43 protein-coding genes, 1 tRNA gene and 3 pseudogenes (1 of these 47 running past the window's edge) are annotated in these 57671 nt (G+C 73.6%); 26 read left to right on the top strand and 21 right to left on the bottom strand.

Annotated features, from left to right (window positions below; all coding sequences use genetic code 11):
* A partial coding sequence (locus tag QMZ92_RS08960) for a colicin E3/pyocin S6 family cytotoxin (RefSeq protein ID WP_283296709.1) occupies positions 1–2292 on the top strand: 2292 nt, incomplete at its 5' end.
* A complete protein-coding gene (locus tag QMZ92_RS08965) occupies positions 2289–2519 on the top strand; it encodes a DUF7683 domain-containing protein (protein ID WP_283296710.1) in 231 nt (76 codons plus the stop codon). The genes QMZ92_RS08960 and QMZ92_RS08965, both read left to right, overlap by 4 nt.
* Before the next feature lie 148 nt (positions 2520–2667).
* Here QMZ92_RS08965 and QMZ92_RS08970 read toward each other — a convergent pair whose 3' ends face one another.
* Positions 2668–3342, bottom strand: a complete 675-nt coding sequence (locus QMZ92_RS08970; protein WP_283296711.1) for a hypothetical protein — start codon at positions 3340–3342, stop codon at positions 2668–2670.
* A gap of 613 nt (positions 3343–3955) precedes the next feature.
* Between QMZ92_RS08970 and QMZ92_RS08975 the strand changes: the two genes are divergently transcribed.
* Positions 3956–5185: a S8 family peptidase gene (locus QMZ92_RS08975; protein WP_283296712.1), complete on the top strand. Its 1230-nt coding sequence runs from the start codon at positions 3956–3958 to the stop codon at positions 5183–5185.
* Positions 5186–5384: 199 nt separating this feature from the next.
* On the opposite strand, the gene QMZ92_RS08980 is transcribed toward QMZ92_RS08975, so the two are convergent.
* Genes QMZ92_RS08980 through QMZ92_RS08990 form a run of 3 tightly spaced genes read right to left on the bottom strand, consistent with a single transcriptional unit; the run spans position 5385 to position 8080 of the window.
* On the bottom strand, positions 5385–5627 hold the full coding sequence (locus QMZ92_RS08980; protein WP_283296713.1) for a hypothetical protein: 243 nt from the start codon (positions 5625–5627) through the stop codon (positions 5385–5387).
* 20 nt (positions 5628–5647) lie between these two features.
* A complete protein-coding gene (gene malQ, locus QMZ92_RS08985) occupies positions 5648–7819 on the bottom strand; it encodes a 4-alpha-glucanotransferase (RefSeq protein ID WP_283296714.1) in 2172 nt (723 codons plus the stop codon).
* On the bottom strand, positions 7820–8080 hold the full coding sequence (locus QMZ92_RS08990; RefSeq protein ID WP_269730356.1) for a hypothetical protein: 261 nt from the start codon (positions 8078–8080) through the stop codon (positions 7820–7822).
* Positions 8081–8345: 265 nt separating this feature from the next.
* Here QMZ92_RS08990 and QMZ92_RS08995 point away from each other — a divergent pair, with 265 nt between their 5' ends.
* The gene (locus QMZ92_RS08995; protein ID WP_283296715.1) at positions 8346–11270 is read left to right on the top strand and encodes a glycoside hydrolase family 84 protein; all 2925 of its coding nucleotides are present in this window, start codon (positions 8346–8348) and stop codon (positions 11268–11270) included.
* An 88-nt stretch (positions 11271–11358) separates the two neighbouring features.
* Here QMZ92_RS08995 and QMZ92_RS09000 read toward each other — a convergent pair whose 3' ends face one another.
* A complete protein-coding gene (locus tag QMZ92_RS09000; RefSeq protein WP_017944864.1) occupies positions 11359–11895 on the bottom strand; it encodes an HNH endonuclease in 537 nt (178 codons plus the stop codon).
* Between the two features lie 245 nt (positions 11896–12140).
* Between QMZ92_RS09000 and QMZ92_RS09005 the strand changes: the two genes are divergently transcribed.
* From QMZ92_RS09005 to QMZ92_RS09075, 15 genes and pseudogenes are all read left to right on the top strand, one after another.
* Complete coding sequence (locus tag QMZ92_RS09005; RefSeq protein ID WP_283296716.1) at positions 12141–13193, top strand: mechanosensitive ion channel family protein; 1053 nt, start codon at positions 12141–12143, stop codon at positions 13191–13193.
* Between the two features lie 204 nt (positions 13194–13397).
* Positions 13398–13679 (top strand): hypothetical protein, encoded by a 282-nt coding sequence (locus tag QMZ92_RS09010; protein ID WP_283296717.1) that lies wholly within the window; start codon positions 13398–13400, stop codon positions 13677–13679.
* Positions 13676–13924, top strand: coding sequence for a hypothetical protein (locus QMZ92_RS09015; RefSeq protein ID WP_283296718.1), 249 nt, complete (start codon positions 13676–13678; stop codon positions 13922–13924). The genes QMZ92_RS09010 and QMZ92_RS09015 overlap by 4 nt, the downstream gene beginning before the upstream one ends.
* Before the next feature lie 393 nt (positions 13925–14317).
* Positions 14318–15922: a ricin-type beta-trefoil lectin domain protein gene (locus QMZ92_RS09020; protein ID WP_283296719.1), complete on the top strand. Its 1605-nt coding sequence runs from the start codon at positions 14318–14320 to the stop codon at positions 15920–15922.
* A 299-nt stretch (positions 15923–16221) separates the two neighbouring features.
* A complete protein-coding gene (locus QMZ92_RS09025; RefSeq protein WP_502962022.1) occupies positions 16222–17382 on the top strand; it encodes an ROK family transcriptional regulator in 1161 nt (386 codons plus the stop codon).
* Between the two features lie 145 nt (positions 17383–17527).
* Positions 17528–17816 (top strand): annotated as a pseudogene (locus QMZ92_RS09030) (carbohydrate ABC transporter permease); the annotation flags it as partial.
* A 4-nt stretch (positions 17817–17820) separates the two neighbouring features.
* A complete protein-coding gene (locus QMZ92_RS09035; RefSeq protein ID WP_283296721.1) occupies positions 17821–19128 on the top strand; it encodes a 6-phospho-beta-glucosidase in 1308 nt (435 codons plus the stop codon).
* Positions 19119–20146 (top strand): annotated as a pseudogene (locus QMZ92_RS09040) (N-acetylglucosamine kinase). The gene QMZ92_RS09035 and the pseudogene QMZ92_RS09040 overlap by 10 nt, the downstream one beginning before the upstream one ends.
* 356 nt (positions 20147–20502) lie before the next feature.
* Complete coding sequence (locus QMZ92_RS09045; protein ID WP_502962023.1) at positions 20503–21936, top strand: GlnX family signal transduction membrane protein; 1434 nt, start codon at positions 20503–20505, stop codon at positions 21934–21936.
* Positions 21937–21947: 11 nt separating this feature from the next.
* Positions 21948–23036: a glutamate ABC transporter substrate-binding protein gene (locus QMZ92_RS09050; RefSeq protein WP_283296723.1), complete on the top strand. Its 1089-nt coding sequence runs from the start codon at positions 21948–21950 to the stop codon at positions 23034–23036.
* 132 nt (positions 23037–23168) lie between these two features.
* Positions 23169–24455 carry a coiled-coil domain-containing protein gene (locus QMZ92_RS09055; protein ID WP_283296808.1) on the top strand — a complete coding sequence of 429 codons (1287 nt, stop codon included), beginning with the start codon at positions 23169–23171 and terminating at the stop codon, positions 24453–24455.
* 241 nt (positions 24456–24696) lie between these two features.
* Positions 24697–27411 (top strand): serine/threonine-protein kinase, encoded by a 2715-nt coding sequence (locus QMZ92_RS09060; RefSeq protein ID WP_283296809.1) that lies wholly within the window; start codon positions 24697–24699, stop codon positions 27409–27411.
* Positions 27412–27496: 85 nt separating this feature from the next.
* On the top strand, positions 27497–28960 hold the full coding sequence (locus tag QMZ92_RS09065; protein WP_283296724.1) for a protein phosphatase 2C domain-containing protein: 1464 nt from the start codon (positions 27497–27499) through the stop codon (positions 28958–28960).
* An 88-nt stretch (positions 28961–29048) separates the two neighbouring features.
* Positions 29049–30407, top strand: a complete 1359-nt coding sequence (locus tag QMZ92_RS09070) for a vWA domain-containing protein (RefSeq protein ID WP_283296725.1) — start codon at positions 29049–29051, stop codon at positions 30405–30407.
* Positions 30408–30508: 101 nt separating this feature from the next.
* On the top strand, positions 30509–31726 hold the full coding sequence (locus QMZ92_RS09075) for an FHA domain-containing protein (RefSeq protein ID WP_283296726.1): 1218 nt from the start codon (positions 30509–30511) through the stop codon (positions 31724–31726).
* Positions 31727–31732: 6 nt separating this feature from the next.
* Here the strand turns inward: QMZ92_RS09075 and QMZ92_RS09080 are convergent, their stop codons facing one another.
* Entirely contained in the window at positions 31733–32740 is a 1008-nt protein-coding gene (locus QMZ92_RS09080) for a methyltransferase domain-containing protein (protein ID WP_283296727.1), read from the bottom strand.
* Between the two features lie 129 nt (positions 32741–32869).
* On the opposite strand from QMZ92_RS09080, the gene QMZ92_RS09085 reads away from it, so the two are divergent.
* From QMZ92_RS09085 to QMZ92_RS09100, 4 genes are all read left to right on the top strand, one after another.
* Positions 32870–33274, top strand: coding sequence for a globin (locus QMZ92_RS09085; RefSeq protein WP_283296728.1), 405 nt, complete (start codon positions 32870–32872; stop codon positions 33272–33274).
* A 217-nt stretch (positions 33275–33491) separates the two neighbouring features.
* Positions 33492–33818, top strand: a complete 327-nt coding sequence (locus QMZ92_RS09090; protein ID WP_283296729.1) for a hypothetical protein — start codon at positions 33492–33494, stop codon at positions 33816–33818.
* 2 nt (positions 33819–33820) lie between these two features.
* Entirely contained in the window at positions 33821–34528 is a 708-nt protein-coding gene (locus tag QMZ92_RS09095) for an ABC transporter ATP-binding protein (RefSeq protein ID WP_283296730.1), read from the top strand.
* Positions 34525–36729, top strand: a complete 2205-nt coding sequence (locus QMZ92_RS09100; protein ID WP_283296731.1) for an FtsX-like permease family protein — start codon at positions 34525–34527, stop codon at positions 36727–36729. Before QMZ92_RS09095 ends, QMZ92_RS09100 begins: the two co-directional genes overlap by 4 nt.
* 382 nt (positions 36730–37111) lie before the next feature.
* Here QMZ92_RS09100 and QMZ92_RS09105 read toward each other — a convergent pair whose 3' ends face one another.
* The 5 genes from QMZ92_RS09105 to QMZ92_RS09125 all read right to left on the bottom strand — a co-directional run bounded on the left by QMZ92_RS09105 (position 37112) and on the right by QMZ92_RS09125 (position 41997).
* Positions 37112–37780 (bottom strand): DUF8010 domain-containing protein, encoded by a 669-nt coding sequence (locus QMZ92_RS09105; RefSeq protein WP_283296732.1) that lies wholly within the window; start codon positions 37778–37780, stop codon positions 37112–37114.
* Positions 37777–38208, bottom strand: a complete 432-nt coding sequence (locus QMZ92_RS09110; protein WP_138055191.1) for an acyl-CoA thioesterase — start codon at positions 38206–38208, stop codon at positions 37777–37779. Before QMZ92_RS09110 ends, QMZ92_RS09105 begins: the two co-directional genes overlap by 4 nt.
* 12 nt (positions 38209–38220) lie before the next feature.
* Positions 38221–39885, bottom strand: a complete 1665-nt coding sequence (ettA, locus tag QMZ92_RS09115; RefSeq protein ID WP_283296733.1) for an energy-dependent translational throttle protein EttA — start codon at positions 39883–39885, stop codon at positions 38221–38223.
* 359 nt (positions 39886–40244) lie between these two features.
* Positions 40245–40412, bottom strand: a complete 168-nt coding sequence (locus QMZ92_RS09120; protein WP_283296734.1) for a hypothetical protein — start codon at positions 40410–40412, stop codon at positions 40245–40247.
* 253 nt (positions 40413–40665) lie between these two features.
* Positions 40666–41997, bottom strand: a complete 1332-nt coding sequence (locus QMZ92_RS09125) for a Cys-Gln thioester bond-forming surface protein (protein ID WP_283296810.1) — start codon at positions 41995–41997, stop codon at positions 40666–40668.
* A 401-nt stretch (positions 41998–42398) separates the two neighbouring features.
* On the opposite strand from QMZ92_RS09125, the gene QMZ92_RS09130 reads away from it, so the two are divergent.
* Entirely contained in the window at positions 42399–42572 is a 174-nt protein-coding gene (locus tag QMZ92_RS09130; RefSeq protein WP_283296817.1) for a hypothetical protein, read from the top strand.
* A gap of 263 nt (positions 42573–42835) precedes the next feature.
* Here QMZ92_RS09130 and QMZ92_RS09135 read toward each other — a convergent pair.
* The 3 genes and pseudogenes from QMZ92_RS09135 to QMZ92_RS09145 all read right to left on the bottom strand — a co-directional run.
* Positions 42836–43075: pseudogene (locus QMZ92_RS09135) on the bottom strand (single-stranded DNA-binding protein); the annotation flags it as partial.
* A 324-nt stretch (positions 43076–43399) separates the two neighbouring features.
* Positions 43400–45400 carry a GTPase gene (locus QMZ92_RS09140; protein WP_283296735.1) on the bottom strand — a complete coding sequence of 667 codons (2001 nt, stop codon included), beginning with the start codon at positions 45398–45400 and terminating at the stop codon, positions 43400–43402.
* Positions 45397–47016, bottom strand: coding sequence for a dynamin family protein (locus QMZ92_RS09145; protein WP_283296736.1), 1620 nt, complete (start codon positions 47014–47016; stop codon positions 45397–45399). Before QMZ92_RS09145 ends, QMZ92_RS09140 begins: the two co-directional genes overlap by 4 nt.
* A 314-nt stretch (positions 47017–47330) precedes the next feature.
* On the opposite strand from QMZ92_RS09145, the gene QMZ92_RS09150 reads away from it, so the two are divergent.
* Positions 47331–47403 (top strand) — tRNA-Arg (locus QMZ92_RS09150).
* A gap of 184 nt (positions 47404–47587) precedes the next feature.
* Here the strand turns inward: QMZ92_RS09150 and QMZ92_RS09155 are convergent.
* The 3 genes from QMZ92_RS09155 to QMZ92_RS09165 form a co-directional block, all read right to left on the bottom strand.
* A complete protein-coding gene (locus tag QMZ92_RS09155) occupies positions 47588–48100 on the bottom strand; it encodes a flavoprotein (RefSeq protein WP_283296811.1) in 513 nt (170 codons plus the stop codon).
* 303 nt (positions 48101–48403) lie between these two features.
* Positions 48404–49711 (bottom strand): MFS transporter, encoded by a 1308-nt coding sequence (locus QMZ92_RS09160; protein WP_283296737.1) that lies wholly within the window; start codon positions 49709–49711, stop codon positions 48404–48406.
* A gap of 3 nt (positions 49712–49714) precedes the next feature.
* A complete protein-coding gene (locus QMZ92_RS09165) occupies positions 49715–50626 on the bottom strand; it encodes an alpha/beta hydrolase (RefSeq protein WP_283296738.1) in 912 nt (303 codons plus the stop codon).
* A gap of 505 nt (positions 50627–51131) precedes the next feature.
* On the opposite strand from QMZ92_RS09165, the gene QMZ92_RS09170 reads away from it, so the two are divergent.
* The gene (locus QMZ92_RS09170) at positions 51132–51620 is read left to right on the top strand and encodes a hypothetical protein (RefSeq protein ID WP_283296739.1); all 489 of its coding nucleotides are present in this window, start codon (positions 51132–51134) and stop codon (positions 51618–51620) included.
* A gap of 55 nt (positions 51621–51675) precedes the next feature.
* On the opposite strand, the gene QMZ92_RS09175 is transcribed toward QMZ92_RS09170, so the two are convergent.
* The 4 genes from QMZ92_RS09175 to QMZ92_RS09190 form a co-directional block, all read right to left on the bottom strand.
* On the bottom strand, positions 51676–52137 hold the full coding sequence (locus QMZ92_RS09175) for an anthrone oxygenase family protein (RefSeq protein WP_283296812.1): 462 nt from the start codon (positions 52135–52137) through the stop codon (positions 51676–51678).
* 127 nt (positions 52138–52264) lie between these two features.
* Positions 52265–53863: a vWA domain-containing protein gene (locus tag QMZ92_RS09180; RefSeq protein ID WP_283296740.1), complete on the bottom strand. Its 1599-nt coding sequence runs from the start codon at positions 53861–53863 to the stop codon at positions 52265–52267.
* Between the two features lie 194 nt (positions 53864–54057).
* Positions 54058–54951, bottom strand: coding sequence for an ABC transporter permease (locus tag QMZ92_RS09185; protein WP_283296741.1), 894 nt, complete (start codon positions 54949–54951; stop codon positions 54058–54060).
* Positions 54948–57671: the 3' portion of an alpha/beta fold hydrolase gene (locus QMZ92_RS09190; RefSeq protein ID WP_283296742.1), read on the bottom strand. It continues 108 nt past the right edge of the window; only the last 2724 of its 2832 coding nucleotides appear in the window; the start codon falls outside the window, past its right edge — the gene reads right to left on this strand; it ends in the stop codon at positions 54948–54950. The genes QMZ92_RS09185 and QMZ92_RS09190 overlap by 4 nt, the downstream gene beginning before the upstream one ends.

The following is a 57671-nucleotide window of genomic DNA, read 5'->3' on the forward strand; positions in this document are numbered from 1 at the left end:
GCCGGCGCCAACGCCGACGCCGCCGCCTCCGCCGCCGCAGAGGCCGACCGGTTCGCCGGCCAGGCCGGCGTCCACTCCGGCGAGGCCGCCGCGGCTGCCGCCGCCGCCCGCCGCCACGCGGCCGAGGCGACCCGCGCCGCCAACGCGGCCGAAGCCCTGGCCCGCAAGTCCGCCAAGGCCGCCAACGAAGCGCGTGACGCCGCCAACGCGGCCGCACAGCACGCGGAGAACGCCGCCAAGGCCGCCGACGAGGCAGCCGAACACGCCGGCGACGCGGCCACCGCCGCCACCAAGTCCACCGCGCACGCCAAAGCCGCCGAGCAAGCCGCCGACGCCGCCGTCGCGGCCGTCGACAAGGCCAAGGCCATCCACGACCTCGCCCGCCAGGTCGAGGCCGAGGAACTCACCGCCCGCACCAACGAGGGCATCGAACGCGCCCGGGACCTCAAAGCCCGGGAGACCGCCCGGGAAGCGGCCCTGACCAAGGCCGCACAGGACTCCACGGCGCTCGAGACCGAGGCCCGGACCCTCGCCGGCGAGGCCGCGAAGCCCGATGCCGACATCGAGAGCATCGCGGACCGGGGCAGGGACGTCGCCGTGCGGACCATGAAGATCCGCGGCTCCTGGGCCCGCACCGCCGCCGAAGTCGCCCTCGCCGGGCCCGACACGGCCGTCGTCGACTACCTCCGCACCGGTTGGAGCGAGGCCGCACAGCAGGACGAGCGATCCCGCGTGGAGGCGCTGGCGCTCGACTCACCGTCCACGAAGATCCGTGCTGCTGCCGAGACGGCCCTGCGCGGCGACGCCACGAAGGTGAGCACCTTCGTGACCAGCGGCCAGTACGAGGCCGTCACCGAGGAACTCCGCGTCCACATCGCACAGATCATCTCCGCGGGCGGTCCGAACGTCCAGGACGCCGGACGCGCGGCACTGACCTCCGGATCGGTCGAGCGGTACCGCGACTTCGTCGTACGCGGACAGCACACGGCCCGGGTGGAGGACGAACGTGTGCACACGGCCCAGCTGATCGACGCAGGCGGCCCGGAACTGAAGGCCGCCGGACGCATCGCCCTGGAAGGCCCGAAGCAGCAGCTGCACGCGTTCATACTGAGCGGCCGGCACAAGGCGCAGCGCAAGGACCAGCTCGCCGCGACCCACGTCGCACAGGTCCAGGCACTGATCGCCGGAGCGGCACACGTCGCGGCCAACGCCCAGAAGGACGCCGCCGAAGCCGGCAAGACCGCCGCCACCGCCCGCAAGGCCGCGGCCGAAGCCACCGCGTACGCCAAGCGGGCCAAGGCCGCAGCCGACCAGGCCAAGGGCTACGCCGACCAGGCCACCGCCTCCGCCAAAGCGGCGGAGACCTCCGCCGCCAAGGCGGCCGCCTCCGCGAAGACCGCCCGAGCCGCCGAGGCAGACGCCCTCAACGCCGCGACCCGTGCCCTGCACTCCGCCACGGAGGCGCAGAGTTCAGCCGACTGGGCCCGTGGGTCGGCCGACAGCGCCTGGGCGGCGGCCCACCAGGCCCGGGCCTCCGAGGTCGCGGCGGGGAAGGACGCCGCTGCCGCCAGGAAGGCGGAGAAGGAGGCCTTCGCCGCTGCTGTCGCCAAGCAGCAGGAGGAGCAGGCCGCCTGGCGTGCGACCGAGGCGGCGTGGCGCAGCGCCGACGGCGGGGGTGAAGAGCCCGGTGGCGAGGAGGACGACAGCTGGATTCCGGACTGGCTGAGCAACGCCGCGGACAATGTCGCGAACTACGGAGAGGCCATTCTGACCACTCCGGAGATCTGGATCGGTGCCGGCGAGACGGCGCTCGGCATCGTGATGATCGGTGTGGGAGCGGGCGGCGACATCGCCGGTGGCGCGATCTGCCTGACGGGCGTCGGCTGCCTCGCCGGAGCTCCGGCCATCGCCGCCAGCACCGGGCTCATCGTCGGCGGCGCCTACACCGTCGGCGACGGTGTAGGCCGGTTCAGCGACGGTTTCGGCGCGGCACTCCGCGAGGCTCAGGCCAGAAGCTCCGCCACGCAGAAGGTCGCCACCGGGCCGGTCAAGGCTCCGGACACCCTCAAGGGCTTCCCGAACGCGAGCAAGGCCAAGCCGAAGACTTCCGTCCAGGGCGGCGGTGGTCTGCGCAAGCGCTGGAAGGACCCGAAGGGGAACATCTACGAGTGGGATTCCCAGCACGGCACGGTGGAGAAGTACAACAAGCGGGGCAAGCACCAAGGAGAGTTCGACGGGGAGACCGGCGAACAGACCAAGCCCGCCGATCCGTCTCGTAAGGTGACGCCGTGAGTTATCTGATCACTTCCTACCGGATCGATTCCGACTCCCCCGATGGCGAGACGGACGTCTCGGGCCTGGACGTGCATGTCCTGGCCGACCTGGTCGGGGTCCCGGCCGACCGGCTCGTCGACGTGTACCGTCTGGAAGAGCGTCACACGGCTGTCCTCGGCCCGCTCACGGGCATCGAGTTCGACCTCGGAACCCACGAGTACTTCCTGGAGGCGGTGGCCGACTGAGCCACCGCTCTCCGCCACGGCCCGCCGGTCCGCCGGCGGGCCGTGGCCCGCGACGCCGAGCCCGTCGGCGGGGTCGTGGAACCCGCGATCGCGGGGGGCCGGCACCCGGAGGTGCCGGCCCCCCGCGCTCAAGGCCGCGCCCGGCGCGTCAGTGCTGCTTGACGAACGCCCGGCCCGCCTTCGAGCCGGCCGAGCAGGATTTCTTCTCCGCCGCGGTCATCTTGCGGCTCTTGACGACCACCGCGTTGCTCTTGCCGTCCGTGCCGTTCTTGGCCGGGCCGGTGATGGTGTCGCCCCAGAACCAGTAGTAGTGGCCCCACTTGGGGCTGTCGTAGTGGGTCTGCCAGGTGCCGGAGACCCGCTGCATCACCTGGGCCCGGGAGATCCAGCCGACCTCTCCCGGTTGCACCGTCATGTTCAGCGAGCTGCTCTCCGTATGTGTACTGCTCCAGGTGTGGTTGTAGGTGGCCGTCACGCTCAGGTCCACTATGCCCGCGATGTTCCCGCCGGTCGTGACCGAGACGCCCACCGAGTCCGTGGAACCGACCGAGTCGGTCCACGTCATCGACTGGGTGGCGGGGGACGTACTGCAGTTGAAGAGGGAGTCGGAGACCTGGCGGAACTTGCCGAGGTACGCCTCGCCGAGCGTCGGGTCGTTGAAGCTGCACTTGCCCACGCCCGACTCGCAGTCGGTCCTGAGGAGTTCACGGGTGGGCCCGTCGTCCGCGGCCGCTGTGGAGGTGGCCGCCACGAGGATTCCACAGGTTGCCGTCGCAACGGCGAGTGCCCGGACGCCCCGGTTCAGGGCGTGACTCATCGTCATGCTGGTGCCTTTCACGCTGTGTGGGGAGTCGGTGAACTGCGCTGCCACGCCCCGCAATTGGGACGTCCTGACCAAGCCGCAATCACCGCCTGTGAACGTGAGATTGTCTCAATAGCCACGCCAACCCCACCAAGAACAAGCAAAGTTGTAGTTGATTGCGAAACCGAACTTTCCGGTAACCGCACCAAACGCGAACAACCACGGACGGACCCTTCGACGGACCTTCCGCGTACCTCGACGGGCCTCGGGTGCGACCGGGTGGACACGGCCGGAAAGGACGAACGGCAGGGGCGAACGGCAGGGACGTACCGTCCGGCCGGTCCGGGGACCACGGTGTGCTGCACGAGGCGTACGGCAACGAGGTGCGCAGCATGCCGACGGTCGCCACCCGGCCGGGTCGGACCCGGCCCGCGCCCCCACCATCGCCGTCCGCGCGGGGCACCGCGTCCGGACGGTCCGTCACCCGCGCGGGCGCCCCACCCCCGGGTGAGCGGCAGCAGTCGGGGGAGATCCGTGCCCACGTCCGGGCGATCGGCTGACAAGGGCTCAAGCGGCGGCGCGACCGGGTCGAAAAAGCGGTGACATGATCACCGTCGATCGGATGGGAGTATCCATGCGACTGTTCGCGCGCCGCGCGGCCGCCGCCCTGCTGCTCGCCGTGTCCGCCGCCGCCCCCGGGGTGACCGCGCAGGCCGACGTGGAAGGTCCGACCCCCGCCCCGCTGTACCGGTCGGCCGAGCCGGTGAAGGGCAGCTACATCGTCGCTCTGCGTGAGGGCGCCGACCCGGTCGCGGTCGCCCGGGACGCGGGAGTGAAGCGCAGGTACACGTACAACCGGGCCATGCGCGGGTTCTCCGCGACGCTGAACGCGAACCAGCTGGAGACCATGCGGCTCGCGCCCGGCGTCGCGGCCGTGGAGGAGGACGCGCGTGTGTCCGCGCGCCGACTCCCCGAGGGTCCGCGGGTCCCGTCCCTGGACCGGCTCCCGGACCCGCGCGGTGCCGCGGCCCTCCGCCGGCAGGCCGCGAGCTGGGGACTCGACCGGGCGGACCAGCGGGCCCTGCCGCTCGACGGGCAGTTCACCGCGGCCTCCACGGGCAAGGGCGTCACGGTCTACGTCGTCGACACCGGGATCGACTACGACCACATCGAGTTCGGCGGCCGTGCCACCCTCGGGTTCGACGCCGTCGGCGACGGCCGCCGCGGCCGGGACTGCGAGGGCCACGGCACGCATGTCGCGGGGACGGCGGCGGGGGCGATCTACGGAGTGGCGCCCGAGGCCCGCCTGGTCAGCGTGCGCGTGCTCGACTGCGAGGGCGAGGGCGCCTGGTCCAGGATCATCGCGGGCCTCGACTGGGTGGCGAAGAACGCCCAGCAGCCCGCCGTGCTGAACGCCTCCCTCGGTGGCTCCACGTCCCCCTCCGCCAACGTCGCCACCAAGGCCGTCTTCGACAGCGGCGTGCTGCCCGTCGTCGCGGCCGGCAACTCCGCGGAGGACGCGTGCGGCGTCTCACCCGCGAGCGCGCCGAACGCCCTGGCGGTCGGTGCGACCGACACGGAGGACGCCGAGACCGACTACAGCAACTACGGGCAGTGCCTCAGACTCTACGCACCGGGCAGCGACATCAGGTCCGCGCGGATGGGCGGTGGCACCACGACGATGAACGGCACGTCGATGGCCGCCCCGCACGTGGCCGGCGTCGCCGCGCTCTACAAGGCGGCCCACCCCGCGGCCGGCCCCCAGGAGGTCGCGGACTGGCTCGTCGCCCAGTCCACGAAGAACGTCGTGAGGAGCATCACCCGGGGATCGCCGAACCGGCTGCTGTTCACGGGCGGACTGTGACCCCGTCCCCGGCACGGGGCGCGCCGCCGCGGGGCCGACGGCTGCGTACCGTCGGCCCCGCGACCGCACCCGGCGCGGCCCGCCGGTGCACCGACGAGGGCGCCTCACGGTGTGCGTACCGTGCGGCGCCCTCGGAGGTCCGCGGTGCGGCGCCGGGTTCGGGGCGCCCGCCCGGTGTCCCGGGCCTCGCGTCAGGAGGTCAGGCCTGCTTCTTCCTGGGCCTGTCGGACTTGTCGAGGACCATCACCAGGCCCGCGATCAGTACGAACAGCGCGATCGGCGCCACGACGAACAGGCCGAGCGTCTCGGCCACGCTCAGGCCGGCACCCGGGTCGTCGCCGTCGTCGCGGGTCAGCGCGAGCGCGGGGGACGACATGAGCAGCATCATCAGCGTCGTACCGGCCGCGACGGCACCGGCGCGCAGGGCGTTCTTCTTGTCCACGGTGCAAACGTAGCGAACGGCTAGGACGGCCGCGCGTCCGGGGTGCCCGTACGGGGAGCGGACCCCGGCCGGAACACCTCCATGAGCGCGTGCAGCCTCGGCGAGGCGGCCAGGTCGTCCAGGGTCATCGGGCGGCCGGCGGCGTCCGCGACGGGCAGCCGCCAGTTCGGGTACTGGTCCCAGGTGCCGGGCAGGTTCTGCGGCCGGCGGTCCCCGACGGCGTCGGGCAGCCAGACGCCGACCATGCGGGCCGGGGTGCGCAGCAGGAACCGGTACACGGCGCGGATCTCGCCCTCCTCGTCGTGGGTGCCCTCGGGCAGCAGACCGAGTCGGGTCAGACAGGCGCGCCATTCGGCCACCTCGGCGGAGTCCGCCGTGCGTTCCTGGTCCAGCGGCCGGGTGAGCAGGCCCAGCCGGTGGCGCAGCGCCACGTGCTCGCCCGTGAGGCGGGCCGCGGTGGACGGCAGGTCGTGGGTGGTGGCCGTGGCCACACAGCCCTCGCGCCAGTCCTCCGGCGGCAGCGGCCGCCCGCTGCCGGTCCAGTCGCGTTCGAACCAGAGGACGGACGTGCCGAGCACGCCCCGGCGCGAGAGGGCCTCGCGCACCCCGGGTTCGACCGTGCCGAGGTCCTCCCCTACGACGACCGCCCCGGCGCGGTGGGCCTCCAGGACGAGGACGGCGAGCATCGCCTCGGCGTCGTAGCGGACGTACGTGCCCTCGGTGGGCTCGGCCCCGACGGGGACCCACCAGAGCCGGAACAGGCCCATGACGTGGTCGAGCCGCAGCGCGCCGGCGTGCCGCAGGAGTCCGCGCAGCAGCCCCCGGTAGGGGGCGTAGCCGGAGGCGGCGAGGACGTCGGGCCGCCATGGAGGCAGGCCCCAGTCCTGGCCGCGGGCGTTGAACGCGTCGGGCGGGGCGCCCACCGACATGCCCGGGGCGAAGGCGTCCTGCTGGGCCCAGGCGTCCGCCCCGCCGGGGTGCACGCCGACCGCGAGGTCGTGCACGATCCCGACGGCCATCCCGGCGTCCCCGGCCGCCGCGGCGGCGTTGGCCAGCTGCTCGTCGGTCAGCCAGGCGAGCCGGCAGTGGAAGTCGACGCGGTCCATGAGGTCCCCGCGGGCGCGGGCCGTCGCCGGGGAGCGCGGGTCGCGCAGGCCCTCGGGCCAGGCGTGCCAGTCGGAGCCGTGGACCTCGGCGAGGGCGCACCAGGTGGCGTGGTCGTCCAGCGCCCGGCCGCGCTCGGCCAGGAAGGCGCAGTACGCGGCCCGGCGGCCGGGGCCGAGGGGCACCCGCAGGACCAGCTCCAGTGCCCGGTGCTTGAGCCGCCACACGGCGTCGCGGTCGATCAGCGCGCCCTTCTCCAGGACGGAGGCGCGCAGTTCGGCGGCCTTCTCCAGGAGCGTGTCCAGCCGGCACCGGTCCTGGCCGGTGACGTACGCGTACTCGGGAATGTCCTCGATCCGCAGATGCACCGGGTCCGGGAACCGGCGCGAGGAGGGGCGGTACGGGGACGGGTCGGTCGGCGTGCCGGGCACGGCCGCATGCAGCGGATTGACCTGCACGAACCCGGATCCGAGGGCGCGGCCCGCCCATGACGCCAGCTCCGCGAGGTCCCCGAGGTCGCCCATGCCCCAGGAGCGGCCGGACAGCAGCGAGTAGAGCTGGACCAGGAAGCCGTGGACCCGCTCGGCGGGCTGGTCCACGGCCTCGGGGGCGGCGACGAGCACGGTGCTGCCGGTGCGCCCGCCGGTGGTGCGCACGGTCAGCCGGTGCACCCCGGTGGGCAGTTCCGACCAGCCGTGTGCGGCGGAGGTGCTGCCTCCGGCAGGGGGCTGCTCGGCGGAGGGTGTGCCGGCGGTGCCCGGCGCGGGCGCCTGGGGGGCGATTTCGCGCCATTCCAGCAGGCCGCCGTCCTCCAGGTCCACGCGCACACGGGCGCCGGGCGGGACTGCGACGGGGGGCGGCCCGGCGACGGGGAGCCACGCCACCACGGTCGGCGGGAGCAGCCGCTCCCCGGCGGCGGACTCGGCTGCCGCGAGGGCCGCGCGGACCGCGTCCGGCGTGGCCGCGTCCACACCGAGGGCGGCGAGCACCGCGACGACCGTGGAGTCGGGGACGGGGACGCTGACGCCTGCCGAGGGCGAGTACGTGGTGGCGACACCGTGCAGCGCGGCGAGCCGGGCCAGGCCCATTCAGACTCCTGGGGACTCCGAGCCTCCGGCGTCGCCGGTGGCGGTGGGTTCGCTGGTGAGGGGGGCGGCGTCGACGAGGGGAGGCTCACTGGTCAGCGGCAGGGCGGCCGCGAGCGGGGGCTCGCTCGTGAGCGGACCGGCGTCTGCGAGCGGGGGCTCGCTGGTCAGGGGCGGTACGGAGGTCAGCGGCGGCTCGCTGGTGAGCGGGCCGGGCACCGGTTTGGACAGGGCGGGGAGCAGAAGCTGTGCGGGTGCGGCCACGGAGGGCCTCCTCACGGTGGGGCAACAGGACATGGGCAGCCCTACCCAGTGGGCGCGGCCGCAGACGTACACCTCTCGTCAACGTGTTCCGTGTCACATTCTGCTTCACACATGGGAGTTGAACCGGCCGGTCGCGACTCGCGCGCGTCGATGGGCAAATACGACACAACCGTCAGCCGCATTGACACCTTCACCACAGCGATGGTGGGCTCGAACCCGTTTCGTGGGGCACCGTGAGGCACGGGGAGTCGAGGGGAGACCGGACGTGCGGTTCGGGCGCAGGAAGCAGACGGCGACCGCCGTCGCCGTCGCCGTGATCGGCGGACTGCTCGGGACGGCTCCCGGGGCCGCCGCCGCCCCGGACGTACCGGGCTCCGCCAGCACGGCCGCCCCCGACCGGAAGGCCGCCGGATCGGTGCCCCCGGTCTGGCCACGGCCACAGGTGCTCAGGGCCACGGGCCCCGCCGTGCCGCTGGGTGAGGACGTGACGCTCCTCGCGGCCCCGGACGCCGACCCCCACGCCGTCGAGACCGTGCGCGAGGCGCTGCGCGCCGCGGGGGTGCGGACCGTCCACACGGAACTGCCCGGACGCGGGACGGTGCTCCGTCTCGGCGGATCGGGAGCACTCGACGCGCTGCGCGCCCTGCGCGTGCCGGAACGCGCCGATCTGCCCGCGGGCGGCTACCGGATCGGCACCGGCCGGGTGGACGAACGCCACACCGTCGCCGTGGACGGAGTGGGGACGGACGGGCTCTTCCACGGGGCCCAGACGCTGCGGCAGCTCGTCGCGGACCGCGCGGTGCCCGGTGTGACCGTACGGGACTGGCCCGGCACGGCCGTACGCGGAGTGACCGAGGGCTTCTACGGCCGCCCATGGAGCCATCAACAGCGCCTGGAGCAGCTCGACTTCATGGGCCGCACCAAGCAGAACCGCTATCTCTACGCGCCGGGCGACGACCCGTTCCGGCAGACCCGCTGGCGCGACCCGTACCCCGCCGCCCAGCGCGCCGAGTTCCGCGAGCTGGCCGAGCGGGCCAGGCGCAACCATGTGACGCTCGCCTGGGCCGTCGCCCCCGCCCAGTCGATGTGCCTGGCCTCCGACGACGACGTGAAAGCGCTCAAGCGCAAGATCGACGCGATGTGGGCGCTCGGGGTGCGCGCCTTCCAGCTGCAGTTCCAGGACGTCAGCTACAGCGAGTGGCACTGCGACCGGGACCCCGACGCCTTCGGCTCCGGCCCGGAGGCCGCGGCCAGGGCGCACGCACGGCTCGCCGGGGAGATCGCCGGGCATCTCGCCGACCGTCACCCCGGCGCGGAACCGCTGACGGTGATGCCGACGGAGTTCTACCAGGACGGCGCGACCGAGTACCGCACCGCGCTCGCCTCGCGGCTGGACCCCGGCGTCCAGGTCGCCTGGACGGGGGTCGGGGTCGTGCCCCGCACCATCACCGGACGGGAACTGGCCGGGGCCCGCGAGGTCTTCCGGCACCCGATGGTCACGATGGACAACTACCCCGTCAACGACTACGCGCAGGACCGCATCTTCCTCGGGCCCTACACGGGACGCGAGCCGGCCGTGGCGTCCGGTTCGGCCGCGGTGCTCGCCAACGCCATGGAGCAGCCGACCGCTTCCCGGATCCCGCTGTTCACGGCCGCCGACTACGCCTGGAACCCCAAGGGTTACCGGCCCCAGGAGTCCTGGCGTGCGGCGATGGACGACCTCGCCGGAGGCGATCCGCGGACGAGGGAGGCGCTCGGCGCGCTCGCCGGAAACCACTCCTCGTCCGTCCTCAGCCCCACCGAATCGGCCTATCTCCAGCCCCTGCTGGCCGAGTTCTGGCGCTCGCGGACCACGAACGACGCCAAGGCCAGGGACGAGGCGGCACGCCGGCTCCGGTCGGCCTTCACCGTGATGCGGGAGGCCCCGGAGCGGCTGGCCCGGCTGGACTCCGAGGTGGGGCCGTGGCTGGACCAGTTGGCGCGCTACGGCACCGCCGGAGAGCTCGCCGTCGACATGCTGCAGGCCCAGGCGCGCGGCGACGGCGAGGCCGCCTGGCGGGCGTCGCTGGCCCTCGCCCCCGTGCGCTCGCAGATCGGCGCGGGCAGGGTGACCGTCGGCAAGGGCGTGCTCGATCCCTTCCTCACCCGGGTGGCCAAGGAGTCGGCGGTGTGGACGGGTGCGGACCGTCGGCCCGGCCCGGTGACACGCACCGGCGGCACGTACACGGTGCGGCTGGACCGCGTCCGGCCCGTGGAAGCCGTGACGGCGATGACCGAACCGGGTGCGGACGGCGTCGCGGGCACGCTGGAGGCACACGTGCCGGGGCAGGGCTGGCGGCCGCTCGGCGGGCTCGCCCCGTCCGGCTGGACCCAGAGCCGCCCCCAGGGGCTGCGCGCGGACGCCCTCCGGATCACCGGGGGACCGCAGGCGCCCGCGGTACACGCGCTCGTGCCGTGGTTCGCCGACGAGCCCCGGGCCCGGCTGGCCCTCGGCCGGGACGAGCTGGACGCGCCGATCGGCGGCGGACCGCAGCGCACCGAGGCGTTCGTCGCCCCCCAGCGGCCGGACGAGGTACGCGGCGCGCTCACCGCCAAGGCCCCGAAGGGCATCACCGTGGACGTACCGAAGGAGGTGCGGGCACCGCGCGGCAGGCGGACGGCCGTACCCGTCGAGGTGACGGTCCCCCCTGGGACGCCCGCGGGCGAGTACCAGGTGCCGTTGGCCTTCGGCGGGGAGGAGAGCACGCTGACCGTACGGGCCTATCCGGCGACCGGCGGCCCCGATCTGTTCCGCACGGCGGTGGCGTCGTCCTCGGGGGACGAGACGCCGGACTTCCCGGCCTCCGCGGCGACCGACGGGGACCCCGGCACCCGCTGGTCGTCCCCCGCGGAGGACGGCGCCTGGTGGCAGGCGGAGCTGGCCCGGCCGGCCAGGCTGGGTCAGGTGGTGCTGCACTGGCAGGACGCCCACGCGGCGAGGTACCGCATCCAGGTCTCGGCCGACGGGCGCACCTGGCGCACCGCCGCGACCGTCCGCGACGGCAGGGGCGGCCGGGAGTCGGTCCGGATGGACGCGCCGGGAACCCGCTTCGTCCGGGTCCAGGGCGACGGGCGGGCGACCCGCTTCGGTTACTCGCTGTGGTCGGTTGAGGCGTACGCGGTGTCGGAGCAGGGCGGCAGCACGCCCTGATCGGCGCACGTCCGGGCCGGCGTCAGGGCGCGGAAGAGCGCGCGCCCGGGTGGCCCGGAGCGCGCGCACACGACAGTGGCCCGGATCCTCAGGCGGATATGCCGTCGATCCGGGCCATGGCGTCGTCCGCGCCGTACGGCTGCAGGTATGGCAGCCAGCGCGGGTCCCTATGCCCGGTGCCGATGATGCGCCACGCGAGGCCGCTCGGCGGAGCGGGCTGGTGCCGCAGCCGCCAGCCCAGCTCGCGCAGGTGCCGGTCGGCCTTGACGTGGTTGCAGCGGCGGCACGCCGCCACCACGTTGTCCCAGACGTGCTGACCGCCGCGACTGCGCGGAACGACGTGGTCGACGCTGGTTGCGACGCCACCGCAGTACATGCAGCGGCCCCCGTCGCGGGCGAACAGCGCGCGGCGGGTCAGAGGAACGGGCCCCCGGTAGGGGACCCGGACGAAACGCTTGAGCCGGACCACGCTGGGTGCGGGGATCACCCGGGTCGCGCTGTGCATGAAGGCGCCGGACTCCTCGAGGCAGACGGCCTTGTTCTCGAGGACGAGGACGAGCGCGCGGCGGAGCGGTACGACGCCGAGCGGCTCGTACGACGCGTTGAGGACCAGGACATGCGGCACGGATGCCTCCTTGTACGCCGGCGGCGCGTGGCTCGCGCCGGGACGATCTGTACTCAGTCTCTCCTCATGCCTGGTCGAAGCGCCACTACGTACCTGTAACGGGCCGGAGGGATTCTGTGTGCGCTCGGCCACACCGGGAGGTTCCCCGGGTGAGGCTCGTCTCTCCCTTGTGGAGAACGCCGGAGGCACGTCGTATGCCCCGATAGTGTGGATGGTCCGCCGATCGCACACACGGAGGTTCCGCAGTGTTCCTGGCCGTCGATCCGTCCGCGCCGCCCGTCAGTCTCGACGAGGCCGCGGACCGGGCCAACGAAGCCGCCGGATGGGTGGAGCAGAACTGGTCCACCTGGTTGAACGTGGGCCTGCGGATCCTGCTCATCCTCGTGATCGCGATCATGCTGCGCACCGCCGTCCGCCGCGCGCTCACCAAGTTCATCGAACGGATGAACCGCAGCGCCCAGGCCATGGAGGGCACGGCCCTCGGCGGGCTGCTGGTCAACGCCGAGCGGCGCAGACAGCGGTCCGAGGCGATCGGCTCGGTGCTGCGGTCGGTCGCCTCGTTCGTGATCCTCGGCACGGCGGGTCTGATGATCCTCGGCGCCCTCAACATCAACCTGGCCCCGCTGCTCGCCTCCGCCGGTGTCGCGGGCGTGGCCTTGGGCTTCGGCGCGCGGAACCTGGTCACCGACTTCCTCTCCGGCGTCTTCATGATCCTCGAGGACCAGTACGGCGTCGGCGACACGGTCGACGCAGGGGTCGCCTCCGGCGAGGTGATCGAGGTCGGCCTGCGCGTGACGAAGCTGCGCGGCGACAACGGCGAGATCTGGTACATCCGCAACGGCGAGGTCAAGCGGATCGGCAATCTGAGTCAGGGCTGGTCGACCGCCTCCGTCGAGGTGAACGTGCGGCCGGCCGAGGACCTGGGCCGGGTGCGCGAACTCATCGAGGAGGCGGCGACGGCGATGTCCAAGGAAGAGCCGTGGAACGAGCGGCTGTGGGGTCCGGTCGAGGTCCTCGGCCTGAGCGAGGTGCTGATCGACCGGATGACGGTCTCCGTCGCCGCGAAGACGATGCCGGGCAAGGCGCTCAGCGTGGAGCGCGAACTGCGTTGGCGCATCAAGCGCGCCTTCGACGAGGCCGGTGTCCGGATCGTCGGCGGACTGCCGCAGCAGGCCGACGGGGAGCAGGCGAGCGACCCGACGGCGGGCGTGGCGGCCCCGTCCGCATACGCCTCCGCCACGTCGCCGCAGTCGGTGGCGGCGTCCCCGATCTCGCCCCCGGCACCCCTGTCGAAGTAGCACCAGGGCCATGAGCGGGCACTCGGGCACCGCGAGGCACGCTCCCGCTCCCGGTGGGGCACCGCTTCCGTGGGGAAGAGCTCCTCGCCCCGGTCATCGGGCCCGCCGGACCAGCGGGGCCTGCCGGACCAGGAGGCCTGCCGTATCGTGCTCACCACCGAGGACGGCCGGTTTCGGCCTCTCTGGGAGAGGAACCGACGACCTGTGATCTGGCAGCGGACAGGCCTGGCCGTCTTCACCCTCACGCCCCTGCCGGCGGCCGTGGCTCTGCTCACGAGCCGGGCATCCCGCCGCCTGCGTGCCGGCGTGGCTCCGACGCGCCCCCGGGGGAGGGCTCTGCCGGCCCTGTACGCGGTCGCGCCGGTCGACGCGATCCCCCGCCTGGCCGTTGCCCCGGCCGCCACGGCCCTCGGCCGCGCGCCGGCCGCCGCGGGGTGCACGACGGTGGCCTCCACCGCCCGGCTCGCCCGGGCCACCGCCCGATGACCGGCCCCTCCCGCCGGTGGCGCCGCGGTGGATCCCTCGTCGCATGGTGGCTGCTGTTCGCCCTCGGCCTGTGGCTCGTGGGCCAGGCCATCGGCCGGCCGGCCTCCCTGACGGCGTGTGTCGCCTCCGCCGCCCTCGTGGGATTCGTCGGGGAAACCGGTGACTGGCTGCGCAGACGCCTGCGGGCATGCCGCGCCACGCCCGGCACCCGACCGGCCGTGCGCGTCAAGCCCACTCGAAGGTGAGCGGGCACCGTCACGATCGGCCCTCTGCGGCGGGTCGCAGCCCCCGGTTCGCAGATCCGCCCTTTCGTCCCCTGCGGTCAATGCCTGGAAGGACGTGAACGAGCCGCGCCCGGGACGGGTGGGATCAGCGGGACCAGCAGGCCGCACCGGGCCGAGCAAGCCTCCGGACTGCCGCCAGGTCCCCGGACATCACGTCATATTCCGCTCCGACCCTCGAACTTACCAACGGAAACACCTTCCACCGGCGGGCCCGGTCCTTCACCATGGAGACTTCCCAACCGCAGTACGGGGTCATGGAGTTGAGCGGGACCGCACCGTTCCCCCGTAACGACCGCCCCTCTGCGGTGCCCGGAGCACGGCGGACGCGGAGCGGCGCAGCAAGTGAGGGGCCCGATGCCGAAGCTGCAGAAGGTCGGTTTGACAACGGTGTCCTGGGGCGGCGGCCGCGCGGAGCCGACGGACGCGGAACTCGCCGAGCGGATCCGCTCACGCGGCACGGTCGGCCATCGGCCCGAAAGCGAGCTGAAGCAGCGTCACCTCGCATACGCCGTCACCTGCGCGCAGCTGTGCACCCGGGGACGAACGGCCGCCGACCGGCTGGCGCACGAGGCGCTGGATCGGGCGGCCGAGGCCGCACGCTCGGGCATCGACCCCCCCGGCACCTGGCGCCACTTCATCCTGACGCACGTGCACCACACAGCCCGGAGCTGGGCCCGGACCGGCAGAAGAGCCCTGCTCAGGCCCTCGTTCCTCACCTGGGCGAACGACCACGGCGGGGGCGACGGATGGCCTGACGGCACACCGGCGGAGTCGGGAGAGAAGCAGGCGCTCCGCAACGGCTTCTTCGCCCTTCCCGAGGCCGCCAGGGGCGTCCTGTGGTACTCGTTCGTGGACCAGGAACCGGACGAAAGGGTCGCGACGTACGTCGGGGTGGCACCGCACGACGTCCCGGCCCTGCGGGCCAAGGCCCGGAAGGCCCTGCGCGACGCCTTCCTCCAGGCGCATGCGGAGCTTGCCGGGGACACCCGCTGCAACGGCTTCCGGCGCCTCATCGAGGCCGCAGCGGTCGCGGACGACAGTCTGCGCTGCGGCGACCTCGCCCTTCACCTCGACACGTGCCTCGCATGCGAGGGGCTACTGACGCAACTGATCCTGCTCTCCGACGACCTGCGCACGGCGCTGGCCGACGGGCTGCTAGCCCGGGACGGAGCGGCATACGCGTCCGCCGTCGCCCAGGGGCGGCGCACGTCGGAATCCGGACCCCTGCACAGTGCCGGGACGGAGTCGGGGGACACAGCAGGACGCCCCGGCTCGGCAGACGGTGCCGCCCACGCACTGCGCCCGCCGAGGCGCGGGGCGCGCGTTGCCGGTGCCGTGGCCGCCGTGGCCGCCGTCTCGGTTCCCCTTCTGCTCATCGCCGCGCGCCACTCCGGGGAGGAGACGGGCGCCGACCGTGGCCGGGCAGAGGGCCGCCCGTCCGCTTCGGCAACCCCGAGCAGCGCCGCGACCGGCCCCACGCAGCCGGGGGCGGGGAGCACGCTCCCACCCGGCGATCTCGTCTACGGACGGATCGTGCACAAGGGCAGCGGACTGTGCCTGGACATCGAGGACGGGGTGCTCACCAAGCGCGGCGGCGCGGTGGCGGCCCCGTGCACCCAGGCCCTCACTCAGCGGTGGGCTCTGGACGCGCAAGGACGGCTTCACAACCGCGACGACTCCACGTTCTGCCTGAAGGCGGACGGAGACGGAGCGGGGGTCGGTGTCCGCCCGTGCTCCTCGGACAATCCGGAGAAGCTGAACAAGATGGCCTTCCTCGTCGAACCCGCGGGCACGATCCGGCCGCGGTCCGCCCCGACGGTCGCGCTCGTCCCCAACCCGGAATGGGTGGACAGTCCGATCCCTCTGGAACTCCGCGCCGTGAACGACCGGAGCGACCAGCGCTGGACCGTGGAGTCCCTCGCGTCGGCCACGCCGGGCGGGGCGGCCGGCGGGCCATGACGCCCGGCGCCGCACCCCGGGCACCGGGCCGTTTCCGGGACTCGCAACCGACCTGGGACCGTGCCCCACGGGTCGGCAACCGGACCAGCGTGGCGACGGGGAAGCGGCGGGCGGCAACGGACACCCCTTCGCATACCGCGCCCGCGCCCACTCACCGGAGCATCGCCGGGTATTGACGGGCCCATGACGGCGACCTAGGTTCCGAGTGAACAGGAAAGTTTCCTAACGGATCACGGACATGAAGGGTGCGATGCGTCGTGGCCGGTGCCACCCCCGGGACCCCTCGTGTACTCCGCGCCATGAACGACCGGGCGGCGCTCGACCTGCTGTTGGAGCACGGGCCGCTCTCACGCACCCGGATCGGCATGCTGACCGGCCTGTCCAAACCCACCGCGTCCCAACTGCTGGCCCGACTGGAGGCAGCCGGGCTGGTCGTGGCCACCGGCACCGCCGAGGGCAGACCGGGGCCGAGCGCCCGGCTGTACGCGATCAACGCCCGCGCCGCCTTCGCCGCCGGCCTCGACGTGACCGCCCAGCGCATCCGCGCGGCCGTCGCCGACCTCACCGGCACAACCGTCGGCGAGCACGTCACCGAGACCCGCGGGCGGCGGTCGGAGAGCGTCGTGCGGCAGGTCGCCGAGGCACTGGACGGCGCCGTGAAGGCCGCCGGGATCGCCCGGGGCGACGTACACCGCCTGGTCGTCGGCACCCCCGGTGCCTTCGACCCCGCCACGGGGCGGCTGCGGTACGCCTCCCATCTGCCCGGCTGGCACTCCCCCGCGCTGCTCGGCGAACTGGCGGCCGCGCTGCCCATGCCGGTCGAGTACGAGAACGACGTCAATCTGGTCGCCGTGGCCGAGCAGCGGCTCGGAGCCGCCCGCGGCCACCGGGACTTCGTACTGCTGTGGAACGACGAGGGGCTCGGAGCCGCCCTCGTCATCGGCGGCCGGCTGCACCGCGGCTTCACCGGCGGCGCGGGCGAGATCGGCTTCCTGCCGGTGCCCGGCACCCCGCTCGTACGGCAGGTCTCCAAGGCCGGCAGCGGCGGCTTCCAGGAGCTGGCCGGTGCCCGGGCCGTGCCCCGGCTGGCCCGCGAACTGGGCATCGCCGCCGTCCCGCAGGGCCCCCACCACGAGGTGGCGGCCGGCCTGCTGGCGCAGGCCGCGGCTGGAGGACAGGGACCGTACCGCGTCCTCCTGGACACCTACGCGACCGCGCTGGCCACCGGCCTCGCCTCCATGGTCGCCGTCCTCGACCCCGGACTCGTCGTCCTCTCCGGACCGCTCACAACGGCCGGCGGGGAACCGCTGCGCGAGCGGGTCCGGTCGGAACTCGCCGAACTGGCCCCGTCCAGGCCGCGGCTCGTCATCGGTGACGTACAGGAACACCCCGTGCTGCGCGGGGCGCTGGAGAGCGCTCTGGCCACCACCCGCGACGAGGTCTTCGACACCTCCCGCTGAACCGCGACCCGCGACCTCTGCGTCACGAACCCCGCATCCCGCACTCCGCGCATCCCCACCCGTCCGCCAGCCCTCAGGGAGACACCGTCATGCCCGGAAGGCGCCGCTCCACGACCGTGCCCCCTGCCTCGACCGCCTCGCCGGCACGATGGTGCGGATCGTGCTGCCGATGGCGAGGCCGGCGATCGCCGCGGTGGCGCCGTTCCACTTCTTCTCCTGCTGGAACGACCACCTCGGCACGCAGATCCACGCCTCGGAGAACCCCGCCGCCCGGACGCCCTCCTCCGGGCCGGAGTCCGCCAAGTGCGCACCAGCCGGACCGGAACCTGACGAGGGCCGCGACCGTGATCATCACGGCGCCGTTGATCGCCGTGTTCCTCCTCGTGCGGAAGGCCTTCGTCGAGGGAGTGACACCGACCGGAATGAAGGGCTGACAACATGCGGCAATCCAGCGGGGGACACCCCCCGAACCCCCGGCGCACGAAGATCGCGGTCGTGGGTGGCGGGTCCACCTACACACCCGAACTGGTCGACGGATTCGCCCGGTTGAGGGAGACCCTGCCGATCGGCGAGCTGGTGCTGGTCGACCCGGCCGCCGGACGGCTGGACCTGGTCGGCGGCCTCGCCCGGCGGATCTTCGCCCGGCAGGGCCACCCGGGGACCATCACGACCACCGCGGACCTGGACGCGGGTGTGGCGGGAGCCGACGCGGTGCTGCTGCAGCTGCGCGTCGGCGGCCAGGCCGCGCGGGAGAAGGACGAGACCTGGCCGCTGGAGTGCGGCTGCGTCGGGCAGGAGACGACCGGCGCCGGCGGCCTGGCCAAGGCGCTGCGCACCGTCCCGGTGGTGCTGGACATCGCCGAACGGGTGCGGCGCGCCGCCCCCGGCGCATGGATCGTCGACTTCACCAACCCCGTCGGGATCGTGACCCGTGCCCTCCTCCAGGCCGGCCACCGGGCGGTCGGGCTGTGCAACGTGGCGATCGGCCTGCAGCGGAAGTTCGCCGCGCTGCTGGCCGCATCCCCGGGCGATGTGCACCTGGACCATGTGGGCCTCAACCACCTGACCTGGGAAACGGGTGTGCGGCTGGGCGGCCCGGGGGGCGAGAACGTCCTGCCGCGGCTGCTCGCCGAGCACGGCGACGCCATCGCTCGGGACCTGCGGCTCCCACGGCAGATGCTGGACCGCCTCGGCGTGGTCCCGTCGTACTACCTGCGCTACTTCTACGCGCACGACGCGGTCGTCGGGGAGATGCGGACCAGGCCCTCCCGGGCCGCGGAGGTCGCGGCGATGGAGCAGCGGCTGCTGGAGATGTACGGCGACCGCTCGTTGGACGAGAAGCCCGCACTGCTCGCCCAGCGTGGAGGGGCCTACTACTCGGAGGCCGCCGTCGACCTCGTCGCGTCGCTCCTCGGGGGAGCGGGCAGCCCCTACCAGGTGGTCAACACGTACAACAACGGCACCCTGCCGTTCCTCCCCGACGACGCCGTCGTCGAGGTGCAGGCCGCCGTCGGCACCAAGGGTGCGGCGCCGCTGCCGCTACCGGACGTCGACCCTCTGTACGGCGGGCTGATCGCGAACGTCACGGCCTACGAGGAGCTGGCACTTCAGGCGGCACTGCGCGGCGGACGCGACCGGGTCTTCAAGGCGATGCTGGCCCACCCCCTGATCGGCCAGTACGAGTACGCCGAGGCGCTCACCGAGCGGCTGGTCGCCCACAACCGGGAGCACCTTCCGTGGGCGTGAACGCCCCGGGCGCACACGACCGGGCCACGCGCGGCTCGGCGGCGAGCGGTCCCGCGGCCACCGTCCTCGCCGTCGACGCCGGCAACAGCAAGACGGACGTGGCGGTGGTCGACACGCGAGGGTCGGTCCTGGCGACGGCCCGCGGCGGCGGGTTCCAGCCGCCGCGGGTGGGGGTCGCGGCGGCACTGGACGGACTGGACGGCACGGTGCGGCAGGCCCTCGCGGGCGCCGGTCTCCGGTCCGTCGCCCATGTCTCCGCATGTCTGGCCAACGCCGATCTCCCTGTCGAGGAGGCCGAGTTGACGGCGGCGGTACGGGCCCGCGGCTGGGGCGGGACGAGCGAGGTCCGCACGACACCTTCGCGATCCTGCGGGCCGGGGTCGACGAGCCCAGGGGCGTCGCCGTCGTCTGCGGCGCCGGCATCAACTGCGCGGGCACGGTGCCGGACGGACGCACCGCGCGTTTCCCGGCCGTCGGCCGGATCTCGGGGGACTGGGGAGGGGGCGCGGGCCTCGCTGAGGAAGCCCTGTGGTTCGCCGCGCGGGCCGAGGACGGGCGCGGGGAGCCGACCGAGCTCGCCCGGACGCTCCCCGGGCACTTCGGACTGCCGTCGATGTACGCGCTCATCGAGGCACTGCATCTGGGGCGGATCGCGGCCGGCCGGCGGCACGAACTCGCCCCGGTCCTGTTCTCGACGGCGGCCGCAGGGGACGCCGTCGCCTGCGCGATCGTCGACCGGCTCGCCCACGAGGTCGCCCTGATGGCCACGGTGGCGCTCGGCCGGCTCGGGCTGCTGGACGAGGAGGCCCCCGTGGTGCTCGGCGGCAGCGTGCTGGCGGCGCGGCACCCCCGGCTCGACGTCGGGATCGCCGAGTCGCTCGCCGTCCGGGCCCCGAGGGCCGTCCTCTCCGTGGTGACCGCACCGCCCGTCCTCGGCGCGGCGCTGCTGGGACTCGACCACCTCGGCGCAGCGTCCACGGCACGGGCCCGGCTGCGGTCACGGTACGAGGGGTTGTGAGTTGCTGTCGGATGACGGCACATGAGTGAGCTCGAGCGTTCTGCCGGGAGTGGACGTCCGGCCACGAGCGGGGGTCGTGGCCTGCGGCTCGCGGAAGCAGGGGCGCACGCGGTTCACACGCCACGCGCCGACGCGACCGGCCCACCGGGCGGAACCGATCCGCCGCCGTCGGCGTATTCATGGGAGGAGCGCTGAACGGGAGGCGGCATTGACGCGACACGCGGGATGACACAAGATCCAGTGAATCCTGGGTGTGGAATGTCCGCCCCCGCGGCCATACTTCTGGCCGGAAGCCGTCCCCCGTCCGCGGGAGGTGGGACCCCGTCAGTGACCGAGGGGGAGGTCAAGTGACACACATGCCGAGCGCGGCAGGCCCGCCCGCGCCACCGGTGCCGCACGTCCCGGCACAGCCGGGGGCGCTGCCCGGCACGGGGTCGGGCCCCTCCGCCGACCGGTCGGCGCCGCCGCCGGGGCCGCCCGCGCGCCGCAGCGCCTGGGCGGAGACGACGGCGCGGTTGCGCGCCGCCGCGACGACGGAGCCGGGCCGGCTGCGGATCATCGGCGCCGTACTGGCCGCGCTGGTCGTGGCGTTCGGCGCCGTGACGGCCCTCGAGATCGCCGACCGCGCCTCGTCGGCCGACGCCGTGGTCAACCGCAGCCAGCCGCTCAGCGCGGACGCGGCGAGCATCTACCGCTCGCTCGCCGACGCAGACACGGCCGCCGCGAGCGGCTTCCTGGCCGGTGCGCAGGAGCCCGAGGCCGTGCGGGAGCGCTATCGCGCGGACATCGCCAGCGCCTCGCGGCTGCTGGTGAAGGCCGCCGGGAACACGGACGGTTCGACGGACTCGCGCCGCTGGATCGCCACGCTCAACGAGCAACTCCCCCGCTACACGGGACTCGTCGAGCGGGCCCGGGCCAACAACCGCCAGGGCCTCCCCCTCGGCGGAGCGTACCTGCGCTACGCGAACCAGCTGATGACCACCGAACTGCTGCCGGCGGCACAGAAGCTGTACGAGGAGGAGACGGCCCGCCTCGACGACGATCACGGCGAAGCCCGGAAGTGGCCCTTCCTGTCGCTGGGGCTGGGAGTGGTGGCGCTCGGCGGACTGGCCTGGGCACAGCGCCGCAACTACCGGCGTACGAACCGGGTGTTCAACCACGGGCTGCTCGCTGCCACCGCGGCATCCACGGTGGTGCTGCTCTGGCTCGGCGTCGGGCACGGCGTCGCCAGGGCGGGGCTCGACGAGGCCCGGGCCAAGGGGCAGGAGTCGTTGAAGGTCCTCAACGACGCCCGGATCAGCAGCCTGAAGGCCCGGGCCAACGAGAACCTGACCCTCGTCGCCCGCGGTGCGGTGCTCACCGCGGACGGCAAGAACGACAAGTACGAGACGGACTACACCGCGGGTATGAGCAGTCTCACCGCCTCTCTCGGCCGCGCCGGGCGGCTCGCCGACGACGGCGCGGGCCGTACGCCGGTCGCCGACGCGGTCTCGGCGGCGTCGGAGTGGAAGAACCGGCACAAGGACGCCGGTGAGACGGACAGGGCGGGCGACTACGACCGTGCGCTGGCCAAGGTGATCGGCAGCGAGGGCTCCACGGGCCAGTGCTTCGATCGCGTGGACGCCGCGCTGGAGAAGGCGCTGGCCCACGAGCAGGCAGAGTTCACCGAGTCCGCCGAGGGCGGCCGGGGGGCGCTGGCCGGACTGCCGGTCGGCGCGGCCGTGCTGGCCGTCCTCGCGGCGGCCGGCGCCGTCCTGGGCGTCGGTCGCAGGCTTTCGGAGTACCGGTGAGAGGGGGAGGGATGGCTGACTCGATGCCGGACGGGGCACCGGACGTGACACCGCGGGCCGGGACCGCCGCGGACGCCGGGCAGCGCCTTCCGCTCCGGCGGGGACGCCTCGCGGGCCGGCTGCGCGGCTGGGGCGGCGTCGCCGGGATGGCGGCGGCCTGTGCTCTGACCGCCGCCCTCACCCTGGTCCCGCTCTCGCACGGAGGACCGCCGGCCGGGGTGACCCCGGGTGCCGATCCGGCGGCGGTACCGCCCGCGAAGGCGGACGACTGCGCGAGCCCGGAGTCGTCCCTGCGGCCGTCCTCGGCGGACGGCCCGGCGATCGGGGAGATCAAGCAGCGCGGCAAGCTGATCGTCGGCGTCGACCAGAACAGCTACCGCTGGGGCTACCGACGGGCGGACGGCCGGCTGGAGGGCTTCGACATCGATCTGGCCCGGGCGATCGCGCGGGACATCCTGGGCGACCCCGAGAAGATCATCTTCCGGGCGGTCCCGACCAACCAGCGGATCACGGCGCTCAACAACGGCACGGTGGACGTCGTCGTACGGACGATGACGATCAACTGCGCCCGGATCAAGCAGGTCGCGTTCTCCACGGCCTACTTCCAGACCGGCCAGCAGGTGCTCGCCCCCCGGCAGTCGGCGATCACCGGCTTCGACGGGTCCCTCAAGGGCCGGCGGGTGTGCTCGGCCGAGGGCTCGACGGCTTACGACGCGCTGGAGAAGGACCCGCACGGAGCGGTCTTCGAGGACGAGGACGACGGGGGCCCCGGTGACCGGGACAGGCTCACGGTCCCCAACCAACTGGACTGCCTGGTCCGGCTCCAGCTCGGCGAGGTGGACGCGGTGGTGACGGACGCGGCCCTCGCCGCGGGCCAGGCCGCACAGGACCCATCCGTCGAACTCAAAGGCGACAGGCCCTTCACCACCGAGTACTACGGCGTGGCCGCCAGACTGGGCAGGGACGACCTGGTCCGCAGGGTCAACAAGGTCTTGGAGGAGTACCGGGCGGGCCCCTGGATGCAGGCGTACGCCAAGTGGCTGGAGAAGGACCTGCCCGGAATACCGGGTCCCCCGGCGCCGAAGTACCGGGACGACTGAGACCGTTGGGAAGGCAGCCGGCGGACGGGCCGCCCGGCGGGGAAGCCGGGCCGACCGGGACGTCCGGCGGCGGGTCCGAGTACACGAGCGGAGAGGTGATCAATGGGCGTCGCGGGACCCCCCGGGCCGGTAATGGACCGGGACGAGGTGGACCGTGCGCTGGCGCGGCTCGGGGAGGAGCACGAGGCGATCGAGACCTCGCTCCTCGCCCTCCAGGACCATGCGGGCCGCAGGCTCCTGGAGGGCGCGGAGCTGACGGGTGTCACCAAGGACCGCTGGGCCTCCACCGAGCAGGCGATCACCCTGTTGTGGGGCTACTTCGACGCGTACGCGGGGGCGCTGCGCTCGGCGCGTGAACTGCGGGCGCGGCGCCGCTGGCCGAGCCGGGACGACCTGGTGGCACTCACGGACCGGTTGCGCGGCCCCAGCGTCACCGTCGCGAGCTCCGCGGCCCATCCCGCGCCCTCGGTGACCGGCCCGGCCAAGCTCTCCGAGCGCTTCACGCTGGAGGGCCTGGTCAGCCGGATGAACACGCTGTACGCCCGTTCCCTGGACGTGGTGGTGGCCGCAGACACGGTCTGGTCGGCCCTGCCCGCGCGGATCGACCTGCTCGCCGCGGAGTTGCAGCGCACCCGTTCGCTGGCGCACTCCGTGGGCGTGCGGCCGGGCGAGCACCCGGCGGGCGACGAGCTGGAGTCGATCACCCACGAACTGTCCGCGCTCCGGGCTCAGGTCGTGTCGGACCCGCTGGCGTTCTGGTTGCCGGCGACGGCGAGTTCGGCGCCGGGCGGCGGCCGGCCCGACACGGGACGCTACGACCGCGCCGCGCGTTCGCTCGAGGACGTCCGGCGTGAGATCGAGGCGGTCCTCGCGGTGCGGCAGGACTCGGAGACCCGGCTGCTGCGGCTGCGGGACGTGCTCTCGCGCGCGGACCGCACGCTCACGGAGGCGCGTGCCGCGCGGGGGGAGGTGCTGGCCAAGATCGCAGCGTCCGAGGTCCCCGCGGTCAGCGGCCCGCCGACCGTGCTGCAGGAGCGACTGGCCACCGCCGCGGAGTACCGCAGGCACGCCCAGTGGCACCGGCTGTCCCCACTGCTGGAGTCCCTGGAACGGGAGGCCGAGGACGAACTGATGCGGGCACGCGAGTCGTTGACGGCCGTGACGGCTCCACTCGCGGTCCGTGCCGAGCTGCGCGGCCGGCTCGACGCGTACAAGGCGAAGGTCGCGCGGCACGGCATGGCCGAGGACCCGCTGCTGATCGAGCGGTACGACGCGGCGCGCCGGATGCTGTGGAGCGCTCCGTGCGATCTGCGCGCCGCCGAGCAAGCGGTCCTGCGCTACCAGCAGGCCGCGTCCGAGGTCCTGGTGCCCCGGCAGCCGGGCCCCGTGGACGGCATCGGCCGGCAGGGGGAATCGTGATCCACGTCCGCGCACAGGTCACCGGCGCCCGGCGGACCCCGTCCGCGGCACCGGCGACGGGGCCGGCGAGCAGGCAGGGGGAGCCGTGAGTGATCTGACGAAGTGCAGCCGCCCGGGGTGCGAGGGCGCCTACGAGGACGTCGGCGACGGCGAGCTGTACTGCGACACCTGCGGACTCGCCCCCGAGGCCGGGCGGGGTGGCACACCGCCGACCGCGAGCGGCGGGGGCTCCGGCACCGCGGTGGGCGCGTGCCAGCGCCCGGGGTGCGAGGGCGCCTACGAGGACGTCGGCGACGGCGAGCTGTACTGCGACACCTGCGGGCTCGCCCCGGTCGTCGCGAGGAACGGCGCGCTGTCGTCTCCCCCCACCGGCATCACGGGAGGCGGGCGGAGCGGCGGCAGCGGCCGGAGCGGAAACAGTTCCTCGGAGCGCGGGAGTTCGGCGTCGGGCTCCCGGTCGTCGCGCTCCTCGACGTCACGGCGGTCGGTCTCGGGCCGGCTGTCCCGTTCGCTGTCGGGCCGCGGCTCGGGCCGCTCGGTGTCGGTCCGCAGCTCGGGATCCTCGGCCTCCTCCTCGGGCCGCAGCCGGCTCGGAGCCGGGCTGGTCTCGGTCCCCGAGGTACCGCGCCCGGACCCTCGTTCCGCGGTCATGGCGGAGCCCGAGGTCCCCGAGCGGAAGCGATTCTGCAGCCGCAGCGACTGCGGTTCGCCGGTGGGCCGCGCCCGCGGCGACCGCGCGGGCCGTACGGAGGGCTTCTGCACCAAGTGCGGCCACCCGTACTCGTTCGTGCCGAAGCTGCGCGAAGGGGACGTCGTGCACGGGCAGTACGAGGTGATGGGCTGTCTGGCGCACGGCGGCCTCGGCTGGATCTACCTCGCCGTCGACCGGGCGGTGTCCGACCGCTGGGTCGTCCTCAAGGGCCTGCTGGACACGGGCGACCAGGACGCGATGGCGGCGGCGATCTCGGAACGCCGGTTCCTCGCGGAGATCGAGCACTCCAACATCGTCCGCATCTACAACTTCGTCGAGCACCTGGACCAGCGGACCGGCTCCATGGACGGCTACATCGTCATGGAGTACGTCGGCGGCAAGTCCCTCAAGGAGATCGCCAACGAGCGGCGCGCACCCGACGGAAGGCGCGACCCGCTGCCGGTCGAGCAGGCGTGCGCCTACGGCATCGAGGCGCTGGAAGCGCTCGGGCACCTGCACAGCCGGAACCTGCTGTACTGCGACTTCAAGGTCGACAACGCCATCCAGACCGAGGACCAGCTCAAGCTGATCGACATGGGCGCCGTGCGGCGGATGGACGACGACGAGTCGGCGATCTACGGCACGGTCGGCTACCAGGCGCCGGAGGTCGCCGAGTCCGGACCGTCCGTCGCGTCGGACCTCTATACGGTGGCGCGCACCCTCGCGGTGTTGACGTTCGACTTCCAGGGCTACACGAACGTCTTCGTGGACTCCCTCCCGGACCCGGACAACATCGAGGTGTTCCGGACGTACGAGTCGTTCTACCGGCTCCTCGTCCGCGCGACAGACCCCGACCCGGCCCGCCGGTTCGCCTCCGCACAGGAGATGGCGGACCAGCTGACGGGCGTGCTCAGAGAGGTCGTGGCGCTCCAGACGGGCCGGCCGCGCCCGTCGCTGTCGACCCTGTTCGGCCCGGAGCTGCGCGTCACGGACACGGAGCTGTTCGCCGAACTCCACGGCGAGGTCTCGGCGCTGGGTGCCCGGCGGCGCCCTCACCGCCGCGGCACACCGCCCGCGGCCAACGCCCCGCAGGTGCCCCGGCCCTTCGGCGCGGCGGCTCCCGGACAGCCGGCCGCGCCCGACGGACAGTTCCCCGTCCAGGCGACCGGGACCCACCCGTACGCCGCCGTACCGGGTGCCTCGGGCGCGGCAGCGGGGGGCCTCCACGGGCACGCAGGCCCGGTCGGCCCGCGTCCCCACGCGCCGACCCCGGCTTTCGTCCCCCCGCAGGCGGCACCGTCCACAGGGTCCGGGGAGCGGGCGGCCGCACCGCGGCCGCACCTCGCGGACCTGGACGTCCGCGCGACCGCATTGGCACTGCCGGTCCCCCGCGTCGACCCCAACGACCCCAACGCGGGATTCCTCGCCGGTCTGATGGCCTCCGCGCCCGCCGAGCTGATCGCCGCGCTGCACGGCGCGCCCACGAGCTCCCTGGAACTGCGGCTGCGCGAGATCCGGGCACGGCTGGAGACGGGCGAGCTCACCTCAGCGACGAGTTCGCTGGCCGATCTCGAGGCGCGGCACCCCGACGACTGGCGGGTCGTCTGGTACCGGGGCGTCGCCTCGCTCGCCACCGGCGACGACGGAACGGCCGCGCTGTCCTTCGACGCGGTCTACGACGCGTTCCCCGGCGAGACCGCCCCCAAGCTGGCGCTCGCCGTCTGCGCCGAGGTGCTGGGCCAGCTGGACAACGCCGCGGAGTACTACCGCCTGGTGTGGGCCACCGATCCGAGCCATGTGAGCTCCGCGTTCGGCCTCGCCAGGGTGCAGCTCGCCGCCGGCGACCGCGCCGCGGCCGTCCGCACGCTGGACTCCGTCCCGGAGGCGTCCATCCACTACACGGCCGCCCGGGTCGCTGCGGTACGGGCACGACTGCGGCGGCGCGCCGTGCGGGACCCGCTCATCGACGACCTCACGGCCGCCGCCGACCAGGTCACCGCGCTCGAACGGCTCGGACTGGACGCCCTGCGCCGCGAGCGCCTGTCGACGGAGGTTCTGGGTACGGCGCTGGACTGGGTACTCTCCGGCAGTGCCGGCGCCCCGCCGGCGAGAACTGTCCTGCTCGGCAGCGAACTGGACGAACGCGGACTGCGGTTCGGCCTTGAACGCTCGTTCCGGGTGCTCGCCCGGCTCGCGACGAACGGCGAGGAGCGCATCGAACTGGTGGAGCGGGCCAACCGCTACCGCCCCCGGACGTGGGTGTGATGCTGTGCTGTCGCGGGGACAGGTCCCCGGACCTCCGGCGGAAGGACCGAGGCGCGCCCGGCACATCAAGGCGAGGTGAGAGCGAATGACGCCGCAGATGCCCCAGCAGGCGGCCTGGTCGAAGTGCCCTGGATGCGAGGAACCACTCGAATCCGGCGATTTGTTCTGCGGAGCGTGCGGGTACGACCTGTCGGCCGTAGCCGAGCCGCCGCGGGACCGCCCCGCGGTAGCGGCGGGTGCGCAGGTGCACTGGCCCGAGGCTCCCGGGGCTGACGGCTCCGGCCGGCCGGGGACGCTGCAGCGGCCCGGTGAGGTGCCGGGCACGGACTCGGGCGGCCGTGAACTGCCCACGACGCCGGTCCTCTTCGACGGCCCGGACACCGCACCTGGCGCCGCCACGGCACGCCCGGCCGTGCAGGGAGCCGGCACCGCCGCGCGGTTCGGGCCGGCCGCGCCGGGCGGAGCGGCCTCCGCCGCCTCCGGGGCGTCCCCGGCCGCCGATCCCGGCCCCGCACCGCGCAGCTCCGGCTCCGGCTCCGGCTCCGGCTCCGGGGACTTCGAGCTGGCCGCGCCCGATCCCCGCGCCGCCGGGCACTGTGGCGGACACTCCGCCGCGCCCCCGCCCGGCGCGAAGCTCTGTGTCGCGTGCCGTGCCGGCCATGTGGACCACGACGGCTACTGCGAGAACTGCGGGCACGCCCAGCCTCGCGAGCGCGACCACATGGAGCAGGAGCTGGGTTCGGTGGCCGCGGTCAGCGACCGGGGACTGCGGCACCACCGCAACGAGGACTCGTTCGCGGTGTCGTCCACGGCCCTGCCCGACGGCTCCCCGGCCGTGATCGCGATCGTCTGCGACGGCGTGTCCTCGGCCACCCGGCCCGACGACGCATCCTCGGCCGCGGCGGGTTCCGCCAACGAGCACCTGCTGGCCTCGCTGCCCCGGGGCACGCATCCGCAGCAGGCCATGCACGAGGCGATCCTGGCCGCCGCCTCCGCGGTCAACTCCCTGGCGGCGGAGCCCGGCGCGGCCATGGAGCACGACCCGCACCGCCATCAGAACGCTCCCGCCTGCACGCTGGTGGGCGCCGTCGCAGCCGGCGAACTGCTCGTGGTCGGCTGGGTCGGCGACAGCCGGGCGTACTGGGTCCCCGACGACCGCAGCGGCCCGCCCGCCCGGCTCACCGAGGACGACTCCTGGGCGGCCCAGATGGTCTCCGCGGGTCTGATGAGCGAGGCCGAGGCGTACGCGGACGAGCGCGCGCACGCGATCACCGGGTGGCTCGGCGCGGACGCCTACGAACTGGAACCGCACACCGCCTCGTTCAAGCCCGACCGCCCCGGTGTGGTGGTGGTCTGCACGGACGGGCTGTGGAACTACGCGGAGGCGCCGGAGGAGATGGCGCAGGTCCTGCCGCCGGACGCGGCGGGCCGTCCGCTCCACGGGGCGCAGGTCCTCGTCGGTCATGCGCTCGACGGCGGGGGCCACGACAACGTAACAGTGGCCGTGCTCCCGTTCGCCGTGCCGCGCCAGGGGGCAGGATTGGCCTGAACAAGGCCATATCCGCTCGCCCCTGCGTCCGTTCGGCACCCTTTCGTCATGTCTGTCTGCCCAACTGAGCCTCGAGGAGCCAGTTCAGATGGCCAATTTCTCCAAGTCGAACGTGCCGCGATTCTCCGTCGAGGTGTACCAGAACGAGTTCCTGCCCGAGGGCGGGCGCGAGGTCAACGCGATCGTGACGGTCACCTCCACCGGCGGCGGCACGAGCGGTGGCTTTCCCGTCGCCGGGGCTTCCGCTTCCCCTTCGTCCATACCCGGGCGGCGGACCGACGCCGCCGTGGTCGTGATGGTCGACTGCTCGGGTTCCATGGACTATCCACCCACGAAGATGCGCAACGCGCGCGACGCGACGGCCGCGGCGATCGACACCCTGCGCGACGGCACGGCCTTCGCCGTGGTCGCGGGCACGCACGTGGCCGCCGAGGTGTACCCGGGCGGCGGTCGGCTGGCGACCGCCGACGCGACGACACGGGCCGAGGCCAAGGAGGCGCTGCGCAGGCTGAGCGCCGGCGGCGGCACCGCGATCGGCACCTGGCTGCGGCTGGCTGACCGACTGCTCGGCGACGCCGACGTGTCCATCCGGCACGGCGTCCTGCTCACCGACGGGCGCAACGAGCACGAGGCGCCGGAGGAGCTGAGGGCCGCGCTGGACGCCTGCGCGGGCCGGTTCACCTGCGACGCACGGGGCGTGGGCACGGACTGGGAGGTCAAGGAGGTCACCGGCATCGCCTCCGCGCTGCTCGGCACGGCCGACATCGTCGCGGACCCCTCGGGGCTCGCGGCCGACTTCACGCGGATGATGGAGAACGCGATGGGCAAGGAGGTCGCGGACGTGGCGCTGCGGCTCTGGACGCCCGTCGGCGCGGAGATCGCGTTCGTCAAGCAGGTGGCACCCACGGTCGAGGAACTGACCGGTCGGCGCACGGAGGCGGGGCCGCGCGCCGGGGACTATCCGACGGGTTCGTGGGGCGACGAGTCCCGCGACTACCACGTGTGCGTGCGGGTGCCGGACGCCGGCGTGGGCCGGGAGATGCTGGCGGCACGGGCCTCCCTGATCATTCCGGATCCGGCCGGCGGCACCCCGCGGCCCCTCGCCCAGGGACTCGTGCGGGCGGTGTGGACCGACGACATGGCGGCTTCGACCTCCATCAATCCCCAGGTCGCGCACTACACCGGCCAGGCCGAACTGGCACAGGTCATCCAACAGGGTCTGGATGCCCGCAAGTCGGGAGATCTCGACAACGCCACCGCGAAACTCGGCCGCGCCGTCATGCTGGCGGCCGCCTCCGGCAACGAGGACACCGCGAAGCTGCTGGCGAAGGTGGTGGACGTCGTCGACGCGGCGACGGGTACTGTGCGGCTGAAGGCAAGGGTCACGGAAGCGGACGAGATGACACTCGAAACGCGCTCCACGAAGACAGTTCGCGTGAAGAAGTAGACACGCGGCAAAGACAAACCAGCCGACAGCGGTCGAGAAACGACAAAGAGCACAGAGAGTCCGGCTCGCCGGCCGGACGGAGGAGAGGGGGAAGCGCCGACATGCCGACCTGCCCGAACGGACACCAGTCGGGTTCCGACGACTGGTGCGAGGTCTGCGGCCACCGCATGGCCGGGGCGGGGGCTCCGGCGGGCGCGGTTCCGCCGCCTCCCCCGCCCCCGGCCCCTTCGCCGCCGCCCGCACCGGGGTACGGCTACCCGGGGCCGGGCGACCCGAACGCCACGGCCCAGGCGGAGCTGTGCCCGCAGTGCCGTACGCCCCGCGAGCCGATGGCGCCCTTCTGCGAGGAGTGCCGCTGGAACTTCCTCACGAACACGGCGACGTCGTACACCCCCGTGGCCCCGCCCCACCGAGGGACACCCGGCGGTCCGGGAGGACCCGGCGGACCGCCGCCCGGTCTGAACCTGCCGCCCGGCTTCCAGGCCCAGCAGCCGCCGCGCCCACCGGACCCGTTCGACTACCAGGGCTCGCGGCCCTCGCAGATGAACCGGCCCGCCGAACCGATCGGCGGCGAACCCGCGGTGCCCCGGCCCCCGCAGGCCGGACCGCCGGCCCCGCCGCCGTTCCCCCAGCCGGGCCCGTCCGGCTCCTCGGACGTCTCCGAGTCGCCCGGACAGCACCGGCCCCCGGGTCCGCCCGAGTTCAGCAGGCCGGCCCCGCCCCCGCAGCAGCAGGGGTTCCCGGCCGGTCCGCCCGCGCCTCCCGGCTTCCCGCAGGCCGTTCCGGCCCCGCCGCAGCCGCCACAGGGCGGCGGTGACGACGACTGGATGATCTCCCCGCCCTCGCAGCAGCACGCTCCGCACCACTCCGCGCAGCACCCGGCACCACCGCAGCAGCAGGTTCCGTACGAACCCGCGGGCTGGACCGCGGTCATCGCGCCCGACCGCGAGTACTTCATGGCGATGATGCAGCGCAGCGGCCCCGAGGCCGCCGGGCTGAACCTGCCCGCGTACTCACCGGAGCAGCAACTCGCCCTCTCGGGCGACGAGGTGACCATCGGCCGCCGCCGGCACTCCACCGGCGAGTCGCCCGACATCGACCTGTCGGTGCCGCCGGAGGACCCGGGCGTCTCGCACCAGCACGCCGTGCTGGTCCAGCAGCCCGACGGCTCCTGGGCCGTCGTCGACCAGAACTCCACGAACGGCACGACGGTGAACGGTGCCGAGGACCCCATACAGCCCTACGTCCCCGTCCCCCTGCGGGAGGGCGACCGGGTGCACGTGGGTGCCTGGACGACGATCACCATCCGCCGGGGCTGACGGCGGTCACCGGTCGGGGCCCGGCGCCCCGAGGGCCCAGGCGTACGGCCCCTCGGGGTCGTCCAGCCACGCCCACTGGCTGTCCCCGCTGACGGTGACCCCGAAGCGCTCCCGTTCCGGCCGGCCTTCGCGCTGCCAGAGCGAGAGCGCTTCGTGCGGATCCAGCACGCCCGCGGTCAACGTGAGCAGGAAGCGGAACTGCTCGCTCTCCGCCACCTGCCGCGACAGCCCGCCGACATGCGGAACCGATGTCCGCACCGGCCCGCCTCCGCGCAGCGGGACGAAGTACGCGGGCGTGTGCAGGAAGCGCCCCTCCGCGTGGCCTTCGTCACGCACCCGCAGCACGACCAGCCCGTTGGCGAGCGGGGCGAGGATCAGTCCGCCCGGCACGCACTGCTCCAGCCAGGCCCACGGCACCGACGGGAGGGCGCAGGTGGCGATGACGCGGTCGAACGGGGCGCGCCCCGGGCAGCCGCGCGCACCGTCACCGGTGATCACGGCCGGGTGGTGACCGGCGGCCGCGAGGTGGCGGCGCGCGGCCTCGGCGATATCCGGGTCCAGATCGACGGTCGTCACCAGCGGGTCCCCGAGCCGGTGCGCCAGCAGCGCCGCGTTGTAGCCGGTGCCCGCGCCGATCTCCAGCACGCGGTGCCCGTCCTCCGCCTCCAGCGCCTCCAGCATCCGCGCCATCAGGGACGGCTGGCTGCTGGAGGAGACGAGTTCGCCGTCGCGGATGCGGGTGGCGAGCGGGCCGTCGGAGTACGCGCCTCTCAGCCAGCGCTCGCGGCGATCCGGCTCGGCGTCGCCCGACCATAGCCGCTCGTAGCCGGAGAAGGTCGACACGTAGTAGGAGGGCACGAACAGATGACGCGGAACCTCCGCGAACGCCGCACGCCAGGCCGGGTCCCGCAGCGCGCCGGCCGCGGCGATCCGCCGCACCAGCGCCGCCCGCACCTCGGCGGCGGGACCGGCGTAGGGGTCCGGTACCGCGCGCGCGTCCTGGTCCGCACCCATGCCTCCACTGTCCTGCGGGCCGGTACGGGAGGCGAGTACCCCGGACGGGGACTTCCCGGGCCGGAGCGCTCTTCGGGCCGTGGGCCCCGGGCCCGGATCCTCGTCCGGTCCGTCTGAGACCATGGAGCGGTGAACGAGATTCCGCGGGGCACACTTCAGGAGCAGACCTTCTACGAGCAGGTCGGCGGCGAGGAGACCTTCCGCCGCCTCGTGCGGCGTTTCTACGAGGGCGTCGCCGAGGACCCCCTGCTGCGGCCGATGTACCCCGAGGAGGACCTGGGCCCGGCCGAGGAGCGCCTCACACTCTTCCTGATGCAGTACTGGGGCGGCCCGCGCACCTACAGCGACAACCGCGGCCACCCCCGCCTGCGCATGCGCCACGCCCCGTTCACCGTCGACAAGGCCGCGCACGACGCCTGGCTCAGGCACATGAGGGTCGCGGTCGACGAACTCGGCCTCTCCGAGGAGCACGAACGGCAGCTCTGGAACTACCTCACGTACGCCGCCGCCTCGATGGTGAACACGGCGGGCTGACGCTCGGGTCGGCGACCCCGGGACATCCCGCACGAAGCGTCACCGCCCGGTCACTTCTGGCCACAGCTCGCCGACTTCCGGCCGTCTCGGTCCGGGCCCGTACCCGCTCACGCACACAGCCCATAAGTTCACAGCCGCAACACATCGAACGGGCATCCGCATCCGGCGGGTGCCCTCTTCCTGTGGAGGCTTCGACGTGCGTCGGGGAACCTTGCGAGTGGGCGCGGTACTGATCGGCACGACGGCGGTGCTGCTGGGAGCGAGCGCGGCGTACGGCGACAACTTCTACGTCTACCAGGGCGACGACTTCGGGTTCATCACGTACAACCACAAGGCCGCGGGAGTCTGCGACCGGGAGGTCGACGGCTTCAACGTCTACGCGAACTTCAAGCGCACCGTCCCGAACACGGTCGCCCGGGTCGAGGAGAAGGACGGGTACTGCAGGACCTCGACGACCGGCACGTACCCCGTCCACCGGATCCAGGCGTGCGAGAACATCCCGGTGTTCCCCGACGCCTGCTCCGCCTGGAAGCAGCACCCGTAGCCATGACCGCCCCCACTCTGGAGGTCCGCGGTCTCACCTGCTCGATCGGCCGGCGCACACTGCTGCGCCAGGCGGACCTGAGCGCCCGGGCGGGGACGTCCCTGTCCGTCATGGGACCGAGCGGCAGCGGCAAGTCCACGCTGCTGTCGTGCCTCGCCGGGCTGCACACCCCGCAGGCCGGGACCATCAGGGTGGACGGTACGGACATCGCCGCGCTGCGGCCCGGGCGGGCCGCGGCATGGCGGCTGCGCACCATCGGCTTCGTCTACCAGTTCGGCGAACTGCTACCGGAGTTGAGCGCGGTCGAGAACGCGGCGCTTCCCCTGCTGATCGCCGGCCGGGGGCGGCGCGACGCGTACGGCACCGCCGAGAGCCTCCTCGCCGAGCTCGGCGTCGGAGAGGTGGCGGACGCGCCCGCGAGTGTCCTGTCCGGCGGCGAGCGCCAGCGCGTCGCGGTGGCCCGGGCCCTGTCCACACGACCACCGCTGGTCCTCGCCGACGAACCGACCGGCGCCCTGGACGAACGCACCACGGACGACGTCTGCGACATGCTGTTCCGCCTGCCCGCCCGGTACGGCTGCGCACTGGTTCTGGTGACCCACAATCCGGTGGTCGCCCACCGGGCGGACCGCCTGCTGACCCTGCGCGAGGGCGCGTTGCACGACTCCGCACCCGGCACCGCGCACGACACGACGACGGCGGGGGCATGACCCGGACCACCCGGCGGCGCGGTGCCACGGCCCAGTTGCTCGCCCTGGGACGCCGGCCGTCCCCGGTGCACCGGGACCCGCGCCACGTCCTCCAGGCGCTCTGCCTGGTGCTCGCCGCGACGGGCGCCACCCTGCTGGTCTGGGGACTGCAGGTCACCGACGCCGCGTACGACGGCCGCGACCTGCGGACATCGGCCCGCCACCCGGTACGCGCCGCGGCCGAGCCCGGCACCCGCCCCACAGCACGGTGGTCGGACAGCCGCGACGTCGTCGGCGACAGGAGCTTCTCCGTCGTGACGATCGCCCCCCTCACCGCGGACGCCCCGCTGCCGCCGGGCCTGCCGCGCTGGCCGGAACCGGGCGAGGCGTTCGTCTCACCCGCGCTGCTGGAGGCCCTGCCGGCGGCGTCCACCCGCTACGGGAAGCGGGCCGGAACCATCGCCGCGGACGGGCTCGCCGAGCCCTCCGAGTTCCTCGTGTACCGGCGGCCGCCGCCCGGGACCGCGCTCTCCCCCGGCCCCGGAGGCATCGCCGGCATCGTCGGCTACGGCACAGCGCTCCCGGAGGCGTCGGACTTCGCCAGCCAGACCTTCGACCGCGCGGAGTCCGACGTCCGGTTGCTGATCGCTCCCCTGCTCGGGCTACCCGTCGCGGTCCTGCTCGTCACCGCCTCCCGCCTCGGCGCCCGGCAGCGCGACCGGCGGCTCGCCGTCCTGCACGCCATCGGCGCCGGGCGGTCCGCACGCGCACGGGTCGCCGTGGGCGAGTGCCTGCGTCCCCTGGCGCTGGGCACCGCAGCGGCGGCCGTACCCCTGCTGGCCTTGACCCTGACCGGCGTACGGCTGCCCGTCACCGGCCACGCGATCGCGGCAGCCGATCTCGTACCGCTGCTCCTGTGGTTCCCACTCGCCCTGCTGCCGGTCCTGGCGACCCTGTGCCTGTCGTTCGCGGCGCTCCACCTGCGCATCCGTCCCGCCGGCGGCAACCGGCCACGGCCGGCGCGGGACCGGCGGTCCGCCTGGCCCGGATGCCTCTGCGGCATCGGCACGCTCATGGCCCTGTGGGGCGCGGTGATCGGCCACCAGCCGGGGGTTCGGATCTTCATGCTCGGCCTGGTCCTCGCCATGGCCGGGCTGCCGCCGCTGCTGGGACGGGCCGCGGCCCGGGCGGCCGTGCGGCTGACCGCACGCGGACGGGGAGACCCCGCCCGGCTGGTCGGAGGGCGCTGGGCAGCGGCCCATCCCGCGGTCGTCGCCCGTTCCTGCGCCTCGCTCGCCGTACTCCTGGGCCTGCTGACCCAGGTCCAGGTCCTGATCACGGAGTTGACGTCCGAGGCCCGCCACGCCACGGCGCTCGCCCGGCGACTGGACGGAAGGCTGCTCCACGTCTCCGCGGGGACCGACGACGAGAAGGCGCGGGCGGATTTCCTGTCGGCCCTCGGAGCCGGGGACCGCGTGCTGCGCCTGGCACCGGGCGGGGAGGGCGCGCCGCCGGTACTCACGGGGCACTGCCGCGATCTGGCGGCCCTGGCTCCCCTGTCCGTCTGCCCCGGCGCCGAGCCGGCCCCGGCCGTGCGGGTGTTCCGTGAGCGCACCGCCCGCACCGAGGCGCTGCGCTGGACGAGCCCCGGCGAGCTGAACGTGCGGTCGACGGCGTCACGAGCCCCGCTGACGGGTGGGGAGGGCGACTACATCGTGCTGACCCACAGGTCCGACGGCCGGGAGCACGTCGGCCGGGCGGCCTTCGCGACGCTCGCGTCTCCGTCGGTGGTGGTGCCGGGTGACGAGTACGTCATCGGCTCGACCGCCCGCGCCCGTATCGCCGGCTGGGTCGTCCTCATCGCCGCACCCGGCTTCGTGCTCCTCACGCTCACCGGTGCCGCGGGGCTGCTGCACGCCTATCTCGACCGGGCGGACGAACTGCGCCCGCTGGCCGGCTACACCTCGGGCGTACGGTTCCATCTGCGGACCGCGTGGTGGGGCCTGGGCGTGCCCACGGCCTGTGCCCTGGCACTGGCGACGGCGTTCGCCGGGCTGCTCGGGGCGGTCAACCTCGCGTTCCTGGCCCCGTCGGGCGACTCCCCGCTCCCGCTGCTCGCCGGCGGGCTGGTGACGGCCGTGGTGCTCTGCACGGTGGCGACGGTGGTCGGCGGGCTGCTGTCGAGCCGGTTCACCCACCGGTGGGTGCCGCGCGGTGACTGAACGGTGCGGACGGGAGCGGACCGGGTCCCGGCGTGGGACGAGGGAGCGGGCACGCAGCCGGGCCGGGTGGTCGATCGGCCGGACCGATGCCGAAACGCCGAGTCGATGGCCGCATCCTTGAGGATCCGCCACACCGCCCGGGTCGCCACGACCCTGCCGGTGCGGCAGGGGACACGGGGCCGGGTCCGAGGCGGGATGCCCGACGCGCACCGGACGGGACGGCGGATCACTGCCGGAGCAGGCAGGCGACCGGGACCCGAGGCGGAACGGCCGACACGTGCCGGACGGGACGGCGAACCACGGACGCGTGCGGGAGCAGGCCGGGGCAGGGTCCGGGCCCGGCCGAGCCGTTGCCCGAGGCGGTTCGGGGCGTTCCCCGGGGTCAGGCGGGGGTGACGGTCAGCGCACCGAGCCCCGCCCTGCGTACCGCGACCGAGCCGAACGGCGTGCGCAGCCGGAGCCAGCCACCGGAGGCCAGGAGCGCGGCGCCCGGAACACCGTCCGGGGTGGGACGCAGGAAGCCGAGTGACTGGGCGGCGTGCACGGCCCGCAGCGGCAGGCCCGTCTCGTCGAGGGTCCGGGACCAGATCTCGCGGCCGATCCGGTCGCGTTCGGCGCGGGTGCGCCGCTCTACGGGCAACGCCTCGTCCCGTGAACGGAATTCGGCGACCGCGGCGGCCACCGCGCCCCGCATCCGGTCGACTTCGGGCAGCCCCGGAAGCTCTCGCCAGCCTCCGCGGGGAGGCAGTACCCCGGCCCAGGGCGGACCCGTGACGGCGGGCGGTACGGCGAGCGCCGAGCCCTCGACGGACTCCAGCAGTTCACCCGCGGACACGGTCGTGTCCAGCTCGACCGGCTCCGCCAGCCGCGCCGTCCGGATCGCGAGGACCTCGAACGACGGCGGCCGTCCGAACACGGCCAGCGCTCCCCCGCCGGCCTGCAGCCGCACGGCGGCGGCCCGGTCGTAGTGGATCAGCCGGCCGAGGAAGGCGGCGAGGTCCGCCGCCTCCCGGGCATCGGCCAGCCGCAGGGTCTGCACGGGTGCGGTCATGCCGCGAGCGCGTCCTTCACGTCTTCGTCCAGGTACTCCTGGAGGAAGGACTTCTCCTCGGCGGTGATACGGCGCGGACGCCCGGCCGCCAGGTCGTACGGGACGACGACGGTCGAGGCCCGGACGTACACCTGGTCCGGGTCCTTGATCTCGTAGGCGATCGTGAGCGACGCCGCGCCGACCTTCGTCACCCAGGACTCCACGGTCACCGGTTCGTGGCGGTGCACGAGCGGTCGTACGTAGTCGATCTCATGACGGGCCACGACGGACCCGCCGGAGAACGACGGGGAGCCGTTCCCCGGTGCCAGCCGGAACATGAAGTCGATGCGGGCCTCCTCCAGGTAGCGGAGGAAGACCACGTTGTTGACGTGCCCGAAGGCGTCCATGTCCGACCAGCGCAGGGGACAGCTGTAGATGTGCCGAGCCACTTGCCGCCTGCCTCAGCCCCGGGTGAGCTTCTTGTAGGTGGCACGGTGCGGACGAGCCGCGTCCGGGCCGAGCCTCTCGATCTTGTTCTTCTCGTACGACTCGAAGTTGCCCTCGAACCAGAACCACTTGGAGTCGCCCTCGTACGCCAGGATGTGCGTGGCGACCCGGTCGAGGAACCAGCGGTCGTGGGAGACGACCACGGCGCAACCCGGGAAGTCGAGCAGGGCGTTCTCCAGCGAGGAGAGCGTCTCGACGTCGAGGTCGTTGGTCGGCTCGTCGAGGAGCAGCAGGTTGCCGCCCTGCTTCAGGGTGAGCGCCAGGTTGAGGCGGTTGCGCTCACCGCCGGAGAGCACACCGGCCGGCTTCTGCTGGTCCGGGCCCTTGAAGCCGAACGCCGAGACGTAGGCGCGGGAGGGCATCTCGACCTGGCCGACGTTGATGTAGTCCAGCTCGTCGGAGACGACGGCCCACAGCGTCTTCTTGGGGTCGATGTTCTCGCGGCTCTGGTCCACGTAGCTGATCTTGACGGTGTCGCCGACCTTGATCTGGCCGGAGTCCGGCTTCTCCAGGCCCTGGAGCATCTTGAACAGCGTGGTCTTGCCGGCGCCGTTGGGGCCGATGACACCGACGATGCCGTTGCGCGGCAGGGTGAAGCTCAGGTCGTCGATGAGGACCTTCTCGCCGAAGGCCTTGCTGAGGTTCTCGACCTCGACGACGACGTTGCCCAGGCGCGGGCCCGGCGGGATCTGGATCTCCTCGAAGTCGAGCTTCCGGGTCTTCTCCGCCTCGGCGGCCATCTCCTCGTAGCGGGCGAGTCGCGCCTTGGACTTGGCCTGGCGGCCCTTGGCGTTGGAGCGGACCCACTCCAGCTCTTCCTTGAGGCGCTTCTGGCGCTTGGCGTCCTTCTGGCCCTCGACCTTCAGACGCGCGGACTTGTTCTCCAGGTACGTGGAGTAGTTGCCCTCGTACGGGTGGGCGCGACCGCGGTCCAGCTCGAGGATCCACTGGGCCACGTTGTCCAGGAAGTACCGGTCGTGGGTGATGGCGACGACGGTGCCGGCGTACTTGGCGAGGTGCTGCTCCAGCCACTGGACGGACTCGGCGTCCAGGTGGTTGGTGGGCTCGTCGAGCAGCAGCAGGTCGGGGGACTCCAGCAGCAGCTTGCAGAGCGCGACGCGGCGCTTCTCGCCGCCGGAGAGGTTGGTGACCGGCCAGTCGCCGGGCGGGCAGCCCAGCGCGTCCATGGCCTGCTCCAGCTGCGCGTCGAGGTCCCAGGCGTTGGCGTGGTCCAGGTCCTCCTGGAGCTTGCCCATCTCCTCCATCAGCGCGTCGGAGTAGTCGGTGGCCATCAGCTCGGCGATCTCGTTGAACCGGTCGAGCTTGCCCTTGACCTCAGCGACACCGTCCTGGACGTTCTCCAGGACCGTCTTGCTCTCGTCGAGCGGGGGCTCCTGCAGCAGGATGCCGACGCTGTAACCGGGCGAGAGGAAGGCGTCGCCGTTGGAGGGCTGCTCAAGACCGGCCATGATCTTCAGCACGGTGGACTTACCGGCGCCGTTCGGGCCGACCACACCGATCTTCGCACCGGGCAGGAAGCTCAGCGTGACGTCGTCAAGGATCACCTTGTCGCCGTGCGCCTTGCGCGTCTTGCGCATGGTGTAGATGTACTCAGCCAAGAGGAACCGTCCGGCAATCAGTGAGTGGGCAGATACACCCCATCTTGCCTGACCGCCGCCCCGGGAACGAAACCCGTCCGGCCAAGCGCCTCCGACCTGCCCCTTCGCCCGGCACCCGCGTGGTCGGTACGTCACCGATCGTCGCCGTCGACCGCCAACAAGCGCCCGGCACCGCCTCAGCCGGCCCCCGGCAAGGGCGAGTGCCCGGGCCAGTGCGGTCTCGACGGCGTGGCTCATCCGCCCGGCGGCTGCACGGTGATCCAGATCGCATCCACCAGCCGCCCCCGCGCACATGGAGAGTGCGGCACTCGGGTCGGATCCGCGCCGGGAGCGGTCATCGGTATCCGGTGTCGTTGGTGTCAGCTGGTGGTGTCAGAGCGCCCTGCGGATGGCCGCCCATCGGCGGCGAGCTGCTCGCTCCTCAGCTCGGCGATCGTCCGCCGTCGCCACCTGACGGTCAGAACCGCGGCGACCGCACCGGCCAGAAGCGCGATGGCGATTCCGCCCCACACCAGCAAAATGATCATGGATCCGAGCGACTCCATTGCCCTCACCCCCGCTGGGCAGCGTACTGGTCCGGGAAATACGGCGAGCGGCCCCCACCGGAGCCCGGCAGCCACCCGGGCCGGGACGGATCCATGTGTGCGAAGGCCCCGAGTCCTCGCAGACGACCGGCGGGGAGCGCCCCGCCCTCGTCGCGGAGTGGCACGGCCCCGAAGCCGGGGCACTCGGGCCGTCGGGGCCTCGGGCTCTCGGTCCGTCGGGCGTGGCGCCGATCGCTCAGTCCTCCGCGGAGGGCGCCTTCTTCCCGCGTACGAAGAGGACCGCGGCGCCGCCGATGACCACGAGGCCGATGGCCACGCCCGCGATGATCGGGGTGGCGCCGGAGGCTCCGGTCGCCGCCAGGTTCTCGTCGACGGCCGTCCCGCCGGCCGAGGCCGTGCTGGGTCGAGGCTCCGGCTCGTCCGTGACGGGACCTGCGCTGCCGGCGGTCCTGCAGTCCAGCACGCCCTTGAAGTTCTTCGAGAACCCGCCCGGCCCCGTGATCGTGAAGTCGTAGGCCTGGTCCTCGGGGACGGGAACCGTCACGGTGCGGGACTCACCGGGTGCTATCGCGTGCTTGAGCCCCAGCAGTTCGAAGGTGAACTTCTCGTCGCCCTTGTTGGTGGCGGTGATGTCGATACCGCTCCCGGCGCAGTTCTTCTTCGCTGTGAGCGCGGGTATCGGGCCCTTCGTGGCCCAGGTGCCGGTGGCCGTCGCGGACACGGTGGAACGGCTGGAGCCGGCCAGGATCTGCGTCTGGCTCTTGGTCACCCCGGAGAACGCCCGCCCCACCGGCACGTTGGTGGTGGCCTGCAGGCTCAGAGCGGCCGTGCCGTCGGTAGCACCCGCCGGCACGTCGAAGTAGAGCCTGCTGCCGTCGACCGCGGTGGTGACGGGCTTGCCGGCTGCATCCGTCACGATGACGCCGCTGGCCGCGGAGTCCGCGGGCGGTGTCACGCTCACGCGGTCGGCGTCGGTGCGGACCGTGACGGGCCCGAGCCGCCCGCCGGCCTTCCCCGAGACCGCGTTCGGCTCCAGGCTCAGCGAGGCACGGGGCTCCTCCACGTTCTTGGCCTTCTTCTCGAGCCAGTCGGCGAGTTGTTCCGCCGCGGGGTCGAGCGCCTCGACCTCGGCGCCGTCCGAGTACCGCCAGATCGCCACCTGTGTCCCGGCTGCCGCGGTCCGCTCGGTGAGCGGCCCCGTGCCCGCCCGTTCGGCCAGTGCCATGAGGTCGTCGACCTGCGGATAGGAGTGCTGCAGGATCCACCGGATCTTCCCGGCCCCGCTGTTGGCGCCGAGCGAGGTCTGGTCCCAGGGGGTCTCCAGGTACTTCGCCTGCTCCTGCGTCGGGTTGTGTACGTCGATGCAGTAGGTCTTGAGTCTGCCCCCGCCGTCGACGGTCATCTCGAACAGCCCGGCAGGCAGTTCGTGGCGCTGCCCGCCGTCGTGCAGGACGGCTCGGTCGAAGGTGGTCAGGCCGTCCAGCGTCGCGGACACACCACCCTGGTGCTGGGGGATGTCCTCGGCGACGGCCGGTCCGGCGGAGGCCAAGGCGCCCGCCGCGAACATACCGGACACCAGGGCCGTCACGGCGAGCCGGGCGGCGCCCCGCCCGCGTACAGAGAGCGCAGTAAACACAGAATTCCCCTTCGGGCGAGCCCCTTTCGCGTGGGGTGCGTGGGGGATTGCCTCGCCGGCAGACTCAAGTGCCCCGTGAGTTCTGAGGAATCCTAAGGACGTGGCGCGACCCGATCCCCCGTCATACCGTCAGACAACCATTCCGAATCGGAATCGTTATCGCCGGTGGCGCATCCCCGTTCGACTATCGACAAATCTCCACAGCTCCAGCTCAGGGCGGTCAGGGGACACCGGCCGCAGCCGCGCTGCGGGCTCCGGGCGTGGTTCCCGGAGTGCATGCCGGGCCGGAACCATCTGATGCAGGAAGAATCCCGGTCTCCTCGGCTCTCCGCATGCCCCCGGTCACTGTCGCCGTCGCCGTCGCCGAAGCGGCACGGGACCGGCCGCGAGCCCGGCCCGCCGAGCCGGACGAGCCCGCGCGGGACGGGCCCGCCTCGGTCGCCTCGCCCGGTCCCGGCGGCTTCGACGGAGTCGTCGCCGACGGCGGGGCGGCCGAGGCGCGCTGAGCAACCACGGCCGGGACCGCCGAGGGCCCGGGCAAGGTCGAGTTCGCCGGAGCCGCCGGAGGCAGTGGTACCCCGGACCGCATGGCAGGCGGCGGGGCCATGGCGCCTGCGACTGCCGTGTGACGGCCCGTCGGCTGCGTCTCCGTTCTCGTCACACGGCGGAATGCCGACGTCCCTCGCGTCAGGTCGTGTCCGGCCGCCACGGCGTCAACGTCGACCGACGTCCTGAGCCTGCCCTCCCACTCCTCCTCGCGCACCCTCAGACGCCCGTGCACGACGAGCGGTTCGCCCACCGCGACCGATGCCGCGAGATTGGCACCCAGCGCACGCCAGGCCCACACCGTGTAGAAGCTCGTGGGCCCGTCGGTCCAGCCGTCCCGCTGCCGGTCCCACCGCCGTGAGGGCACGGCCAACCGGAAGCGAGCCCTGCCCCCGGCCGCCGACTCCCGGTAGTCCACGGCCGTCGCGACATTCCCCACCAGCGTCACCATCACGTCAGTCATGACGATCCCCCTGCCTCGTTGTCCGCTTCCGGAGTCCGCGCCGCTGCGCCGACGGATCCATGCTGCGCCGACGGGCGCATTCCCGCCGACGCCTGTGGACACGGACACGGCTGTGGAAAACCCCGCCGCCCTCCCGGGTGACGGGGTGCTCCTGAACAGCGGTCCGACAGCCGTTCCCCGGCCGCCCCGGTCCTCTCCCGCTCGCTCCGGAACCGCTTGCGCCGGCCCACGAGCGGACTGCCACCGGTAGCCGCCCCGTCGCGGGAAGCGGTGTCCGCCGCCGCGCGGCACGCCGCACTCCGCACACGACGGCCCAGGCCCCGCTCAGCGTCTGAACGACACCGCCCCGTACTGCTCCCGCACCTCCCGGTAGCGGAGCAGTTCCGCGGCGATCGGATCCAGCACCTTCGCCCTGCCGCACGCCGCCGCCGCCTCCCGCAGGCGCCGTTCCGCGTCCTGTCCGTACCGTCGCGCGGGCCCCTTCGCGGCCGTCGCACACGCCCACTCCACGAGCGGCCCGCCGATGATCCCGGCGAGCATCACCAGCACCGGAAGGAGCAGCCCCGGCTCCAGTACCCCGATGATCTGGCCCACCAGCCACAGCCCGCCGAAGACCTGCAGCAGCGTCATGCACACCTGAACGAACACCGCCGCAGGCCACCACGCCGGACGCGGCAGACGGCCGCTGGGCGTGCCCAGTTCGGCGGCCAGGTCGTCGAGCTCCTCCGGAAGCCCCTCCGCACCGCGCACCGCCGCCTCGTGCACCGCCTGCGCCCACGGGGCCGGCAGTCCGTGGGCAGCGTCGTCGGCCACCGTTCGTACCGCCTGCTCGACGCGCTGACGGGCCGTGAGCTCCTCCTCCGCCGGCTGCGTGGGCTGGGGCAGCCCCCCGCCGGGCATGCGCACGCGTTCGTACCAGCGCCACAGCCGCAGCCACGGCGTCCCGCAGGCCCTCCCGGCGTTCCTGCGCCACCGGCGTTCGGCCTCCTCGCCGACGGCGGTGGCGCCGACCGCGTTCGCCAGCCGGGCGGTGAAGTCGTCCCGGGCTCGCTCGCTGAGACCCGGCCGGCCGTCGGCGACGTACATGGACCGCAGCCGGCCGGCCGCCGCGTCGATGTCGGCGGAGACGCGGCGGGCCGCGGCGGACTTCTCCTGGACGAGTCGGCCGAGCAGTTCCCGCAGCTCGCCGACGCCCTCACCGGTGAGAGCCGACAGCGCGAGGACGGTGGCGCCCGGCTCGCCGTGCTCACCGACCGCCATACCGTCCTCGTCGAGCAGTCTGCGCAGGTCGTCCAGCACTTGGTCGGCGGCATCGCCCGGCAGCCGGTCGATCTGGTTGAGGACGACGAAGGTGATCTCGGCGTGCCCCGCGAGGGGCCGCAGATAGCGCTCGTGGAGTGCTGCGTCCGCGTACTTCTCCGGGTCGACGACCCAGATGACCGCGTCGACGAGTTTGAGGACCCGGTCCACCTGCTCCCGGTGCACCGTCATCGCCGAGTCGTGGTCGGGAAGATCCACCAGGACGAGGCCCTGCAGCCCCTCGTCGCCGCTTCCGCCCGCGAGCGGCCTGCGACGCAGCCGGGGCGGGATGGCGAGCCGGTCGAGGAGCCCGGCGGACCCTTCGGACCAGCTGAGCGAGATCGGTGCGGACGTCGTCGGCCGGCGCAGCCCGGTCTCCGAAATCGGCACCCCGGCCAGGGCGTTGAAGAGGGTCGACTTACCGCTGCCGGTGGAGCCCGCGATGGCGACGACGGTGTGCCTCGCCGACAGCTGCTGCCGCGCCGCCGCCTCGTCGAGCACGCGGCCCGCCTCTGCCAGGGCCTTGTCGTCGAGGCGGGTGCGGGAGAGGCCGACGAGTTCACGGAGCGCGTCCAGCCTGCCGCGCAGCGGCGCTGCGTACGGGCCGCCGATGGGGACGTGGCCCTCGCCGCCGACCAGCGAGCCGTCGTCGCCTGCGAGATCGGACGGGTCGACGGCCCGGCGGGCGATCAGACCGTCGTCCCACCGGTCGCCGTCGCCGTCCTCGGGAGCACCGGCCTCCCGGCCGCCCTCGCGCCTCCCCTCGGTGCGCGACGCGGGGTCCGTGTCACCCTCGGCCCCGTCGCCCTGCGCCCGCTCACCGCCCCCGGAGGACGCGTGCTCGTCCTCGGGACGGGCTTTCCCGCCGAGGCGGCCGCGGGGCCCCGGGGCCGCGCTCCCGGCCGCGGTATCACCGCCGGCCCCTGGCTCGCTCTGCGCCCCGGACGCGTTCCCGGATCCGCTCCCGGCTCCGCCCGCCGAGCGGCGGTCCTCGGTCTCGCCAGTGACTGCCTTCACCGCGGTCACCTCTCCTTCTGCAGTACGGACAGCGCGGCGATCAGCTCGGCCTGCGGCTCCGGGCACAGTTCGAGGGAGTCGAGCGGCGCGAGGCGCCGGTCGCGCTCCTCGTTCATGACGCGTTCGATGTACGTGGTCACCAGCTCCCCGCCCCTGTCGCGCAGCCTGAGCGCGCCCTGGGCGCCCATCCGCTCCGCCAGGAGTTCCCCGGCGGCCCTGGCGCGCCGGCCGCCGAGCAGCGCGGTGGCGAGCAGCGCGGCGACCGTCTCGGAGTCGGGCGCGGCGGGGCGTTCCATCGCGCGGACCTCCTCCTCGGCGAGCTCCTCGATGACGCGCCGCCAGCGCCGTACGGCCATGCCGATGCGCTCGGACGTCTCCCCGTCGGCCCGCGAGTGCCGGGCGAGCGCGGGCCCGGCCGGTTCGCGCCTCCATGCCTCCTGGAGCCGCTCGTCGGCGGCGGCGACCGCGCACTGCAGCAGGGCGGTCAGGCTCTCCGCCAGCGCGTCGAGGAGCTCGCCGGCCGAACTGTCGCGCGGCCAGCCCCGCCATCGGGTGCGCGCGTCACCCGCGAGGACGGATCCGCGCTGAACCTGCTTGCGCACCCGCTCGGTCTCCACGCCGTACGCCTCCTCGACCGCGGCGGAGAGGCGCACGGCGGCCGCGTACTGGGCGGCCACGGCCCCCGCGAGCTCCGGCATCCTGGCGTTCAGCGAGTCGATGACCCCGGCGGCGGTACGGACGACCGTCTGCTGGCGCGCGGCGGGATCCAGGGCCCGGTGCGCCAGCCAGTCGCGGAGCGCGGCGACGGCGGTGTCCGGGAGCAGCCCCCGGCCGCCGCCCGCGGACTCGGGCAGCTCCGGGATCGTGAAGCGCGGTACGTGCCCGAGCCCGGCCTTGGTGAGCAGGGCCGCGTACTGCCGGGACACCTCGTTGATCACCTGGTGCGGCACCCGGTCGAGCACCGTCACGAGCATGGCGTCGTACTCCTTGGCCGTGCGGAGCAGATGCCAGGGGACCGCGTCCGCGTACCGGGAGGCCGTGGTGACCATGACCCATACGTCCGCGGCGCAGATCAGCTCGGAGGCCATGATCCGGTTCTCGACGACGAGGGAGTCGATGTCGGGCGCGTCGAGCAGGGCCAGCCCGGGCGGAAGCGACGCCGCGGTCTCGATCCGCAGCGCCCTCTCCTCGGGCTTGGCCTTGGTCTTCGTCCTGCCGCGCACGGGTCCGGGCGACTGCTCCGTCTCGTCCTGCTGCGGCAGCCATACGCGGGTGAAGTTCGGCAGTACGCGCATGCCGGCGAACCAGTGGCGATCGTCCGGGTGGCAGACGAGCACGGGCGTGCGCGTCGTCGGCCGCAGCACCCCCGCCTCGGTCACCCGCCGCCCGACAAGGGAGTTGACCAGGGTGGACTTGCCGGCTCCCGTCGAACCGCCGACGACCGCGAGCAGCGGCGCGTCGGGGTCCTTCAGCCGGGGCACCAGATAGTCGTCGAGCTGCGCGAGCAGCTCGGCTCTCGTCTGCCGCGCCCGCGGAGCACCTGGAAGGGGGAGTGGAAGACGCACGGCTGCGACTCGGTCGCGCAGGGCGGAGAGTGCGTCGATGAGCTGAGGCCGTACTTCCATGGTCACCACATGCGAAGAATGCCCAATTTTGGAGGTTTTTTGAAGCGTATGAGCCCTCCTGCGCGCCGATCAGACCGACGGGACAGACGGGACGAGTGGGGCGCAGGCATAACGAGTGCACAACACCCGAGGTGTGACGTGAAAAAAGCGCTGCGAGAATCGCATCTGCCTGCGATTATCGGTTCGCTTCACTGAACCTCCACATCGTGCCACGCAGGTGAAGCATCCGGGGCAGGGCGATCGGAGCCCTATCCTTGTCCCGGCAAGGTCACGGCCGACCCACCAGGGGCTCCAGGCCACCGAGGCCACACCGGGCCCCCGTAGCTCAGTGGATAGAGCAGGCGCCTTCTAAGCGCTTGGCCGCAGGTTCGAGTCCTGCCGGGGGCGCACAGCGCGTACGGCCCGCGGGCCCTCCCATCGGGAGGGCCTTCTTGCTGGTCAGAGGCACCCTAGCGGGCGGGTGGTAGTGGACGCGTAAGCGCCGGACCACCGGGCGCGCCACCTCTGGGTGGCTACCGGGGGCGGTCGTTCCAGGGCGGCTGCTTCGCCGCCCCGAGCGCACGATCCGCGTTCAGGAAACGGGCCTCGGCGTGAGCAGTTCGAGCGCCTCCTCCCAGCGGAACACGTCGGTACCGCCGGTCTCCGGCTGCACGGACGGTTCGTGGGAACCGATCAGCACGCCCATCCCCCGCAGCCGCTCCAGGCTCTCCCGGTAGGCGGGGTGGGCCGCCTGGGCCGCGTTCAGGCACGGCAGCACGGCGATCGGGACGCCCGAGCCGTACGCCTCGCACAGGATGCCCAGTGCCAGGGTGTCGGAGATCCCGGCCGCCCACTTGTTGATGGTGTTGAAAGTGGCCGGGGCCACCGCTATCGCGTCGGGGGGAGGCAGCGGGCGGGGGTCGCCGGGCCGCCGCCAGGCCGATCGGATCGGATGTCCGGTCTGGGTCTCGACGGCACTCCGGTCGATGAAGCCCAGGCCCTGGGGTGTGGCGACGACCCCGACGTCCCAGTTCCGCTGCTGCGCCGCCGTGATGAGCTTGCCGACGCCCCCCGCGATTCCCGCAGCGCAGACGACGACGTACAGGAACGGCCTTCCGCCCGAGCCGGGATGCCCGAGGTCCGCGGGTGGCCGGGGCCGGCCGGCGGAGGTGGACGGCACGGGTTCGCTGGGCTGGTTCGGCTGGTCGCTCACGTGGGTCCCCGGTCGGCGGCTGAGGCGGTGCGCTGCAGGCAGGGTATGCGTACGGGCGGGCGCCGCGCGGCCACTCCCGTACGGGGCGGGGACGCGGATCCGTCCGCCCGGGACGGATGCCCCGGGGCGTGCCCACGCCGCCGCGCTCGGCAGATGGTGCCCGGCGGCCGGGCACCTGCCCCGCCCGGCGGAGGGTCAGAGCGTCCTGTCCCGCTCCCTCGTACCTGGCGGCCCGGCTGCCTCCGGTGATTCCGGCGGCGGAGGTGCCGCACCCGCCGCTCCGGTTCGGCCCGCCTCCACCCCTGCCCCCCGCGCCGTCGCACGCTCCACCAGCAGTGCCGCGATCGCGGCAGCCAGGGACACAAGGCCGCCGACGACCAGCCCCGAGCGCGCGCCGAAGCGCTCGGCGAGCCAGCCGGTACCCAGTGCGCCCAGCGGGGTGGACCCCTGGACGATCAGGGCGTAGAGCGCCATGACCCGGCCGCGGTAGCGCGGATCGCTGCCCAGCTGGATGCGGTGGTTGGCCGCCTGCACGAAGTAGATCGAGGCGAAACCGGTGAGCGCGAGCAGCACCATGGCGGCCACGAAGCCGGGCGACCATCCGGCCACCGTCTCCAGCGCCCCGAACAGGAGCGCCGACACGACCACCGTCCGGCCCGACGGACGGTGGCGGCGCGCGGTGGTGGCGAGCGCCGCCGCGAGCGAGCCGGCGGCGAACGCCGTGGTCAGCAGCCCGAAGGCATCCACGTCCGCGCCGAAGACGGTCTTCGCCAGCAGCGGGAGGGTCAACTGGAAGTTCAGCCCGCACAGTCCGACGACCGCGAGCAGCGCCAGCGGCAGCACCAGGTCCGGCCGGGCCAGCACATGACGCAGCCCGTCGACGATCCTCGCCCGGGTCTCCGGGGCACGGCGGTGCAGCTCCTGCGGGCGCATCATGCGCAGCGCCACCACCGTCGCCAGATAGCTCACCGCGTTGAGCAGCATCACCCAGCCCGTGCCCAGGGCAGCGATCATCATCCCGGCCAGGGCCGGCCCGACGACGCGGGCGGTGCTGAAGTAGGCGGCGCTCAGGGCCGAGGCGTTCGGCAGCAGTTCCGCGCCGACCATCTCGCTGACGAACGACACCCGGGCGGGCACCTCGACCGCGTTGACGACGCCGAGCGCCAGCGCGAACAGGCCGATGTGCCACAGGCGCACCTCCCCGCCCAGCACGAGCGCGGCGAGCAGCAGGGCGAGGACCGCCGAGATTGCGTTGGCCACCGTCAGCAGCATCCGCTTGTCGTGACGGTCCGCCAGACGACCGCCGAAGAGGGTGAGCAGGAGCAGCGGGGTGAACTGCAGGGCCGTCACCACCCCGAGCGCGCCGGCGGAGTCGTCCGTCAGGGCGAGAACCAGCCAGTCCTGGGCGACGATCATCATCCAGGTGCCGGCCACGGACACGACCTGGCCGGCGGTGAAGAGCCGGAAGTTGCGTACCGCCAGCGACCGGAACGGGCCCGTCACCGTTCAGACCGCCGCCGCGTGCGGCTCGGGTGGCGTGCCGGACCCGTCCCGGCCGCCGTCTGCGGACTGCAGGCACTCCTCCAGGAAGCCCAGAGCCCGCAGATGGTAGGCGCGCGCCGCCCATCCGAGGCTGATGTTGTGCCCCGCGCGCGGCAGCCGGTCCACCACGATGCGCGGCGCGGCGAGCTGCGCGGTCAGCTCGGACACCGCCTCTTCGTCATGGCGCCACCAGGCCTCGAACTCGGCGAACGTCAACCGGACGGGCACGCGTACGCCGCCGGCTACGACGGGGAACTCCTCCGGCCAGCGCGCCGCTTCCCTGCGCTCCCGGGCCGGCATCCCTGCCACGATCGAGGCCGCGGTGGTGAAGGTCTCCGGCGGGTACAGGCTGAGCGGCCCCCAGTTGAGCCTTCGGCTTCCGTGGGCCCCCTCGTCGGGCAGTTCCTCCGGGACGACGTCGTAACGGTGACCGCAGCCGGAGATGTCCAGGCCGAGCAGCCGGTCGTGGACGGCCCGCGCGGCCGCCGTCAGCGCGAGCTTGCCGCCGTAGGAGTGCGCGAGCAGGAACAGGCCCGCGCCGTGCGGGTGGACGGAGGTGAAGCCCCCCAGGGCGGCGCTCAGCGTCGCGGCCTGCTCGGCGAGGGTCTGGCCCTCGGGCAGCCGTTCGGCGGAGGCTCCGTAGCCGGGGCGGTCCAGCGCGAGGACGGTGTAGCCGAGGCGGGCTCCGAGGGTGAGCAGGGACAGGTCCGGGTTCGCCTGGCCGTCGAAGTAGCCGGCGTTCATGCCCCCGCCGTGCAGGGCGACGACCGTGGCGCGCGGTGTGCCCGCGGGGACGGCCAGCAGGGCGGAGAGCGGCAGGCCGTCGGCGTCCAGGGTGATGCGCCGAACTCCTCGGGAGTGGAGGGGACGGGACATGACTTCCTCCGAAGGTTGTTGGGCGGCCCGGGAGGGCCGGGGAGTCGGGCGTGCCCGGAACCTCACGGGCCGGTGCACGGCGGAGCCCATCCGTCGCGGCGGGTGGGCTCCGCCGTGGGGCACCGGCCCGGGTCCCCATCGGTCTCCCGGACCGGATCCGCGGTCCGTGGGGGCGATCCCGGGTCGGCGCCCGGCGGGGATCTCCGCGTCCCGGCCCGGATCCGTGCCGGGACGCGGGGTCCCCGGTGTCGGGTGCGGAGGGTAGAGAACACGGGACGACCGTATGCGCATCCCGGTTCGCGGCGGCGTCACCACGGCACGGCCACGGCGGGGCGGCTCACCCGCTCGGCGCAGCGCGGGCCGGCAGGGCACCCTCCCATGGGGCCCTCGGGCGATCGGCACACGTGGCTTGTCCGGCTCGGGTGGGCACGCAACACGGGGTAGCATGCGGGCCTTTGGGGTCCGGAAGGATCCGATGGGGACACGAGCGCAGGAGGAACGACACATGGCGCCCACTCCCCGGCCAGGCGTGCTCGCACTGCTGACCGAGCTGACCGGCGATCTGCCACCGGACCGGGCCGGCGCGTTATGGCGTCTGGCGGAGGAGTCACGGCAGCTCGACGCGAACCTGGTGCGGCTGCCCGCCGGTGGCCGGATCGCCGGGCATGTGGAACCCGACCTGGACGTGCTGCTGTTCGTGGCCGCCGGTGACGGAGTGCTCGAGCTGGAAGGCAGGCCGCAGGACGTGGTCGCGGGCGCGGTGGTCTGGCTGCCGCGCGGCAGCCGGCGGGCGCTCCGCGCGGGGCCCGGCGGCCTGGTGCAGCTGAGCGTTCACCGCAGGCGCCCCGGACTCGCCATCAGGACGGCGGCGCCGTCCGAGGGCGGCGAGGCCGCCTGTCTGCTGGACCGGGTCTGCCCGGAGTGCGGGCGCCTGGCGACGGAGTCCGGCGCTCGGTACTGCAGCCGGTGCGGGGAGGAACTTCCCGGCCGCTGAGCGGCCGCCGCGTGGGCACAGCGGTTCCGGACCGGGGGTCGCCGTCGGATTCGCGTCAGTTCAGCGCCGCGCCGACGAGGAGGACGAACGCGCCGAGGATCAGGGCGGTACGGATCCGGTGATAGCGGTTCCACCTGGTCTCGAAGCCGGCGCGGACCTCGGGGTCCGGCGACGATTCCGAGGAGGCCAGCGCTTTGTTCAGCGGGACGTTCCCGACGATGGTCACCAGGTGGTTCAGCGCGGCGCACACGAGCGCCGTCAGCACCAGCCACGTCCGGGTGGCCGAGCCGTCCTCGCCCGGCACGGCGAGCGCGGCGGCCGGGAACACGACGACGGCCAGGAAGACCGCCAGGAAAACCGGCCGCGGCACCTCTTCGTTGATGCGCCGCATCGCGGGCACGAAGCGGTCGTCGGAGAGCCTGGCGAGCGCGGGCATGACGCCCGTCTGGAAGATCAGCATGAAGCCCGCGTAGAGACCGGTCGCGATGACGGCCAGGGCGAGCAGCAGGTCGGCCATGGTGCTCATGATGACCCGAACGGCACTGTTCCGCAGCCCACTTGGCGAGGCGGGGCACGCGCGCGGCGACGTCCGGCGGGCCGGGGGTGACGACGGTCATCGCGCCCGGCCCCGCCCCGGCCGGTCCTCAGCCGAGCAGCTCGTCCGCGCTGCGGATCGACTCGGCCAGCTGGCGCACGGAGGCGTCCTCCGTGCGGCGCGCCAGTCCGGCCGCGCGTTCCGCGAGGACCCCCAGCCGGGGCGCGCCGGGAGTCTCCGCACCCCGCAGCCGCTGGGCGAAGTACGCGGCTGCGGCGCTGACCTGGAGGCGCGCCGGGGTGCCGCGCGACCACAGGTCGCGGGCGAGGCCGGCCGCATCGACGGTGCCCGTCGCCTCGTGCGGCGCCCGGGTGCGCGGGTCGAGCCAGCGCACGGTCGCCGTGGCCACGCGGCCGGAGGCGTCGTCCTTCAGCCGCAGCGCGTACAGCGCCGTGACCGCGTGGCCGGGACCGACCTCGCCGCCGTCCACCCGGTCGTCGCGGAAGTCCTCGTTCTCGACATGCCGGTTCTCGTATCCGACGAGGCGGAACTCCCGGACCGCCGCGGGGTCGAAGACGACCTGCGCCTTGGCGTCACGGGCGCGCAGTTCCAGGTGGGCGGGAAGCTGGTCGACGAAGACCTTCCGGGCCTGGGCGGGTGTGGAGACGTACGTGGTGTGTCCGTCACCGCGGTTCGTGAGCCGTTCCATGAGCTGGTCGCCGTACTCGCTGCCGACCCCGACGCCGAAGAGGGTGATGCCGAACTCCTTCCGAGCGCTCCCGATCCGCTCCAGGATGACGTCCGCCTCGGTCTCGCCGGTGTTGGCGAGCGCGTCGGAGAGGAGCACGACGCGGTTGTTGGCGCCGCGCCTGCGGCCCTCGACGGCGACGTCGTAACCGGTGCTGACGCCCGCCTCCACGTTGGTGGAGTCGGTCGGCTCCAGGGAGGCGACGACCTCGTGGACCCGATCGCGGTTGCCGTCGAGGCGGGTCATCGGAAGCCGGGTCTCCGCCTCGTCGCTGAAGGTCACCAGGGCGATGGAGTCGTCGTCGCGGAGTTGGCCGGTGAGGATGCCGAGGGATTCCTTGACCAGGTCGAGCCGGCCCGGCTCGGCCATCGACCCGGAGATGTCGACGACGAACGTCAGCGCGGCCGGGGGCCGCTCGGCGGTCCTGCTCGACGGGCGCGTGGCCAGTCCGACCCGCATCAGCGACCAGCCCCCGCCGTCCCCGCTCTCCACCCGCGCGCCGTCCACGGTCACCGAGAAGCCGTTGCCCTCGGGGCGTGGATAGTCCTGGCGGAAGCTGTTGACGAACTCCTCGGGCCGCACCGAGCCGGGTTCCGGCAGCCGGCCGCCGGCAAGGGCGCGGCGCGCGTAGCCGTAGGAGGCCGTGTCCACGTCCAGGGCGAAGGTGGACACGAGGTCCGGCGCGGGGACGGCGTCGTGCTTCTCCTCGCCCTGCGCTCCGTCGTCCCGGTCGCCCTCGGCGGCACGACCGCCGCCGTCGGGGGCCATCGGCGCCGGAGCGCCGTCCGCGCGGCGCTGGCCGCCGTCCGCCGAGGAGCGGTCGGCCTGCGCCCCCGCACCGCATCCGGTCAGCAGCACGGCCCCGGAGAGCAGCGCCGCCAACGCCGCCCTCGTGGTACGGGCAGGTGCCCCTGACCGCGTCGGAGACTCCGTCGGTCGCGTCCTCGTCCAGGCCGTCATGCTCCGCCCCCTGAAATCGTCGGCACTTGTGAATGTGACGTCCGGGGCGGACCGACGGAGCAGACGAACGCGTTGCGGATGGGTCTCGATGCGGCAACGGCCGCCCGTGGCGGGACGGTTGCGGCGGCGGGCGCACATGCGGGGAGGCCGCCGGGGCGCGTCCGGCACCGCACGGAACGGGGCTTGCGGGCCGCTCAGGACACGATGTCCTTGCGGGCGAACCCGCGGAAGGCCAGGGCGATCAGCACCATGGCGAAGGTCACGGACACCGCCGTGCCCTTCAGCATCCCGCCCCATTCGAGCTGAGGCTGGAGGGCGTCCGCCCAGGCGAACTGCCAGTGCGCCGGCAGGAAGTCGCGCCACGAACCGAGCGCCGTCACGGCGTCCAGGACGTTCCCGATGATCGTCAGCCCGACCGCGCCGCCGACCGCTCCCAGCGGTGCGTCGGTCTTGGTGGAGAGCCAGAACGCGAGTCCGGCGGTGACCAGTTGGGAGACGAAGATGTACGCCACGACCAGCGCGAGCCTGGGCAGCGTGTCGGCCGTCGCCAGCGAGCCGCCGGTCGGCAGCCGCAGGGGCCCCCAGCCGTACGCCACGGTCCCCACCGCCAGACCGACCAGCGGCAGCAGGAGCATCGCCGCCGCACTGAAGCCCAGCGCGACCGCCAGTTTCGACCACAGGAGCCGGGACCGGGGGACGGGCGCCGCCAGCAGATACCGCAGGGACGACCAGCTCGCCTCGGACGCCACGGTGTCGCCGCAGAACAGTGCGACCGGCACCACCAGCAGGAACCCTGCCGACACGAACAGGCAGGTGGCGGCGAAGTTGGCGCCCGAAGCGGTCGCCGTGTCCATCAGGTTGATCCGGCCGCCGCCGTCGCCGCGCTCATCGGGTGAGCCGCCGATCGCGAAGGCCGCGATCAGTACGAACGGCAGCGCCGCCAGGATCGCTCCCATCACGAGCGTCCGCCGCCGCTTCAGCTGGCGCACCGCCTCGACGCGCAGCGGCAGGGTGCGCCGGGCCCGGTAACCGGGCGCGGTCGGCACACCGGCCGCGCGGGTGCCGGGGCGCACGGGGGTGGTGCTCATGCGGATGCTCCTCCGATCAGGGTGAGGAACGCGTCCTCCAGTCGCCGGTGCGGTCCGACTCCGGTCACCGGCACGTCCAGCCGGACGAGTTCGGCGACCAGGGTGGCGGCGCTCGCACCGTCGAGGCGGACCAGCACGCCCCCGCCTCCGTCGGCGCGGACGGCGGATCCGACCCCCGGCAGTGCGGCGATCTTCTCCACGAGCGGTGCCGACGGTTCGTCGGCCGTCGTCACCAGCAGGGTGTCGCCGGCGCCGGTGATGTCGGCGACGGGGCCCGCCTGCACCAGGCGACCGCGGTCCATGACGACGAGATGCGTGCAGGACTGCTCGACCTCCGAGAGGAGGTGGCTGGAGACGATGACGGTCCGGCCTCCGGCGGCGTACCGGATCATCACCTCCCGCATCTCGCGGATCTGCGGCGGGTCCAGTCCGTTGGTGGGTTCGTCCAGGATGAGGAGATCCGGCAGTCCGAGCATGGCCTGCGCGATGGCGAGGCGCTGCCGCATGCCCTGCGAGTAGGTGCGGACCGCGCGGGCGAGGGCGTCGCCGAGGCCCGCGATCTCCAGGGCCTCCTCGACGTGGGAGTCCTCGGCGGGTCGGCCGGTGGCCCGCCAGTACAGCTCCAGGTTCTCCCGGCCGGACAGATGCGGCAGGAAGCCCGCGCCCTCGACGAAGGCGCCGACCCGGGAGAGCACGGGCGCCCCGGGCCTGACGGCGTGTCCGAAGACCCTGATCTCGCCGTCGTCGGGGGTGATGAGTCCCATCAGCATGCGGAGCGTGGTGGTCTTGCCGGCGCCGTTGGGGCCGAGGAGCCCGAGCACCTGGCCCTTCTCGACGCGGAGGGAGAGGTCCCGGACCGCGTACCGGTCTGACGACCCGGCGTACCGCTTGGCGAGTCCGGTGATCTGCAGCGGTACGTCGGCGAGTCCGGGGTCCGGGGCGGGCGCCGAGGTCCGGCGGTGCGCGGTGAGCAGCAGAACGGCCGCGATCGACGCGCCCGCCGCTGGGAGGCCCCACACCCACCAGGGCGTACCGGCCGCCTGGGTGGTGACTCCGGGTGCGGTGGGCACGCTCAGGGGTCCTGCGGGGGTGACGGCGTAGGCCGCCGGGGTGGCGGGTGAGGCGTGGGCGAGGTCGGTGGCCGCGAGCACGAGCCGGAGGCGGTGGCCCGCCTCCACCTCGTGGTCCACTGCGGGGAGCGTCAGTTCGACGGTCCGGCCGGCCTTGGCGTCCTCGATCCGGACCGGGGCGACGAGCTGAGCGGGGAGCACCTGCTGTCGGCCGTCCGGGCCGACGTCGTAGACCTTGCCGAAGAGGACCGCTTCCCCGCTGTCCGAAGCGACCTGCACCCGGACGGTGGGCGAGCCGGTGATCCGGGTGCGGCGGTCGAGCGGCGCCGAGTCGAAGCGGGCGTGCTGCCCGGGGAAGTCGAGTGAGAGCCCGACGCCGAGCGAGGAGAACCGCGAGAGCCCGCCGCCCAGTCCGGGCACGCTGGAGATCCCCGGCGGGTTGGCCCCGGCGGGGTTCCGGAAGGTCTGCGTCCCGCCGGCCAGTGCGAACTCGCGGCGTCCCGCTCCCAGGCCCGGATACGCATCGGCCGTGGCTCCGCGCAGGGTCGCCTGTCCATCGGTGGAGTCGACGCCGCCGGTCCGGCTGACGCGGAAAGCGGGGCCGGGGTCGGCGCCCTCGTCTCCGTTCAGGTAGCGGTCGAACCAGGCGGAGATCCGTCCCTGCACCCGTGCCGTCTCCAGATCGCCGCCGTCGTGTCCGCCGGCGATCCAGTCGACGGCGACGGGCGCGCCGTTGCCGGCGATCGCCTCGGCCATGGCGTCGGCGTGGGAGAGCGGGAAGAGCGAGTCGGACTGTCCCTGGACGATGAGCGCGGGTACCTTGATCCGGCCGGCCACCGTGGACGGGCTGCGGGCCTCCAACAGAGCCCGGGCCTCGGCGTCGGGCCTCCCGCTGGTCGCGACGCGCTCGTACATGGCGCACAGGGCGGGCTCGAAACGTCCGCAGGGCGCCGCGGGCCGCCCGGCGGAGGCGCGGTCGTCGTCACGGCCCGTGGCGCCGGGCTGCGTCGGGGCTCCGGTGCCCGCGTCGGTGCCGGCTTCGCCGTCCCGGGCCCTGCCGTTGCCTGCTCCGGCCCCGGCGGGAGCGTCCGCGGGCTGTTCACCGGCGTCGGGAACGAGCCCCGACCCGCCGGCCGAACCGACCGTGAAGAACATGCCCGCCCAGAGCTTCTTGAAGACGCCGTCCGGGAAGAGCGCGTCAGCGAGGTTCCAGTACGTGATCTGCGGAGCGATGGCATCGACCCTGCGGTCGTGGCCCGCCGCGAGCAGGGCGACGGCGCCTCCGTAGGACGCTCCGGTGACCCCGACGCGGGGGTCGCCCTCGGCGTCCAGCTCCACCTCCGGTCGCCCGGCGAGCCAGTCGATCAGCCGTGAGACGTCCTTGACCTCGTGCTCGGGGTCGTTCAGCCCGATGGTGCCGGTGGACTTGCCGAAGCCGCGCGCGGACCAGGTCATGACGGCGTAGCCGTCCCTCGCCAGCGCCTCGGCCTGCTGCCGTACGGAGTCCTTGCTGCTGCCGAAGCCGTGCCCGATCAGCACCGCGGGCCTGCGGCCGTCCCCGGACGTGAAGTACGAGGTGTCGATCCTCGCGCCCGGCACGGTCAGCACCCGGTCCTCGCGGTGCACGGCGGGCTCGTCGTCCGAGGCCGC

The organism is Streptomyces sp. HNM0645 (assembly GCF_030056615.1).
In the GTDB taxonomy this organism is placed as follows: Bacteria; Actinomycetota; Actinomycetes; order Streptomycetales; family Streptomycetaceae; genus Streptomyces; species Streptomyces marianii.

Bases quoted from the DNA above. Each gene is read 5' to 3' on its own strand.
- QMZ92_RS09180 (WP_283296740.1), bottom strand. From the start codon at position 53,863: ATGACGGCCTGGACGAGGACGCGACCGACGGAGTCTCCGACGCGGTCA.
- QMZ92_RS09075 (WP_283296726.1), top strand. From the start codon at position 30,509: ATGCCGACCTGCCCGAACGGACACCAGTCGGGTTCCGACGACTGGTGC.
- QMZ92_RS09045 (WP_502962023.1), top strand. From the start codon at position 20,503: ATGCCGAGCGCGGCAGGCCCGCCCGCGCCACCGGTGCCGCACGTCCCG.
- QMZ92_RS09120 (WP_283296734.1), bottom strand. From the start codon at position 40,412: ATGATCATTTTGCTGGTGTGGGGCGGAATCGCCATCGCGCTTCTGGCC.
- QMZ92_RS09185 (WP_283296741.1), bottom strand. From the start codon at position 54,951: ATGAGCACCACCCCCGTGCGCCCCGGCACCCGCGCGGCCGGTGTGCCG.
- QMZ92_RS09015 (WP_283296718.1), top strand. From the start codon at position 13,676: ATGACCGGCCCCTCCCGCCGGTGGCGCCGCGGTGGATCCCTCGTCGCA.
- QMZ92_RS09020 (WP_283296719.1), top strand. From the start codon at position 14,318: ATGCCGAAGCTGCAGAAGGTCGGTTTGACAACGGTGTCCTGGGGCGGC.
- QMZ92_RS09105 (WP_283296732.1), bottom strand. From the start codon at position 37,780: ATGACCGCACCCGTGCAGACCCTGCGGCTGGCCGATGCCCGGGAGGCG.
- QMZ92_RS09035 (WP_283296721.1), top strand. From the start codon at position 17,821: ATGCGGCAATCCAGCGGGGGACACCCCCCGAACCCCCGGCGCACGAAG.
- QMZ92_RS09130 (WP_283296817.1), top strand. From the start codon at position 42,399: ATGCCCCCGGTCACTGTCGCCGTCGCCGTCGCCGAAGCGGCACGGGAC.
- QMZ92_RS09095 (WP_283296730.1), top strand. From the start codon at position 33,821: ATGACCGCCCCCACTCTGGAGGTCCGCGGTCTCACCTGCTCGATCGGC.
- QMZ92_RS09100 (WP_283296731.1), top strand. From the start codon at position 34,525: ATGACCCGGACCACCCGGCGGCGCGGTGCCACGGCCCAGTTGCTCGCC.
- QMZ92_RS09125 (WP_283296810.1), bottom strand. From the start codon at position 41,997: ATGTTCGCGGCGGGCGCCTTGGCCTCCGCCGGACCGGCCGTCGCCGAG.
- QMZ92_RS08970 (WP_283296711.1), bottom strand. From the start codon at position 3,342: ATGACGATGAGTCACGCCCTGAACCGGGGCGTCCGGGCACTCGCCGTT.
- QMZ92_RS09025 (WP_502962022.1), top strand. From the start codon at position 16,222: ATGAACGACCGGGCGGCGCTCGACCTGCTGTTGGAGCACGGGCCGCTC.
- malQ (WP_283296714.1), bottom strand. From the start codon at position 7,819: ATGGGCCTGGCCCGGCTCGCCGCGCTGCACGGTGTCGCCACCACGTAC.
- QMZ92_RS09070 (WP_283296725.1), top strand. From the start codon at position 29,049: ATGGCCAATTTCTCCAAGTCGAACGTGCCGCGATTCTCCGTCGAGGTG.
- QMZ92_RS08975 (WP_283296712.1), top strand. From the start codon at position 3,956: ATGCGACTGTTCGCGCGCCGCGCGGCCGCCGCCCTGCTGCTCGCCGTG.
- QMZ92_RS09065 (WP_283296724.1), top strand. From the start codon at position 27,497: ATGACGCCGCAGATGCCCCAGCAGGCGGCCTGGTCGAAGTGCCCTGGA.
- QMZ92_RS09170 (WP_283296739.1), top strand. From the start codon at position 51,132: ATGGCGCCCACTCCCCGGCCAGGCGTGCTCGCACTGCTGACCGAGCTG.
- QMZ92_RS09165 (WP_283296738.1), bottom strand. From the start codon at position 50,626: ATGTCCCGTCCCCTCCACTCCCGAGGAGTTCGGCGCATCACCCTGGAC.
- QMZ92_RS09175 (WP_283296812.1), bottom strand. From the start codon at position 52,137: ATGGCCGACCTGCTGCTCGCCCTGGCCGTCATCGCGACCGGTCTCTAC.
- QMZ92_RS09080 (WP_283296727.1), bottom strand. From the start codon at position 32,740: ATGGGTGCGGACCAGGACGCGCGCGCGGTACCGGACCCCTACGCCGGT.
- QMZ92_RS09055 (WP_283296808.1), top strand. From the start codon at position 23,169: ATGGACCGGGACGAGGTGGACCGTGCGCTGGCGCGGCTCGGGGAGGAG.
- QMZ92_RS09050 (WP_283296723.1), top strand. From the start codon at position 21,948: ATGGCTGACTCGATGCCGGACGGGGCACCGGACGTGACACCGCGGGCC.
- QMZ92_RS09145 (WP_283296736.1), bottom strand. From the start codon at position 47,016: ATGGAAGTACGGCCTCAGCTCATCGACGCACTCTCCGCCCTGCGCGAC.